Here is a 55,303-nt window from a genome sequence, read left to right as displayed (position 1 = left end):
TCGGTCAGTTTGGACAGGTTGGCATAGCTCTTCTGGCGCCAGGTGTACTTGTGCTTCTGCGTCTTGTTCTCCTCGGCCTCTTCTTCGGCGGCGCGGCGCGCGCGCTCGATCACCTCGGTGCGGTTGGCCATCAGCAGGTCCAGCGCGTCCTGGCCCAGCGGGTTGTCGGCGAACGGCGTCCAGGGCGGGGGTTCGGGCAGGTCCTGCTCCTGGGCCCCGCCTGCGGCATCGATGCGGTTGAGGGCGGCCCGGATCGCCTGCTGCACGGGCTTGCTGGTCTCGCTGGCCAGGGCGGTCTCGAGCAGGCCGCGCGTGGCCTCGGCGGGCAGGCGCGCCAGCAGCTCGGCGGCCTGGCTGCGCTGGCTGGTGTCCCCTTCGCCCAGCAGGGCAGCCAGCAGGCGCAGGCGATCCGCCTCGGCAATGCCTTCAAGGTGGGGCACGGCCTCGGCGCGCACGGTCTTGCTGCCATCGGCCGCCAGGGCCACCAGCAGCGGCGCAAAGGTGGCACGCAATTCCTTGTCCGGCCCGAGGCGCGAGGCCAGCACCACCCGGCCCGAGGCGGAGAGCTGCTGCGGCAAGGCTTTCACCGCGTCCGGGTGCGACTGCATGTACGCAGCCAGGGCGGGGGATTTGACCAGGGCGCCCAGCCGGTCGTGGTAGTAGCTGTCCAGGCCCTTGCGCTCGAACACCAGCTGCAGCGCCAGGGTCTCGTCCAGCCCCTCCTCGGCCAGCAGGCGGGCGACGAGATCGACCGTCCAGGCGGCGCGCTCCTTGCCCAGCTCGAGCTTGCTGCTGTTGCCCTCCTTGAAGCTGGCGTGGAGGGCATCGTTGACCAGGTACTGCAGCCAGTCGGGCACGGGCGCGCCGGGGTGCTCGAGCGACTTGCCGGCATCGGCCGCGGCCAGCAGCTTGCCCAGGCGCACCAGCAGGGCCAGCGGCGGCTTGTCGGCGGGCACGCTGGCATAGAACCCGGAGCGGCCGGCCAGGCTCTTCTTGCCCGCGGCCTCCAGGGGTTTGTCGTTGTACAGGTTGAAGCCCCAGCGCAGCCGGCCGGGCGCGCCGAGCAGCTGGCCGGGCTCGATGGCGTGGGGGGCCTGCAGCTCCAGCAGCACGGCTTCGTGGGTGCCGTCGGTCACAAAGGCCAGGGCCTTGTCCGTCAGGCCCTGCGCCGCCTTGTCCAGCGGCTCCATGGCCTGGCGCAGCAGGTTGTTCTGCGCGGTGCTCAGTCCATTGCCATCATTGCCCGAGCGGCCCGTCACCGCCCCCACGATCTTGTCCAGCAGTCCCATGCACGATCCCCTGTGGTCTGAATAGAGCCCCGCATTTTGTCAGCGCGCCATGGCGCCACCGTGGCGCCAGGCCGCGCCGGCGTGCAATTTGCCCGCTTTCAAGGTAATGGCTTGTAACGATCCGCCGGGTCAGCCGGCGATGGACGGCAGGCCGTCGAGCTCCACCGTGCGCTGGCACAGCTGCTGCAAGCGCAGCGCACCCGCCGGCTGCGGTGCGCGCAGGTGGGCCTGCAGGGCCGCAGCCACCGTGTGCAGACCCACGGAGCGGATGGGCCCCAGGGCCGCGTCCAGCCGTTCGGCCTGCGGCGCGGTGAGCGGCATGCGGCCCGTGGCGGCCTGGGTCTCCAGCACGTCGAGCACCGGCCCCAGCAGGCGCTGGGCGCGTGTGGGCCGGCTTGCGGCCGGGGCGGCCGCCTGCTCCTTGCGCCACTGCACCATGCGCAGGATGCGCTGGGCCAGCGAGGTGGGGCGCGCGGCCTCGTTGGCGTAGTCCAGCGAAACGGCCTGGACCAGCCCCTTGGCATCGCTGCTGAGCAGGGACAGGGGCACCAGCAGCGTGGCGGACGGCGTGCGCTCCACGCGCACCAGCACCGCATGCACGGGGGCGCCGCGGGCGGCCAGCCGGTCCAGGTTGTCCACGCGCTGCATGCTGGCATCGCCCACGGGGACCGTCAGGTGCAGCCACAGGCCATCGCTGTCCTGCACGGGCCAGAGCAGTTGCTGGTGGGCTTCGTCGAGCACCGGGGCGCGCGTGGCCTGGGGGCGCAGCAGTGCCAGTTCGGCCCCGTCGCCCGAGAGGCCCGAGGCCTCGCTCAGCCGCGCCGTGAGATCGGCCCAGCGGCCGCAGCCGATGGCCTGCAGGCGTGCGTCGCCCGCCTGCCAGGGCGCCAGGGCCTGCGCACGGGCCGTGCCCGCCAGCGCCAGCCGGTCGTCGTCGGCCAGGCGGGGGTTCTCCAGCCGCAGCGGCGCCTGGCACAGCGACTGCGCGGCGCCCACACCGGGCCAGACCGCGTGGATGTTCCAGGCGCTGTGGCGTGTGAACCCCGTGTCGCTGCCGTCGGGGCGCGCCAGCGCGGCCTGCAGCAGGCGCTGGCCGGCCAGGTCCCAGAAGGCCAGCGTGAGGCCGCGTGCGCCGCCCAAGGTCTGCCACCAGTGGCCACCCAGGGGCAGCAGTTCCAGTGCCGTGGTCTCGTCGAAGGCGCGGCGCAGCCGGCCGCGCAGGGCGGCTGTGCGCTCTGCTGCTTGCGCACCGTCGCTGGCCGGTGCGCGCAGGGCATCGCACAGCGCCTGGATGCTGGACATCAGCGCCAGCGCATCGCGCTCCTGCATCCGGTGGTCGCGGCGCACCAGTCCATCGACCATGCCGCCCAGATTGCGCAGCAGCGCGGCCAGGCGCGGCAGGCCTTCGCCGCGCGCCGACATGTTCAGCGCCAGCAGCCGTGCCGAGGCCTGCTCGCTCACATGCGACAGGCCGCCGGTGAGCAGCTCGTGCAGCATGGCCTCCACCTGGACCAGGAAGGCACGCTCGCGCTCGCCCAGTGCGGTGGTGGCCGGCCCTGCTGCAGCGGCAGGGGCCATGCCCTCGGGCCAAGCCAGCGGCTCGCCCAGCGCCTCGCGCAGGGCCGCCAGTGCGATCAGGTGCACGGCCTTGCGCTCGCGCGCCGGCACTTCGGACACCATGCCCTCGTAGCCGGCTCCCGCCACATAGCGGCAGGTCGCATTCAACGCCGGCAGTTCCATCACCAGCGTGCCGCCCTGCACGCTCCACTCGATGCCGCAGGGCAGCGCCTGCACCGCGCGGCGCATGGCGGCCACGCCGGCCTGCCTGAACAGCGCGGGGCCTTGCAGGGCGCGCACCTCGGCCAGTGGATCGGCGCTGGGGGCAACCGCAGTGGGCGACTGTGCATCTGCCTCGGCGCCAGGGGCCGCAGGTGCTTCAGCGGTGGCCGCGCCAGGCTCCAGCGCCCGCAGCCACAGCGCCGCCCCCAGGATGTGCTTGCAGATGCCGGGCGCCGGGCAGTCGCACTGCGCCTTCTGCGGGCCCCGGGCGTCGAGCTGAACGCGCTGGCCATCGGCCTCGACCACGCCGCCATCGGCGCCCTGCTCTGCCCACTGCACCTTGCCCGCCTCTACATCCTTGGCAGCGCGGCGCAGCAGGCCCGCATTGGCCAGGGCCGTGAGGGTGTCGTCGTCATAGGCGCGGTAGCTCTCAAACCAAGCCGGCATGTCGTTTGTCCAGTGCGTTTTGCGTGGCTCGCAGTCTTTGAAACTGGCGCGGCCAAAGCCAGTGCTCCCGCGCAAGGGCCGCCCCGCCGCGCTGGGAGCGTCCCCCTCCCGACTCGCGCAGAGAGTCGAGAGAGGGGGAAGGCGCGCAGCGACTCAGGGGGTGCTTCATTTCACTCCATGACCTCGGCCAGCCACTGGGCGAAGTGGGTGGGCGTGAGCGCTGCCACATGCATGCCCTTGTTGGCCAGGCGCTGGGCCATCTGGCGGTCATAGACCGGGTTGGCACCCTCGTCGAGAGCGGCCAGGCCCAGCAGCTTCACACGCGCCTCGGCCATGCGCGCCACGGCCGACAGCAGCGGGCCGGGGGCGGCGCCCTCCTCGAAGTCGCTGATCAGCGTGAACACGGTGCGCTGCGGGTTGGCGATCAGCGATTCGCAGTAGTGCACGGCGCGGCCGATGTCGGTGCCGCCGCCCAGCTGCACCGTGAGCAGCACCTCCACCGGGTCGTGCGCCAGGTGCGTGAGGTCGACCACGCTGGTGTCGAACACCACAAGCTTCACGCGCACCGCGGGCAGCGAGCTCATGATGCCGGCGATCACGGCGCTGTAGATCACCGAGTCCATCATCGAGCCGCTCTGGTCCACGCACAGCACCACGTCCCAGGGCAGGTTGCGCTTGACGCGGGCATTGAACAGCGGGCGCTGGATGACCAGCTGGCGCCGCTCGGCGCTGTAGTTCTTGAGGTTGGCCGCGATGGTGGCGCGCGCATCGAAGTTCTGCGCGTTCTTGACCAGCGAGCGCCGCTGGCGATTGCGCCGCCCGACCAGGGCATTGACGAAGTCGTTTTTCAGGCGCCGGGTGATCTCGTCCACCGTTTTCTGGATCACCTCGCGCACGGCGTCGCGCATGGCGCCCGACAGGCGCCCGCGCATGCCCAGCAAGGCTTTGGCCAGGCCGGGCGTGGGGTCCATGGAGCGCAGCACGGCCGGGTCCTTGAGCAGGTCGGTGAGCTGGTAGCGGTCGATGGCCTGCGTTTGCATGCGCTCGAAGACCTCCTGCGGAAAGAGTTCGCGCGAGCGGTTGAGCCAGTCGATGGCGCGCAGTTGGCTCGGGTCGAGCGAGCCGGCACCGCCGCCCGCCGGGCGGGCCAGGCCCCGGCCCTCGTATTCGCGGCCATAGAGGTATTCGAGCGCCTGGTCGAGCTTCCAGTCGCCCGCATCGAACTGCGCATGCGACAGCGGCTGCGCGGCATAGCGGCCCAGGATCAGGCGCCAGCGGCGCAGGGCCTCATCGGGGTGGATGTCGTCGAAGTCGGGGCTTGGCATGGGCGGCGAAAGCTTACCACCCGTGCCGGCCCGGATCATGGCGCGAATCGTGCTGCCGTGGCGCGGAACATGGCGTTGCGCTCGTCCAGCGCCTGCTGCGTTGCAGGCACCATGATGGGAGCGCCCTGGCTGGCGAAGGCCTGGCACTGCTGCACGTAGGGGCGCAGGCTGGCGTCATGGGCCGCCGCCGTGGCCTGCATGTCGCCGCCATGTGCGGTCCAGGCGGTGGCCAGGGTCTCGGCGGACACCATGGCGAGGGTCGTGCCCATGCCCGAGAGCAGCGCGGCGCAATGGGCCGCGTCGCCGATCAGCGCGACATGGCCTTTGATCCATTGCGGCATGTGGGTCTGGCTGACCGAGTCGAAGTAGAAACCCTGGGCTGCTGGGTCGGAGAAGGCGGCGCGGATGGCGGGCACCTGCCAGGCATCGACGCGCGCCAAAAACTGGTCGAGCAGGCGCCGCTGCGCCGCCGGGTCGCGGTAGTCGTATTCGATCACGGGGCTGGCGGCCAGCACCATGGCCTGCGGGCCATCGCCTGCATCGCGCACCGCGACCGTGAGGCCGGGCACGTTGAGCATGGCGCGATGCCAGTCCTGGCCCGCGGGCAGGTCGACCAGCGCGACGTAGTGGCCGAAGTGGCGCACGTAGTCGGCCTCGGGGCCAAAGGCGAGCCGGCGCACGCTGGAGTGCAGGCCATCGGCACCGACCACCAGGTCGTAGCGTGCCTGCCGGCCGTCCGCAAACCCGATGTCCACGCCCTGCGCACTGTCGGCGAGCGAGGCGATGGAGGCCTGGAAGCGGAACTCCACGCCAGGCGGAACGGCCTCGCGCAGGATGCGGTTGAGGCGGTCGCGCGTGATCTCGATGTCCTCGTCGGTCTCGTTGGCGAACCAGCGCAGGTCCAGGGTGGCGACCTGCGTACCTGTGCCGTCGAGCACGGGCGAAGGTTCCAGCAGGCGCACCTTCTCGGCCTCGATCTGCGCGAGCAGGCCCATGCGCTGCGCGGTTGCGAGCGCCCGCCCGCGCACGTCGATGGGGGCGCCACCGGGCCGCAGGCCCTCGGAGCGCTCGACCACGGTGACGCGGTGGCCGTGGTGTGCGAACCACCAGGCGGCCGACAGGCCGGCCATGCTGGCACCGGAAATGAGAACGTCCATGGGGCAACTCCTCTGGGATGGCAAGGCTCAGGCCTTGAAGGTCCGGGCCATCTGCACCACCGCCTGCTTGTCGAAGGCGTTGATGTCGTCGATCAGCTCGTTGGTGAACAGGCGGTTCGGGTCACCCAGCTCCTCGGCGAGCTTGGGGTTCTTGCTGCTTTCGGCGGCCATCTCGATGTTGGCCTTCCATTCGGCCAAGGACGAGGCGCCCATGCGCTGGTCCGGGTCGTCGGGCCGGCGCATCCAGCTGGTCTTGCGGTCCTTGAGGATGAAGGCCAGCTCCTTGCGCGCCTCGTCCTCGCTGCGGCCCTTGGGCCGGCTTTCGGGGTATACCGCCCAGTGGGCGTCGATGGCCGCTTCGATGTTGGCGTTGGAGAAGATGGTGGACTTCGCCACACCCTGGAACAGGGCCACCAGGGCCTTGCGCTGCTCCTTGAGCAGCTTGCGCGGCACGCACAGCCAGCCCGAGCCGATCTGTGCGAACTTCGGCGTGAGCGGCACATAGCGCAGCTTCGTGCCCACCAGCTCGATGCGTGCGGCAGCGGTGTCGAAGGCCACCATCGCGTCCACCCGGTCGTTGTCGATGGCAGCGCCGGCCGGCGCACCGTCGCCGATGGCGATGTACTCGCACTGGTCGTCCTTGAGGCCGAGCTCGGCCAGCATGGCCCGTGTGATGACGATGCCGGTGTCGCCCTGGCTGCGCACGCCGATGCGCTTGCCCGCCAGGTCGGCGGCCGAGCGGATCGGGCTGCCGGGCTTGACCACGATCACGTTGCCGTTGCGCGGCAGCCATTTGTAGACGCTCACCAGGTCGAGCGACGGGTCCTTGGCCATGGCCGGCAGCAGGATGCCCGGTACCGCCGGCCCGAAGTCCACGTGCCCGGCGCGCAGGCTCTGCAACGCCTGCGTCATGCTCGACATGTTGACGTATTCCACGTCCACGCCGTTCGGCTTGTAGAAGTTGAGCCTGGGGTGCTGGCCCGCGGTGCAGAAGCACTGCTGCGGGTCGTTCACCGCGGCGGTGTTGGCCACCTTCATCATGCGCACACTCTGCGCCAGCGCCGGCAGGCCGGCAGCGAAACCCAGGGCACCCAGGCCCCGGCCGAAGTCACGTCGCGTCACCATGGTGTTCACTCCTTCACAAAGAATGGGGGCAGGCGGTCAGGTATTCACCGCGCGCTGGGAGGTATCGGCCGGCATCCAGTGCAGCACCCGGCGCTCGATGCGGCGCAACAGGCCGGTCAGCACGATGCCGATGACCGACAGCACCACGCACACCGCAAAGCTGCCGCCGCTGTCGGCCTGGGCCTCCATCTGCAGGATGAGCACGCCCAGCCCGGCCTGGGCGCCGACGAACTCGCCGACCACCGCGCCGACCACGCTGAAGGCCGCGGCCATGTTCAGCCCCGCGAAGATGTAGGGCATGGCGCTCGGGAACTTGGCCTTGCGGAAGATCTGCCAGGGCGTGGCCGAGAGCGAGCGCAGCAGGTCGATGCGGTCCGGGTCCACCGCCTTGAAGCCGGCGATGCTGGTCACCAGCACCGGAAAGAAGGTGAGCAGGCAGATGATCACCACCTTGGAGCTGATGCCAAAGCCCAGCCAGACCACGATGATGGGCGCGATGGCCACCTTGGGCACGCTCTGCAGCGCGGCCACGTAGGGATCGAGCAGTGCCTCGACCCGGGGCATCTGCGACACCACGATGCCGATGGCCAGGCCCACGCCGCTGCCGATGAGAAAGCCCAGCAGGATCTCGCTCACCGTCACGCCGCCGTGGTACCAGAAGCCGTCCTTGGCAAGCGGGTGGGTCGCCAGGCCGCGCCACAGGGCCAGCGCGATATCGCTGACCGGCGGCACCAGGTGCCTGGGCACCTTCAGGAGCCGCACCGCGGCCTCCCACGAGCCCAGCAGCGTGATGAGCAGCAGGATGGACTGCACCCGCGTCGAGGCAAGCGGGTGGGGGCGCCGCTTGCGCTCCATGGCCGCTGGCTGCGGGTTGGCGCCCTGGGGCGGTGCAATGGGATCGGTGTCTTGGAGCATGGCGGTGGTCATGGGGGACTCTTTCTTTTGCCGGTGTCAGTCGAACGAAGCGGCGTGCGAGAACCGCTCGCGGATCGACGCGGATGCCGCAGCGAAGGCCGGGTGCGACATCACGTCCATGGAGCGCGGGCGCGGCAGGTCGATGGGCAGCACCCGCTCCAGCGTGCCGGGGCGGGGCGACATCACGAACACCTTGTCGCCCAGGAACACGGCCTCGGGGATGGAGTGGGTGATCAGCACCACGGTCTTGCCGCTTTCCATCCAGATGCGCTGCAGCTCCTCGTTCATGCGCTCGCGCGTCATGGCGTCCAGGGCGCCGAAGGGCTCGTCCATCAGCAGGAACTTGGGGTCGTGCAGCAGCGCCCGGGCGATGGAGGCGCGCTGCTGCATGCCGCCGCTGAGCTGGCGCGGCAGCTTGTGCTCGAAGCCATCGAGCCGCACCATGTGCAGCAGCTCCATGGCGCGCTCGCGCGCCGGCTTCAGGGGCAGGCCCAGCACCTCGGCGGGCAGCATTACGTTGTCGAGGATGCTGCGCCAGGGCAGCAGGATGGAGCCCTGGAACACCACGCCCACGTCGCGCCGCGTGCCGCGTATGGGCTGGCCGTCGAGCAGCACGCGGCCAGTGCTGTAGTCGAGCAGGCCCGCGAGGATGCGCAGCAGCGTGCTCTTGCCGCAGCCGCTCGGGCCGACGATGGTCACGAAGCTGCCTTCTTCGATGCAGCAATCGATGTCCTTGAGCGCGAGCACGCCCGTGTCGCCATCGCCAAAGTGCTTGGACAGCCCCTCGAAGCGGATGTAGTCGGCGCGCCCGCGCGGGCGCTCGGCGGTGGTGGTGCTCATGGCTTGGCTCCTTGGGGTTGCAGGAAACGGACGATGTGGTGCGCCAGCACCTCGGGTGCCTGCACCGCGGTGACATGGCCTATGGCGGGCAGCATCACCGCCTCCGCGCCGCGGATGCGGCCCGCCATCGCCAGGGTCACGCTGGGTGGCACCACGCGGTCGAGCTCGCCGGCCAGCACCAGCGTGGGGGCGACGATGTCGGCCACGCCCTGCCCCACCAGCGTCTGTACGGTGGCCATGCGCCTGGCCGAGCGCTCCGACGCCGGTCGGGCGGTGGCGAACACGCGCCGCAGCTCGGGGCGCTCTGCGAGAAAGGCCTCGGGGAAGAACCAGGTGGCCAGCTCCTCGGCGGTGGCAGGCAGGCCGCGCCGCAGTGCGTCCAGGCGTTCGGCGTCCGGGCACAGTTCCGCGTAAGGCCGGGGCAGCGGCCAGGTGCTGCCCAGCACCAGGTGATCGACCGAGCGCGGGTGCAGCAGCGCCAGCGCCTGCGCCACCCGGCCCCCGAAGGAGGAGCCGAACACATGGGCGCGCTTGAAGCCCAGTGCCTGGATGAGCTGCTGCGCGTCGCCTGCCAGATCGGCGAGCGTCGATGGGCCCTCGGGCCCTTGGGTTTCGCCGCAGTCGCGCTGGTCGTAGGCGATCACGGTGAAGTGCCGGGCCAGCAGTGGCACCAGTGCGGTGAACATCTGGCGCGAGGCTTCGGCGCCGTGCATCAAAACCAGCGGCGGGCCTTCGCCCTGCAGGTCGAACGCCGTGCGCACACTCCCCGCCTCCACGAACCGGATGCTCATGCCGCGCCCCCTGTTTCCCGGTCCATCCAGAACGTCATCTCGATCTTCAGGCCGCGCGGGTCCTTGAAGAACAGCTGGTGGATGGCCCAGCCGGGGATGGGCGCTTCCTCAAACGCAATGCCGTGGCTGCGCAGGTGCTCCCGCACTTCGGCCAGGCCATGCGAGCGGAACGAGATGTGGTCCACATGGCCCGTGGCGGGCTGCGCGGGCGCATCGGGCGTTGCCAGGTGGGCATAGAGGTGCACGATGGGCTGCCCATCGGCATACAGCCAGGCGCCGGGCGCAGGGATCTCCGGCCGCGCCCCGACGGTCAGGCGCATCACGCGCACGTAGAAGTCGACCAGCTGCGGCAGCTCCTCGGGCGCACAGCGGATCGTGAAGTGGTGCAAGGCGCTCACTGGCATGGCATCTCCTGTTCCTTCGGGGTGTTTGTGGGGGCGGCGGCGCCCGTGAAGCGGTAGGCGAGCCCGGGCACGGCGGGCACCCAGCGCGCGGCGGCCAGCGCCAGCAGGCGCAGGCCCAGCACTTCCTCGGGCCGCCAGTGGTCGCGGGTGCCGAAGACGTTGACGGTGGCGTAGCACAAGCGGCCCTGCATCAGCGGAACGTTGACGACGCTGCAAAGGCCGTAGGGGCGCATCTGCGCGAAATCGTCGAAGTGCTGCGCGAGCACCGCTTCGCCCTCGCCAATGAAGACCTGGCCCTGCAGAAACAGGCAGTCCGTCCAGGGCGTCAGCGTCTTGCGCTTGGCGCCGTTGATGGGAAAGGTGGCGCCCTCGGAGGAATAGAAACGGCGCAGCAGGATCTGGTCGCTGCCGTCGCGCGCGGTGGTCACGTTCTGCTGGATGCTGAAGATGCTGCCCGGAGCGATCTGCAGGCGGCAGCGGTTGATTTGGCGCAGCGCGTCGTCGGTGCTGGTCGCATCGGCCAGCGCGTCCAGGAACCCGGCGGTGAGGGGGTTGGTCATCGGCGTGTCGTCATTCGAGTGCATGGAAAAAATTCTAGGACTGCCGATTCACCAAAGTGAAATAATTGCTGATAGTCCAATAACCATGGAGTTATGACCTTGCCCACCGCCCGCGACCCCGCCGCCGAGCTGCAGCACGCGCTGCTGTCTCGCCTCAAACTCCGGCAGCTGTCGCTGCTGCAGGCCATCGACCGGCACCGCACGCTGGGCCGGGTGGCGGCCGAGATGCAGCTGAGCCAGCCGGCGATCACCAAGGCGCTGCACGAGGTCGAGGACATCTTCGGGGCCCGGCTGTTCGACCGCTCCAGCCGGGGACTGGTGCCAACGGCCGCGGGCGCGGCAGTACTGCTCTATGCCAAGCGCTGGCTGGCGGAGCTCGACGCGACCGCGCGCGTACTCACCTCACTCGGGGCGGGCCGCAGTGGCCGGCTGCGCCTGGGCCTCACGCAGCAGGTGCCGCAGCAGCTCATGTCGGCCGCGCTCACGCACCTGCTGGACCGCTCGCCGCGCATCTCGGTGATGGCGCGCGAGGGCACGACGGACGAACTGGTGGCCGGCCTGCTGGCGCGCGAGCTCGACTGCGCCATCGGCCGCTCGTACGACGGCGATGCGGGCGGCCTGGTGCAGCAGGCCATCTACGAACAGGAGCCCTGCCTGGTGGTGGGGGCGAAGAACGTGCAGCGGCTGTCGCGCGGCCCGCTGGACTGGGCGCGGCTGGCGCAGCTCGACTGGATCCTGCCGCCCCCCAACACGCCCATGCGCCGCACCTACAACGCCATCTTCGTCGGCGCGGGCGTGCAGCCGCCGCTGCCCATCCTGGAGACCACCGCCATCCGCAGCATGGAGATGGTGCTGCGCCAGGAGCCCAATGCCATCACCATCTTCGCGCGCGATGTGGTGGCCGAGATGGAGCGCGCCGGCCACTGGGCCGCGCTGCCCTACCGGCTCAGCTGGAACCTGCCCCCCGTGAGCTTCTTCACCACCAAGGAGCTGGAGGATCACCCCACGGTGCAGTCGCTGCGCAGCGTGGTGGTGGAAACCGCCCGGCGCATGAAGCAACCTGCGGCCTGAGCCGGCGCCACGAAAAAGGCCCGCGCCCCTGGGGAGCGCGGGCCTGCGGTGCCCGGAATGTCTGGCCTGGGGTCAGAACGGGATGTCGTCGTCCATGTCGTCGAAGCCCGAGGCCGCGCGTGGCGCCGGGGCGGGCGCCTGGCGGGGAGCGGGGGCCGGCGCGGGACGTTGCTGCTGCGGCGGTGCCGCACGGCGCTGGGGCGGCGCATCGTAGCCGCCACCGCCCTGGTCGCCATAGCCGTCGTCGTAGCCGCCCTGCTGGCCACCGCCACCACCCTGGCCGCCGCCCATGCCCTGGCGGCTGCCCAGCATCTGCATCTGGTCGGCACGGATCTCGGTACTGTACTTTTCCACACCGCTCTGGTCGGTCCACTTGCGCGTGCGCAGGCTGCCTTCCACATAGACCTGCGAGCCCTTGCGCAGGTACTGGCCGGCGATTTCGGCCAGGCGGCCGTTGAAGACCACACGGTGCCACTCGGTGGCTTCCTTCATTTCGCCGGTCTGCTTGTCCTTCCACTTGTCGGTGGTGGCCACCGTGACGTTGGCCACCTGGTCGCCACTGGGGAAGGTGCGCATTTCCGGGTCGCGGCCGAGGTTGCCGACGATGATGACTTTGTTCACGGATGCCATGTGCTGCTCTACCTACTGCTGGATGTTGGGGGGCGACGGTGCACTCCCCAGCCGGTGGAGAGTCTGCGCGCCAAACGTACCATTGTGCCGCAAGCCGGCCGGTCAGTGTCCCTGGCCTCGTCCTGTTGGGCGCAGGGGCCAGGTCAGTACCAGCCACAGGGCGGTCAGTACCGCCGTGGTGGCGAACAGCCCGGGCGCCCCCGCCCACTTGACCAGGGCACCGCCCAGGGCGCCGCCGGCAAACAGCCCCAGCGATTGCAGGGTGTTGTAGCTGCCCAGGGCCGCGCCACGCAGGGCCGCAGGCGCCATGCGCGAGACCAGGCTGGGCTGGGTGGCTTCGAGCGCGTTGAAGCCGCAGAAGAACAGGAACAGCAGCGGCCCCAGCACCCACAGCGTGGGCGTGGCGCCGCCGGCCGCGATGGTGCCCAGGCCCAGTTGCACCACCAGCACCAGGCCGATGGACCCGAGCAGGGCCGCGCGCAGGCGGCCGGCACGTTCCAGCGCGAACAGCCCGCCCATGGCGGCAAAGGACAGTACCACCGCCGGCAGGTAGGCCTGCCAGTGGTGGTCCTTGGGCAGGCCTGCCTGTACGAGCATGGCCGGCACGGCCACCCACATGGACAGCTGCACGGTGTGCAGCACGAACACGCCCAGGTTCAGGCGCAGCAGGTCGGGGTGGGCCCAGACATCGGCCAGCCGGCCGCGCGCCGTGCCCTTGTGCGCCGCGGGCTCGGGCGGCACGGCCCAGAGCACCACGGCCACGCCGGCCAGCGCCAGCGCGCAGGTCAGCCCGAACAGGCCGGACAGGCCGATGTGGGCCGTGAGCACGGGGGCGGCCACCAGGGCCACGGCGAACATCAGGCCGATGCTGCCGCCCACCAGGGCCATGGCCTTGGTGCGCACCGCATCGCGCGTCTGGTCGGCCAGCAGGGCCGTGACGGCGGCGGACACGGCGCCCGCGCCCTGCAGCGCCCGGCCCAGCAGCAGCCCGGTGAGCGAATCGGCCAGCGCGGCCAGCAGGCTGGCGCCGGCAAAGACCAGCAGGCCCAGCACGATCACGCGCTTGCGCCCGAAGCGGTCTGACGCCATGCCCAGCGGCAGCTGCAGCACGGCCTGGGTCAGGCCGTAGATGCCCATGGCCAGGCCCACCAGCGCCGGGTCGTCACCGCCCGGGTACTTGCGCGCCTCCAGCGCGAACACCGGCAGCACCAGGAACAGCCCGAGCATGCGCAGCGCGAAGATCAGCGCCAGGCTGATGCTGGAGCGCCGCTCCAGCGGCGTCATGGCATGCGCGGCCGGTGGCTGTACGGGGGCAGAGGAAGGGGGGGCGGCACTCGGTGCCGGGGAAGGCATTAGCAAGGAAGGAGGCTCGATGGACGGCTGGCGCAAACCCCGATTCTCGCGCATTGGCCCGTCCATTGACTTTGATCAAGAGCAAACCCGGCGTTCCGCCGAACTCAGTACACGTCCCGGCGGTAGCGTCCGTCTGCGATCAAGGCATTCAGTGCATCCGCGCCCAGCACCTCGGCCAGTACCGCATCCACCCCCGAACCCATGCCCTGGGCACTGCCGCAGACGTACAGGATGGCGCCGTCGGCCACCCAGGCGCGCAGCTCGTCGGCGGCGGCGCGCAGGCGGTCCTGCACATAGCGGTGCTCGCCGCCGTCGCGCGAGAACACGCGGTCCAGCCGCGGCAGGAAGCCATTCGCCTGCCAGCCGGCGATCTCGGTGGCGCACAGGGTGTCGTGGGCGCTGTGGCGTTCGCCGAACAGCAGCCAGTTGCGCCGGTGGCCGGCCTGCACCCGTGCGCGCAGGTGCGCGCGCAGCCCGGCCAGGCCCGAGCCATTGCCGATGAACAGGCAGGGCACGTCGCCCGCAGCCGCGTCGAAGCGTGGGTTGGCCACCAGGCGCATGGGCACCCGGGTGCCGAGCGGCGCATGCGCGGTGAGCCAGCCCGAGGCCAGGCCCAGCCCGTCCGCATGCCGCTCCTGGCGCACCAGCAGCTGCAGCGCGCCGTTCTCTGGCAGCGAGGCCACTGAATAGGTGCGCGGCGCCAGCGGCACCAGGGCGTCGGCGCAGGCCTGGGCACCGGCGAAGTGCAGCGGTGGCACCGGCAGCACGCTTTGGGCCAGGGCGTCGGCCAGGGTGCAGGGCTGGCCGTGCAGGCGCACGGCATCGGTGCCTGCCAGCCCTGCAGCCGCCAGCCAGGCATCCACCGCCTCGGCGGAATGCCGGGCCTGTACCTCGACCAGGGCACCGGGGTGCCAGGTGGCGGGGGTGTCGGACGTCAGTGCCAGCTCGAACAGCGGACCGCCCTCGCTGCCCGGGTTCAGATGCTCGCAGCCTGCCAGGCGCCAGGGGGTGTAGGGCAGTTCGGGGCTGGCATCGGCCAGCGGGGTGTCCAGCGCCAGGTGTTCGGCGCCTTCCAGCGTGGCCAGGGTCTGCATCCAGCGCGCCAGGGCGGCCGCATCGCCATTGTCCACCTCGATCAGCGGGAACAGCGGTGCCGCGCCCGCGCGGCGCAGGGCGTCGTCCAGCGCATGGCCGTAGCCGCAAAAACGCGCGTAGTTGCGGTCGCCCAGGGCCAGCAGGCCGTAGTGCGTGCTGCCCAGGGTGCCGGCAGTCTGCTGCTCCAGCAGGCGGGTGAAGCGCCGGGCCGTGTCGGGCGGCTCGCCCTCGCCGAAGCTGCTGGCCACCAGCAGCACGCGGCGGTGGGCGCGCAGCGTCTCGGGCGTGAGCTGGGCCACGGACTGCACGGCCACGCGCAGACCGGCCTGCTGCAGGGCCGTGGCGCTTTGCAGGGCGATGCGCTCGGCCTGGCCAGCCTGGCTGGCATAGACCACCAGCAGGGTGTCGGCGGCGCTGCCGGCCACTGCGCCGGGCACGCCCTGGCCGTGGGCAGCACGCGCGGCCGCGGTGGCGCGGCGCTGGCGGTGGCGGTCCAGGTACAGCATCCAGCCGGTGATGGCGAACAGTGGCAGGGCCAGGCTGGCCAGCAGCATGGCCACGCGCCCTGGCAGGCCGAAGTAGGTGCCCATGTGCACCGGGTAGATGGTGCTCAGCGCGCGGGCACCCATGCTGCGGTCGGCATACCGGTCCTCGCCGCTGACCTTGCCGCTCAGGGGCTCGATGGAGATGCGGCTGCGCGCCCGTTCGTGCGGCGCCTTGGCATCGAGCCAGGTGACCTGCACCGGCTGCCCGGCCTTGGCCGGCATGCGCAGGCTGGCCTCGGCCCAGTCGCCGGCCTGTTGCTGGAACACGGCCCAGGTGCGGGCCAGGTCCGGCGGTGCGGGTTCGGGCGCTTTGGGTTCGGCCTTGGCAGGGGCAGGTGGCCGGGCCGGGGCCGCCGCGCGCGGGGGCCGCTTCTGGCCGGCCCAGCCGTCCACCGTGTCGCGCACCGCGTCGAAGCACCAGTAGATGCCCGTGGCCGTGAGCGCCACGTACAGCAACAGGGCCCAGGTGCCGATGACCGAGTGCAGGCCCCACAGGAACGAGCGGCCCTTCAATGCCGGGTCGAAGGTCAGCCAGGTGCGCCAGCGCAGCGGGTGGCGCGGCCAGCGCAGGTACAGGCCCGAGAGCGACAGGCCCAGCAGGCAGATGGCCAGCACGCCGGCCACCACGCGGCCAGGCTCGCGCGGCAGCAGCAGCCAGCGGTGCAGCGATTCGATCCATTCGAAAAAGCCATGGCCCTGCAGCTCGCCCAGCACGCTGCCGGTGTAGGGGTGCACGTAGACCACGTCGCCGCGCCGCTCACCCGGGCGCGGCACGAAGGCCACACGTGCCGAACTGCCCGGCTCGGCCTCCAGGGCCACGCTGCTGATGCGCTCGGTGCGTCCGGCGCGCAGCACGGCATCCACCGTTTGCTGCGGCGTGAGCATGGGCCCTGCCGACGGTGCCACGTGGCGCACGCCGGGGTTCATCAGGTCCAGGATTTCTTCGTGGAAGGCCAGCAGCGCCCCGGTGAGGCCGATCACCACCAGCACCGTGCCGGCCGTGATGCCGATGAACCAGTGCACCTGGAACCAGGCCTGCCGCAGCGTGGGCAGGGCGGGCAGGTGCCAGCGGCGGCCGCCAGTGGGTGCGGCGGGATCGGCAACGGGGACGGCGGCGTCGGTGGGGGGTGCCGCGGATAGAGTGCGTTCGCTGGCCATGCTGCGTAGCGGAAGGGTGGCAAGCCGTCGCCCGGGCGTGGAGCATGCCAGGCAATGGGTGATTAAATGAGAATGATTGTCATTTTATGGGAGTCGGCAAACCCCGGGTTGCCGGGTCGGCCTCTGCCGTGACTGGCGGTGACACCGGCAACCGCCTGTGCCTTGGCAGCAGCGTGGCAGGTGCGGGAGATTCCGGTGGCCTATCATGGTGGGTTGTCCCGCATAGAGCCCGCCCCGTGAATTACGACCCCGCTGCCGACGACGGCCGATCCTCCGACGGTACCTACCTGGCCCGCGCGCTGCGGGAGCAGCGCATCAGCATCCGTGGGGCGCGCACGCACAACCTCAAGAACATCGACCTCGACATCCCGCGCAACCAGCTGGTGGTGATCACCGGGCTCTCGGGCTCGGGCAAATCCAGCCTGGCCTTCGACACGCTGTATGCCGAAGGCCAGCGGCGCTACGTGGAAAGCCTGTCGGCCTATGCGCGCCAGTTCCTCGGGCGGCTGGACAAGCCCGACGTCGACCTGATCGAGGGCCTGTCGCCCGCCATCAGCATCGAGCAGAAGGCCACCAGCCACAATCCACGCTCCACCGTGGGCACGGTGACCGAGATCCACGACTACCTGCGCCTGTTGTACGCGCGCGCCGGCACGCCCTTCTGCCCCGACCACGGCCTGCCGCTGGCCGCGCAGACCGTGAGCCAGATGGTGGACGCCGTGCTGGCCTTGCCCGAAGACACCCGCCTGATGCTGCTGGCCCCCGTGGCGCGCGAGAAGAAGGGCGAGTTCACTGAAGTCTTTGCGCAGATGCAGGCGCTGGGCTACATCCGCTTCCGCGTGGACGGCACCATCTACGAGTACGAGAGCCTGCCCGCCCTCAAGAAGACCGAGAAGCACAGCATCGACGTGGTGATCGACCGCCTCAAGGTGCGCCCCGAGATGCAGCAGCGCCTGGCCGAAAGCATCGAGGCCGTGCTGCGCGTGGGCGGCAACGAGGGCAACGGCCGCGTGCTGGCGTTGGAGATGGATTCGGGCCAGGAGCACCTGTTTTCCTCCAAGTTCTCGTGCCCGGTGTGCAGCTACTCGCTGGCCGAGCTGGAGCCGCGCCTGTTTTCTTTCAACTCGCCCATGGGCGCCTGCCCGGCCTGTGACGGCATCGGCCAGCGCGAGGTGTTCGACCCGCTGCGCGTGGTGGCCTTTCCCACGCTGAGCCTGGCCAGCGGTGCCATCAAGGGCTGGGACCGGCGCAACGGCTATTACTTCGCCATGCTCGAAAGCCTGGGCCGGCATTACGGTTTCGACGTCGAGGCACCCTTCGAATCGCTGCCCGCCAAGGTGCAGGAGGCCGTGCTGCACGGCTCGGGCGAGGAAGAGATCGCCTTCACCTACATCATGGACAGCGGCCCCTCCAAGGGCAAGGTGATGACCCGCAAGCACGCCTTCGAAGGCATCCTGCCCAACATGGCGCGGCGCTACCGCGAGACCGATTCGGTGGTGGTGCGCGAGGACCTTGCGCGCTACCGCAGCACCCAGCCCTGCCCCGAATGCCACGGCACGCGCCTTCGCCGCGAAGCGCGCCACGTGAAGGTGGGCGAGGGCGAACAGGCCCGCGCCATCTTCGAGGTGAGCCATGCCACGTTGAACCACGCCCATGCCTGGTTCCAGGGGCTCACGCTCACCGGCGCCAAGGCCGAGATCGCCGACAAGGTGGTGCGCGAGATCACCACGCGGCTGCAATTCCTCAACGACGTGGGCCTGAACTACCTGAGCCTGGACCGCAGCGCCGAGACGCTGTCGGGCGGCGAGGCGCAGCGCATCCGCCTGGCCAGCCAGATCGGCTCGGGCCTCACGGGCGTGATGTACGTGCTCGACGAGCCCAGCATCGGCCTGCACCAGCGCGACAACGACCGGCTCATCGCCACCCTGCAGCACCTGCGCGACATCGGCAACAGCGTGATCGTGGTCGAGCACGACGAGGACATGATGCGCGCCGCCGACCACGTGATCGACATGGGCCCGGGCGCCGGTGTGCACGGCGGCCGCGTGATGGCCCAAGGCAGCTACGACACGGTGCGCAGCCACCCCGAATCGCTGACCGGCAAGTACCTGTCGGGCACCCTGTCCATCGCCGTGCCCAAGCACCGCACGCCCTGGCTGCCGGTGGTGGAAGCCCCGGCACCGGCACCGGCGCCCGCCAAAGGCAAGTCGCGCTTTCCCGAGACCGAGGCCAGCAAGCGCCGCGCCGAGCGCATGGCCGCCCACCATGCGCGCCAGGGCGCCGTGCAGGCGCTGCGCGTGGCCGGCGCCACCGGCAACAACCTCAAGAACGTGACGGTGGACTTCCCCGTGGGCCTGCTGACCTGCGTGACGGGGGTCTCGGGCTCGGGCAAGAGCACGCTGGTCAACGACACGCTGTACGCTGCCGTGGCGCGCCAGATCTACCGCGCCCACGAAGAGCCGGCCGCGCACGACGAGATCGTGGGCATCGAGTACTTCGACAAGGTCATCAATGTCGACCAGTCGCCCATCGGCCGCACGCCGCGCAGCAACCCTGCTACCTACACGGGGCTGTTCACGCCCATCCGCGAGCTCATGGCCGAGGTCAACACCGCCCGGGAGCGTGGCTACGGTCCGGGGCGCTTTTCCTTCAACGTGGCCGGCGGCCGCTGCGAAGCCTGCCAGGGCGACGGCGTGGTGAAGGTGGAGATGCACTTTCTGCCCGACGTCTACGTGCCCTGCGACGTCTGCCACGGCCAGCGCTATAACCGGGAGACGCTGGAGGTGCTCTGGAAAGGCCGCAACATCGCGCAGATCCTGGAGCTCACCGTGGAGGATGCCTTCGCCTTCTTCAAGGACGTGCCGGCCCTGGCGCGCAAGCTGCAGACCCTGCTGGACGTGGGCCTGTCCTACATCCGCCTGGGCCAGGCGGCGACCACGCTCTCGGGCGGCGAGGCGCAGCGCGTGAAGCTGGCGCAGGAACTCTCCAAGCGCGACACCGGCCGCACGCTCTACATCCTGGACGAGCCCACCACCGGCCTGCACTTCGCCGACATCGACCTGCTGCTCAAGGTGCTGCACCAGCTGCGCGATGCGGGCAACACCATCGTCATCATCGAGCACAACCTGGACGTCATCAAGACGGCCGACTGGCTCATCGACATGGGTCCCGAAGGGGGGGCCGGCGGCGGCACCGTGGTCGGCGTGGGCACGCCCGAGGACCTGGCGGCCAACCCCGCCAGCCACACGGGCAAGTACCTGGCGCGCTATCTCGCTTAGCGCAGGCGCTGTGCGACGACGGGGTCGAGCGATCCCATAAACGTCTCGACGGCGCGCGTGTAGTCGCTGTCCAGCCCCAGGTTGGCATTGATCTCGCCGTGTGTGAGGTCCTGCGGCAGCACCTCGGCGCGGCTGCCCAGGGCCTGTACATGCGCGGCCATGCCTTGGGCCTGCAGGCAGGGGCGGTCGGGCCGGCTGGTGGAGCACACGAACTGGTAGGGCGGCTGGGCACCCGTCACGGCTTGGTAGGGCGAGATCGCGAGCCAGAAGGCCGGGTCGCTGCCCAGCACCTCGTCGTACAGCGGGTAGTGCGGCAGCGACATCACGACCGGCGCGTTGAGCAGCGCGCTGTCCAGCGACACCGTGCCCAGCCACGGCGTGGCGCCCAACTGGCGCAAGAGCGGCGCATGCGCGTTGACGAAGGACACCAGGTGTGCCCCGGCCGAGTGGCCCATGAGGATGAACTTGGTGGGGTCGGCGCCCCATTGCGCGGCCTGCTTCTGCGCGGTGTCCAGCGCCACGGCCACGTCGATGGCCTCCTGCAGCACGTTCACGGCCGGGTGCAGCCGGTAGTTGACCGAGATGAAGACAAAGCCGCGCGGTACCCAGCGCGCGGCCTTTTCCTGCACCACGCGGCTCATGGCCTTGTCGCCGGTGCGCCAGCCGCCGCCGTGCACCATGAAGATGACCGGGGCCGGCCCCTCCACGCTGCTGCGCGGGGCGGCGGGCAGGTACACGTCCATGCGCTGCAGCGGGTCGGTCCCATAGGGCACGTCGGCGATGCGCTGCACGCCGGCCGGAAGGGTGGTGACGGTGCCGCCGCCTTCCTCCAGAAAGAGGCCTGGGTCGGTCAACTGGGCCTGGGCCGGTGCCATGGCGACCAGCGATGCCAGGGCCAGGCCCAGGGGGGCGGCAGCACGGCGGGCCCAGGTGCGCAGGCGGGGGGTGATAGGGGTGGTCATGGTCGTTTTCTCCTGTGATGGTAGTGAAATGCGGTTACTGCTGCGGCATGCCCCGGCGGCTGGCCAGCCGGGCCACCATGGCTGCCGTGATCTCGGCCTCGGTCACATAGCCCTTGCGGGCGGTGTCGATCTGGTCGAAGGCGCTGTGCACACGCGGCATGCCGGCCTGGGCCTCGGCGCGCGTGAGCTGGCCGTTGCCGTCCCGGTCGGAGGCCACGAAGCGCTGGTGCAGCTGCTCGCGCGCCTGCTGTATGTGCTGGACGCGCTGGGCCGAGGGCGCGGCCTGCGCGCACGCGCCGGCCATGAGGCCCAGGACAAGCCCGCTGGCGAGGGCCAGTGCGCGGGTGTGGGAAGAAGTGGTCATGGAGGGCTCCTGGGTTGGCAAGGCTCCACTTTCGCGCCCAGGTGTGAGCCATGTGTGGCGTGGGCGGCCCGATGTATGACAAAGCATGACGAAGTGGCCTGCTGCAGGGCCTTGCGCCCTACCATTGCGCCATCCCGAGTTGCACGCCCTTCCCTATGACCGAAGCCCTGGCCCGTATCCTGGTGGCCGATGACGAGCCCGACCTGCGCGCCCTGCTGCAGCGCTACCTCAGCGACCAGGGCTATGCCGTACGCACGGTGGACGGCGCCGGGCCGCTCGATGCGCTGCTGGCGCGCGAGCGCTTCGACGTGCTGGTGCTCGACGTGATGATGCCGGGCGAGGACGGCCTGTCCATCTGCCGGCGCCTGCGCGCCCAGGGCGAGACCATTCCCATCCTCATGCTCACCGCACGTGGCGACCCGGTGGACCGCATCATCGGCCTGGAAATGGGGGCCGACGACTATCTGCCCAAGCCCTTCAACCCACGTGAGTTGCTGGCGCGCGTGCAGGCCATGGTGCGGCGCCAGCGCATGCTGGGCGCGCACACCGGCCCGCTGCAGACAGGCCCGGGTGCCAGCGTGCGCTTCGGCGCGTTCGAGCTTTTCCTGCAGGAGCGCAGGCTCACCCGCGACGGGCAAGAGGTGGTGCTCACCAGTGGCGAGTTCGCGCTGCTGCGAGTCCTGGCGCAGCAGCCGCGCCGCCCCCTGGGCCGAGACCGCCTGATCGCGCTGGCTTACGGGCCCGATCACGAGGCCACGGACCGCAGCATCGACGTGCAGGTGATGCGCCTGCGCAAGCTCATCGAGGCCGACCCGGCGCAGCCCCGCCACATCCGCACCGTCTGGGGCGTGGGCTATGTCTTCATGCCCGACGGCGCAGCCCCTGCGGGAGGCGCGGCATGAGCGCGTGGCCGCGCAGCCTGCTCGGGCGCAACCTGCTGCTCATCGCCGCGCTGGTGGTGGCGAGCCAGCTGTGTGCCGTGGTGCTGGTGCGCCAGATGGTGCTGCAGCCGCGCGTGGCCCAGGTGGCCGATGGCGTGGCGCGCAATGCGGCCGCCCTGCGCGCGGGGCTCGATGTGCTGCCGCCGGGTCAGCGGGCGGCCTTTGTGGAGGCCTTCAATCGCCAGGCGGCCGAGGCGGAGCGCGACGCCGACGAGCCCCCCTCCCTGCGCCGGCGGGCCCTGCTGTCCCCGCTGGAGCGGCGCTTCGTGCAGGCCGTCGCGCGCCGGCTGGACCAGGCGGAGGGCGCCGGCCATGCCGGATCGCGTTGGCGGCGCGATGGCACGGGCCTGCTGGCGCTGCGCGTGGCGCACGGCGGCACGGACTACTGGCTCACCCTGCCCAGCGTCTTTCCCACGCGCGAATTCACGGGGGCCTGGCTCATGGCGACCATCGCCGGCGGGTTGCTCGCGCTGCTGGGTGCCTGGTGGTTGCAGCGCCACCTGAACCGGCCGCTGGCGCGCGTGGTGGCGGCTGCGCAGCAACTGTCGAGCGGCCGCCAGCCCGAACCCCTGCCCGAGGATGGCCCGCAGGAGATCGCCACCGTGGCGCGCAGCTTCAACCAGATGGCGCGCAGCCTGGCCGAGGCCGAGCAGGAGCGCACCCTGATGCTGGCCGGTGTCTCGCACGACCTGCGCACGCCGCTGACCAAGCTGCGCCTGGGCGTGGAGATCGCCCAGGCGCAGGTGGATGCCCCCCTGGCCGCCAGCATGGCGCGCAGCATCGAGGAGATGGATGCCATCGTCGGCCAGTTCCTCGATTTCGCGCGCCTGGGCGATGGCGAGCCGGCCACCCTGGCCTCGCTCGACGGGCTGGCCCAGGCCATAGCCGAGGCCCAGGCCGACCACGGCCGCGCGGTGCAACTGGAGCTGGGCGCCGTGCCCGAGGTGCCGGTGCATGCCCAGGCCCTGCGACGTGCGTTGGACAACCTGGTGGAAAACGCCTGGCGCCATGGCGCCGCGCCCGTGGTGCTGCGCACGGGGGCCGATGCGGCCCGGGCCTGGATCGAAGTGGCGGACCATGGCGCAGGCGTGGCGGTGCACGAGCTGGAGCGCCTGCGCCAGCCCTTTGCCCGCGGAGGCGGCGCAGCGCGCTCCGGCACCCCGGGGGCGGGCCTGGGCCTGGCGATTGCCGAGCGTGTGGCGCGTGCCCACGGTGGGACGCTGGAGCTGCACAGTGCCGCAGGCGCCGGGCTGCGCGCGCGGCTGGTGCTGCCGCGCGTCGCCCCAACCCGCCCGCCTGCTGGGTGACGACACGCTCCTACACATCCCGCAGCACGAAATCGGCTATACCCGTGGCAGTGCTGAGGAGACCATCGCATGCATTCCATCACCCTGCGTTTTCTGGCGTCGCACACTGCGCCGTCGGCGTCCGGCCGCATCCACGGCGGCACGGTGCTGCGCTGGATGGATGAAGCAGGCTTTGCCTGCGCCAGCGCCTGGGCGGGCGGCACCTGCGTGACGGCGCTCATGGGCGCTACCAGCTTTGACCGCCCCATCCACCCTGGCGATCTGGTGGAGGTGCAAGCCAGCCTGGCGCACACGGGAGAGACCAGCATGCACATGCTGATCGAGGTGCGCAGCGGCGGCATCCAGGCCAAGGAGCTGCCCGGTGTGGCCCATTGCGTGGCCGTCTATGCGGCGCTGGACGAGGGCGGCCAGCCGCTTGCCGTGGACAAGTTCACTCCCGAGACGCCGGGAGACATGGCGCTGGCCGAGCGCGTGAACGCCCAGGTGGAGGCGGCCCGGCCCGTCCAGGCATAGGGCCCGCCAAGTCCCTGGTGCGTGGTTCAGCCCTGCGCGGGAGGCGCCGTGCGGCCGATGCGCTGCGATACCTCCAGTGCGCACTGGCGCAGCGGCGTGGCCACTGAGCCATCCCAGCTGCTGTCGAAGCTGGCCGAGGGGCCCATGGCCAGGATGCCCAGCACCAGGTGGCCGGCCGAGTCGAACACCGGTGCGCACAGCGCGTCGATGCCGGGAATCGGCTGCCCCAGCGAGCGCGACAGGCCGTGCCTGCGCGTCTCGGCCAGGGCGGCATCAAGCTCCTCATGCTCCGGCGCACCCTTGGCGTCCTTGCGCGTGCCCAGGCGCTGCAGTTCATCGTTCAGGATGCGCTCCACCACCTTGGGCGGCATGTAGGCCGCGAACAGCCGGCCCGTGGCGGTATTGGTCAGCGACATCACGGTGCCTGTGCGCAGGTTCACGTGCAGGGGCTCGATGGGCTCCTCCAGCCGCACGATGGTCGGTCCCAGGTTGCCCCACACGGCCACCGCGATGCTCTGCCCCGAGTCATTGGCCAGCGCCTCGATGAGCTGCGAGGCTTCTTTCACCGGGTCCATGCGCTGCAGCCGGGTCAGGCCCAGCTGCAGGGCCAGCGGCCCGAGCTCGTAGTGGCCGGCTTCGGTCTGCGTGACGAAGCCCACCTTGAGAAAACTCACCATGTACGGGTGCGCCTTGCCCGCCGTCATTCCGCTGGCCTTAGCCAGGTCTTTGAGGGCCAGTGGGCGTACGTGCCGGGCCAGCTGCAGCAGCAGCGCACTTCCGATTTCGACCGATTGAATGCCGCGGCGGCTTTTTTCCATGATGGGGATATCCAGACGGGGGGTGGCCAGTGTATCCATAAGGGTTTTCCATGACATAAACAGATTCATTCGACTGAATCACATCATTTGATATTAGCGGATGAATTGACAATGGTCATATGCTCGTTAGAATTCGCCGAAACACTTCGAACGTTGGAGACAATGCAATGACGCAAGACAGCATCTCGGTGGATGTACTGGTGGTGGGCACGGGCGCCTCGGGCATGGCGACGGCCATCACGGCGGCATCCCAGGGGCTGAAGGTGCTGGTGGTGGAGAAGGAAGCGCGCTTTGGCGGCACCACCGCCCGCTCGGGCGGCTGGCTGTGGATTCCGGGCACGCGCCTGGCCAAGGAGCAAGGCATCCACGAGCCCGCGGGCGCCGCACGCGCCTACCTGCAGCACGAGGCCACGACCCACTTCGACGCGGCGCGCGTCGACGCCTTCCTGGAGTACGGCCCCAAGGCCATCGACTTCTTCACCCAGAACACCTGCGTGCAGTTCGACATGCCGGCGGTGTTCCCCGACTACCATGCCGAGGCCACGGGTGGCCAGCCCGGCGGGCGCTCCATGGTCACGCGCCCGTTCGATGGGCGAGAACTCGGCCCGCGCATCAAGCACCTGGCGCCGCCCCTGCCCGAGCTCACGGTGTTCGGCATGATGCTGGGCTCGGGCCCCGAGATCAAACACTTCATGCGGGCCTTCAAGTCGCCCACCTCGTTTGCCTATGTGACGCGGCGCCTGAGCAAGCATGCGATGGACGTCATGGGCCATGGCCGCGGCATGACGCTGACCAACGGCAATGCCCTGGCCGGCCGCCTGGCCAAGGCCGCGATGGATCTGGACATCCCCGTGTGGCTGTCTTCGCCCGTGACACAGCTGGTCGTGGAGTACGATGGTGTGTCCGGCGCCCTGGTGAAGCACGAGGGCAAGACCGTGAAGGTCGAGGCCAAACGTGGCGTGGTGCTGGCCTGCGGTGGCTTTCCGCACGACGTGGAACGCCGCAAGCAGCTCTTTCCCCACGCGCCCACCGGCAAGGAGCACTACTCGCCTTCGCCTGCATCCAACACCGGCGACGGCCTCAAGCTCGCCGAGGCCGTGGGCGGCCGGGTGGACGGCACCATCCCCCATGCGGCGGCCTGGGTCCCCGCCTCGGTCACCACGCGCGCCGATGGCAGCAAGGGCGTGATGCCCCACTTCATCGACCGCGCCAAGCCCGGCGTGATCGCCGTGACGCCCAAGGGCCAGCGCTTTGCCAACGAGGGCAACTCGTACCACGACTTCGTGCAGGCCATGGTGGCCGCCTGCCAGGGTGAGAAGGAAGTCTCCGCCTGGCTGCTGTGCGACCACAAGGCCCTGCGCTCCTATGGCCTGGGCTGCGTGGCCCCGGCGCCCATGCCCATCGGCCGCCACCTGCGCAGCGGCTACCTGCTGCGCGGCAACAGCGTGGGCGAGCTGGCCGGCCGCATCGGCGTGGAGCCGGCGGTGCTGGAGGCCACGGTGCGCGAGTTCAACGACGCGGCCCGCCGCGGCGAGGACCCGGCCTTCGGCAAGGGCAGCAAGGCCTACAACCGCTACCAGGGCGATGCCCTGGTCACGCCCAATCCGTGCCTGGCACCGCTGGAGTTCGGGCCGTACTACGCGATCAAGCTCGTGATCGGCGACATCGGCACCTTCGCGGGCCTGCAGACCGATGACCGCACCCGCGTGCTCAACGGTGCCGGCCAGCCTATCAAGGGGCTGTACGCCGTGGGTAACGACGCGGCCAGCATCATGGGCGGCAACTACCCCGGCGCCGGCATCACGCTGGGCCCGGCGCTCACCTTCGGCTACGTGGCCGGCATGGAGCTGGCGGGCGCCCTGGTGCCGGTGCGCGAATCGGTGAGCCTGCAGGAGCGTGCCGCCGTCCCCGTGGCCCGCACGGCCTGAGCGAACACGACAACACGAGAAGAAGGAGCGACAAATGCTGTACCCCGAAGCAGTGGCCCCGCGCCTGTTGAACGGCCGGCTCGCGCTGGTGACCGGCGCAGGCCAGGGCAACGGCCGCGCCATCGCGCTGGGCCTGGCGCAGGCTGGCGCACGCGTCGTCGTGACCGACATGAACGCCGCCGCCGTCGAAGAAACCGCTGGCCTGGTGCGCGCCGCCAGCGGCCAGGCCTGGGCCTACACGCTGGACGTGACCGATGCCGAAGCCTGCCATGCGCTGGCCGCGCAGGTGGGCCGCGACGTGGGGGCCATCGACATCCTGGTGAACAACGCGGGCATCATCATCCGCGAGGGCACGGCCAGCGAGCGTGCCGCCGCCAACTGGAAGAAGACCCTGGACGTGAATGTGCACGGCACCTTCAACGTCAGCCTGGCCTGGCTGCCGGCCATCCAGTCCACCAAAGGCGCCATCATCAACATCGCCTCCATCGCCGCGTACGCGGGCCAGGCCGGCAGCCTGGGCTATTCGCCCTCCAAGGGCGCGATCAAGATGTTCACCCAGTCGCTCGCGGCCGAGCAGGCCGCCTGCGGCGTGCGTGTGAACGCGCTGGCCCCCGGCGTGATCGCCACGCCCATGACGGCAGCCACGCGCGAGAACCCCGAGCGCCTCGAAGCCTTCATGACCCGCATCCCCATGGGACGTGTGGGCGAGACCGAGGACCTTGTGGGCCCGGTGATCTTCCTCGCGTCCGACATGTCGCGCTACGTCACCGGCATCACCTTGCCGGTCGACGGCGGCTTCCTCGCCGTCTGACCGTCCTCATTGTCCGAGTTCCCCCTGGCCCGGCCCCATCGTGGGTGCGAGGCGTGCATTGCAACCATAAAGGAGACGACACCATGCAACTCAAGCGACTCTGCGCAGGCCTGCTGGCCGCCGCTGCCATCACTGCGGTCTCGACGGGCGTGTCCGCCCAGGACATCAAGCTCGGCTACAACGGCGACCTCTCGGCATCGCCCTCGGCCCAGAGCGGCCAGGCCGCCGTGATCGGCATGGAGGCGGCCATCGCCGACATCAACGCCGCGGGCGGCGTGCTGGGCCGCAAGCTCACGCTGGTGACGCGCGACGACGTCTCGGCGCCGCCCAAGTCCATCCAGAACATGAGCGAGCTGATCGACAACGAGAAGGTGGTCGCCGTGTTCGGCCCCACCAACTCGGGCAACGCCATGGCCTGGAAGCACATCGCCAACCAGAAGAAGATTCCCGTGCTGGGCAACGTGGGTTCGGGCACCGACATCACCAAGCCCATGAGCCCCGGCGCCGACAACTACATGTTCCGCGTCTCCATGGTGGACCGCGAGCAGGTGGCCGCCCTCATGGCCTACGTGAAGAAGAACACCGCCACTTCCAAGGTCGTGGGCCTGATGGCCGAGACCACGGGCTACGGCCAGGGCGGCCTGAAGGACATGCAGGAGATCGCCGAGGTGCAGGGCATCAAGCCCGCCGCCACCGAGCGTTTCGGCGTGGGCGACACGGACATGACCTCGCAACTGAGCAAGATGAAGGCCGCTGGCGTGGACACGGTGGTCGTCTGGGCCCAGGGCACGCCCATTGCGCAACTGGTGCGCAGCATGGAGAAGCTCAACTACTTCCCGCTCACGCTGACCTCCTGGGCGGCCGACAACATCACCTTCTACGATGCGGCCGGCAAGGCCCTGGCCGAGAAGCCGCTGTTCATGCGCACCGTGAGCGAGACGCGCACGCCCGCGCAGCAAAAGCTGTTCGACCGTATCGGTGCCAAGCTCAAGGCCCCCGGCTCGTTCTCGTTCGCGCTGCACGGCTACGACTCGGTGCTGCTGTACGCCGAGGCTGTCAAGCAAGCCAAGACCACGGACGGATCCGCCGTGCGCCTGGCGCTCGAAGACCTCAAAACCCCCGTGCAGGGCGTGCTCAAGACCTACGAGAAGCCGTTCACCAAGACCAACCATGACGCGCTGACCGCCAAGGACCTGGTCTGGATCCGCTGGAAGGACGGCAAACTCCTGCCCTACACCGACGCGCTGATCGGCTCCTTCACGCCGGCGGACTTCAAGCAGTAAGCGGGCATCGGCCCTTTTCGCAGACGACGCACGACGACCACAGCGGCGTGCGGCGCAGGCCACCTTGCCCGCGCCGCCCCCGCGCGAGGAAGCAAACATGACAGAAGCGCTCTTGCAGGCGATCATCAGCGGGCTGGCGGTGGGCGGTGCCTACGCGCTGGTGGCGCTGGGGTTCAGCATCACATTCACGACCACCAAGACCCTCAATTTCTCGCACGGCGAATTCGTCTCAGCGGGGGCCTTCATCGGCATGAGCGCGCTGTTCCTGGTGCTGGGCAAACCGGTGAGTTCCACCACCTTCGGCGATGCCGTGCCCGGGGTGCCGGCCCAGTTGCTGGCGCTGGTGGCTGCCCTGGGGGCCATGGGCCTCCTGGGCTGGCTGCTGTACGCCATCGGCGTGCGGCCCTTCGCGGGCCGTCCCGGCATGGCCTGGGTGATGAGCACCCTGGGTTTCGGCGTCATCCTGCAGAGCATCGGCCTGGCGATCTGGGGGCCCAAGCCCGTGGTGGTGCCGGCGCCCGTGGGCGACGGCGTGATCCGCTTCCTGGGCGTGGGCGTGCGCCCGCAGGAGTTGCTGACCCTGGGCGTCACCGTCGCCATCATGCTTGTGTTCGACCGCGTGATGAACCACACCATGGTCGGCAAGGCCATGCGCGCCGTGGCGGCCAACGGCAGCGTGGCCAGCCTCATGGGCATCAACACCAATGCCGTGATGATCGGTGCCTTCGTCGTCAGCTCGGCGCTCGCGGGGCTCTCGGGCTTCCTGCTCGCGCCCATTGCGCAGGCCTCGCTGTTCATGGGGCTCACCGTGGGTCTCAAGGGCTTCTCGGGCGCCATGATCGGCGGCCTGAGCAACCCGCGCGGCTGCGTCATCGGCGGCTTCGTGCTCGGCGTGTTCGAGTCCCTGGTCAACCTGTGGCAGGCCCAGTGGCGCGAGGTGGCGGTGTTCGCCCTGGTGATCCTGGTGCTGGCCTTCCGCCCCACCGGGCTGTTCGGCAAGAAGATGGTGGAGAAGGTATGAAGCAGGGCCGTCACATCGCAGGCGTGGCCCTGGTGGCCGCGGCGCTGATCGGTGCCACGGCGCTGATCGGCAACGACTACTACCTGCGCATCGTGTTCATGATGTGCGTGTACTACCTGTGCGCCGCCGGCATGAACGTGCTGGTGGGCTATGCCGGCCAGAAGTCCCTGGGGCAGGCCGGCCTGTTCGCCGCCGGCGCCTATGCGGCCGCGCTGCTCACCACGCGCACCGAGATGAGCCCCTGGCTGGCGCTGCTGCTGGCCGCCGGCATCTCGGGCCTGTGCGGCGTGCTGATCGCGCTGCCCTCGCTGCGCGTGAAGGGCCCCTACCTGGCCATGGTGACGCTGGCCTTCGGCATCGTGGTGGAAAAGCTCGTGGGCGAGTGGACCGACGTGTTCGGCGGTGCCCAGGGCATCTACGGCATCAAGCCGCTGACCTGGAACGGCCAGCCTCTCACCTCCCAGCAATGGGTGTGGTTCGGCATCGTGCTCAGCGCCGTGGCCCACCTGCTGCTGCGCAACCTCATCGGCAGCCGCTTCGGCCGCGCCCTGCTGTCGCTGCAGGCCGACGAGATCGCCTCGTCCTCGGTGGGCGTGCGCGTCTACCGCGCCAAGGTCATCGCCTTCGTGGTCGCGGCCGTCACCTGCGGCGTCGCGGGGGCGCTGGTGGCGCAGCAGAACCAGTACATCAACTCCGACTTCATCACCTTCCACCTGTCCATCTTCATCCTGCTGCTGGTGCTGTTCGGCGGCTCGGGCTCCATGTGCGGCCCGCTGGTGGGCACGGTGATCCTCACGCTGGTGGATGCGCTGCTCGCGCGCTGGCCCTCGGTACAGCATTTCCTGTACGGCTTTTTGCTGCTGTTCGCGCTGTACGTGATGCCCGGCGGCATCATGGGCCTGGTGAACCGGCTGTTCCAGAAGGTCCGCCAGGGCGGCGTCGCCGCCAGCGGCGCGGCGCCCACGCGCATCGGCCCCGACGGCAGCGGCGAGCTGCTGGTGGTGCAGGGCGTGAGCAAGTCCTATGGCGGGGTCAAGCCTGCGCAGGACGTGTCCTTCCGCCTGCAGCGCGGCCACATCCATGCGCTCATCGGCCCCAATGGCGCGGGCAAGAGCACCATGATCAACATGCTCACCGGCGTGGTCGATCCCGACCAGGGCTCGATCCGCTTCCTGGGCCAGGAGATCGTGGGCCGCCAGGTGCACACCATCTGCTGCCTGGGCATGGGCCGCACCTTCCAGAACCTGCGCCTGTTCGCCGACCTGTCGGTGCTGGACAACGTGATGCTGGGGCGGCACAGCCGCATGAGCAACGGTTTCTTCTCCTCACTGCTGTCGCTGCCCCAGGCGCGCCGCCAGGAGGTGGCCACGCGCGAGCGCGCCATCCAGCTGCTGGACCTGGTGGGCCTGTCGCACCTGGCGCACCAGCCCGCGGGCAGCCTGCCCTACGGCCTGCAGCGCCGCGTGGAGCTGGCGCGCGCGCTGGCCACCGAGCCGCAACTGCTGCTGCTCGACGAGCCCGCCGCCGGCCTGAACCCGCAGGAGACAGCCGAACTCGGCCAGTTGCTGCAGCGCATCGGAAAATGTGGCGTGAGCATTCTGATGGTGGAGCACCACATGGACCTGGTGATGTCGATCTCGGACCACGTGATCGTGCTCGACTACGGCATCAAGATCGCCGAAGGCAAGCCTGCCGACGTGCAGGCCGATCCGCGCGTCATCGCCGCCTACCTGGGCGTGGACGAAGAGTCCACCGCCGCCGCCGCATGAGTGGAACCATGAGCATGTTGAAGATCGAATCCGTCAAGGTGTCCTATGGCGCCATCGAGGCGGTCAAGGGCGTGAGCCTGGAAGTGCGCCAGGGCGAGGTGGTGACCATCATCGGCGCCAACGGCGCGGGCAAGAGCACCCTGCTGAAAAGCATCTGCGGGCTGGAGCCGGTGGGCGAGGGCCGCATCCTCGTGGACGGCAAGGACTGCACCCATGTGCCCGCACACCAGCGCGTGGGCCTGGGAGTGGCCATGTCGCCCGAGGGGCGCGGCGTGTTCGCCGACCAGACCGTGCGCGAGAACCTGATGCTGGGCGCCTACTCGCGCAAGGCGCAGGGCGCGGCTGCGATGCAGGCCGCGCTGCAGCGCGAGTTCGCACGCTTTCCGCGCCTCAGGGAGCGCGAGCACCAGCTTGCCGGCACACTCTCGGGCGGCGAACAGCAGATGCTGGCCATTGCGCGCGCCCTCATGAGCGAACCGCGCCTGCTGCTGCTCGACGAACCCTCGCTGGGCCTGGCGCCGCTCATCATCAAGGACATCTTCGACGCCATCCGCCAATTGCGCGATGCGGGCTTGACCATCCTGCTCGTGGAGCAGATGGCCAAGCAGGCGCTGGGCGTGGCCGACCGCGCCTACGTGCTCGAAACCGGCCTCATCACGCTCGAAGGCTCGGGCGTGGAGCTGCTCAACAACCCCAAGGTCAAGGCCGCCTACCTGGGCACGCACTGACATCACCCGGACCACCAAGGACCCACCCATGACCACCAAGACCTTCGCCTCCGCCGCCGACCTGGAAGTCAAGAAGGTGAGCTTCGACAAGCTCTCCGACCACGCCTACGCCTACACGGCCGAGGGCGATCCCAACACCGGCATCATCATTGGCGACGACGCCGTGATGGTCATCGACACCCAGGCCACCCCGGTCATGGCGCAGGACGTGATCCGCCGCATCCGCGAGGTGACGGACAAGCCGATCAAGTACGTACTGCTCTCGCACTACCACGCCGTGCGCGTGCTCGGTGCCAGCGCCTACGGGGCCGAGCACATCATCGCCAGCGAGGACACGCGCGACCTGATCGTCGAGCGCGGCCAGTTCGACAAGGACAGCGAGATCGGCCGCTTTCCACGCCTGTTCCAGAATGTGGAGAGCGTGCCCGAGGGCCTGACCTGGCCGACCATGACCTTCAACAGGAAGATGACGCTGTGGCTCGGAAAGCTCGAAGTGCAGATCCTGCAGCTGGGCCGTGGCCACACCAAGGGCGACACCGTGGCCTGGCTGCCTGCAGAGAAGATCCTGTTCAGCGGCGACCTGGTGGAGTTCGATGCCACGCCGTATGCGGGTGACGCCTACTTCAAGGATTGGCCGCAGACCCTGGACAACCTGGCGGCCCTGAAGCCCGAGAAGCTGGTGCCCGGACGCGGCGCGGCGCTGCAGACGCCCGAACAGGTGCAGGCCGGCCTGGCCGGCACGCGCGCCTTCATCAGCGACCTGTACGAGAGCGTGAAGGAAAGCGCCGCCAAGGGCGAGGACCTGCGCAAGGTCTACGAGGCCACCTTCGCCAAATTGCAGCCCAAGTACGGCAACTGGGTGATCTTCAACCACTGCATGCCATTCGACGTGACGCGGGCCTATGACGAGGCCACGCAGTACCCGGACCCGCGCATCTGGACGGCCGAGCGCGATGTGCAGATGTGGAAGGCATTGGAAGGCTGATTTTCGGCATGGCCGCGCGCGACGGCGGCCCTGGCATGACTTGCCTCGCACGCCCACTTTGAGCGGGCGCTGCTACCCCTTGGCGCTTGCAGGAGTTGACCCCCACCATGCCCGTGAATGATCGCCAGTCCCTGGCCGTGCAGGCCGTCCTGATCGGCGCCATGGCGGTCTGGGGACTCAACCTCACGGCGGTGAAGCTGCTGACCGCCTGGTTCGCGCCCGCCACGCTGGCCTCGGTGCGCATGCTGGTGGCCTGCGCGGCGCTCACGGCCGTCGTGGCCGCCAAGCGTTGTGCCTGCCTGCGCTTCACACCACGCCAGTGGGGCGCGATGGTGCTGTGCGCGGTGTTCATGGTCTATGCCAACCAAGTGTTGTTCGCCGAAGGCCTGCTGCGCTCGCAGGCCAGCAACGCGGCCCTGGTGATGGCGCTCAGCCCCTTGGCCTCGGCCCTGCTCGCGGCCATCGCGTTCCGCGAGCCGCTCACGCTGCAGCGCAGCCTGGGCGTGCTGCTGGGCTTTGCCGGCGTGGCCGCGGTGGTGCTCAGCCACCCGGGAGCGGGCCTGTCCAGCGCGGGGGTGGGCGATCTGCTCATCATCAGCTCGGTGCTGAGCTTCGCGGCCGGCGGGGCCATGGTGCAGCGCCTGGCGCGCCAGATACACCCGCTGACCATCTGCTGGCTCACCTACTGCATCGGCACGGTGCTGCTCGTGGCGCACACCGCGCTGGGGCCTGCGCCGCTGTCTGCGGCCGCGCTGTTCCCGGGCTGGTGGCCGTGGCTGCTGGTGCTGTTCTCGGGCATCTTTGCCACGGCGGTGTGCAATGTGGTCTGGAACCAGGCCATCGCCACCATCGGCGTGGCGCGTACCGCCGTCTTCCTGTACTGGGTGCCTGTGTTCGGTGTGCTCTTTGCCGCCTTGCTGCTGGGCGAGCAGCTCACGCTGTGGCACCTCGCGGGCTTTGCCGCCGTGATGGGAGGCACCTGGCTGGGCACGCGCCGGCAGGCCCCGGCCGCACCCGCCGTGCCTTGACACCGTTCCTTCATTTGATCGCCATGACCGACCTGCACCCTCCCCTGCTGTTCCAGCCGCTGGCCCTGCGCGGCCTCACCCTGCGCAACCGCGTCGTCATCTCGCCCATGTGCCAGCATGCGGCCGAGGGTGGCCATGCCACGCCCTGGCACCTGGTGCACCTGGGCAAGTTCGCCCTCGGCGGTGCCGCGCTGATCCTGACCGAGAGCACGGCGGTGGACCCGCGCGGGCGCATCGGCACGGCCGACCTGGGACTGTGGAAGGACAGTCAGGTCGCATCCCTGAAGGCCGTGGTGGACTTCGTGCACGCCAACGGCGCTGCCATCGGCGTGCAGCTCGCACATGCCGGGCGCAAGGCCGGCAGCCAGCCGCTGTGGGAAGGCGGCGCGGCCCTGTCCGAAGCCACCTTGGCGGCCGATGCCGAGCCCTGGCAACGCCTGGGCCCGAGCACCCTGCCTGCGGGGCCCGGCTGGTCCGCCCCCGCCGTGCTCGACGCCGCCGGCATCGAGGACGTGGTGCGGCGCTTTGCCGACGCCGCCCGGCGCGCCGATGCGGCCGGCGTGGACGTGGTCGAACTGCACTTCGGCCATGGCTATCTGGTGGCGAGCTTTCTCTCGCCCCATGCCAACCACCGCAGCGACGCATGGGGCGGCAGCCTGGAGGGGCGCATGCGCCTGGCCCTGGACATTGCCCGCCGCGTGCGTACCGTGTGGCCCGCGCACAAGCCGCTGTTCGCGCGCCTCTCGGTGGTCGACGGCAGCGGCGAAGGCGGCTGGAGCGTGGACGACTCCATCGTGCTGGCACGCGCGCTGGCGGACTGCGGGGTGGACGTGGTGGACTGTTCTTCCGGAGGGCTCACCGAGGAGACGCGCGCCCTGCCCGTGCCGCGCGGCCTGGGCTTCCAGGTGCCGTTCGCCGAGCGCCTGCGCAGCGAGGCCGGCGTGAAGACCCAGGCCGTGGGCATGATCGTCGACCCCGCGCAGGCAGAGAACATCCTGGACCGTGGCCAGGCCGACCTCATCGCCATCGGCCGCGAGGCGCTGCACGACCCCTACTGGCCCCACCACGCGGCAGCGGCGCTGGGCGCCGATCCCGGCTACGAGCGCTGGCCCCTGCGCCACGGCGTATGGCTGGCCAAACGGGCACCAAGCCTGGCGCGTGCGCGTGCGGACCAGGCCGCCGGCAATCCCTGACAAGCACTTCACCACCACGCCGGAGACATGGATGACGACAACGACACCCGCCCGCGTCCGCATGGGCCTGATCCAGAAACAGCCCGGCTGGAGCCATGAGCGCTTCGACGCCTACTGGCGTGACCAGCATGGCGCGCTGGCGGCGCGCGTGCCCGGCCTGCGGGGCTACTGGCAGAACTTGGTGACCGACCGGCTACAGCGCGGCATCGACTTTGCGCGCGGCCCCTGGGATTTCGATGGCTTCTCCCAGCTGTGGGTGGATGCCGCGCAGGCCGGCGATGCGGGTTTCCGCGACGGGGCGATGGCGGCAGCGCTGGTCGCGGACGAGCAGCATTTCCTCGGCGGCCTGCACATCGTGACCATCGAGCAGACCGAGGTCATCGCACTGCCCGAAGACGCGGCAGCGCGCGCCCGGCTGCTCAAGCGCATCTCCACGCTGCGCCGGCGCGATGACCTGTCCGAGACCGATTTCCGGCGCGAATGGCGCGTGCATGCCGACCTGGTACGCACCATGCCCGGCGTGAGCGGCTACCGCCAGAACGTGGTCTGTGGGCGCGAGCGCACCAAGGGCGTGCCCTGCGGCTACGACGAGCTGCCCATCGACGGCATCGTGGAGCTGTGGTTCGAAAGTCCCGAGGTGCTCAATGCGGCCTTCGCTTCGCCCCAGGGCCAGCGCACCATGGCCCACGCCAAGACCTTCCTGGCAGAGATCACGGCCTTTCTGGTCACGGAACGCCGGGTGCTTTGATCGCGCCGCCGCGCTCCTTCAAGGGGTGCGGGGAAATGAAGTGACCGAGCCGTCCACCGTCTGCTCCTGGCTTCCGGGCGGGCAGGGCTGGTCGGTGTAGGTGGTGCGCCCGCCCTGGATGCACTTGCGTGGCTGCACCGGGGCTGAAGCAGCACTGCGCGCACCGGCGGCGGCGCCCCCCTGTGCGGCCTTCTTCTCGGGCGGCAGGCTGTCTTCACCGGGGCGCGAGAGCTTGCTCCAGGTCTTGTCAAGCCAGGGCCGGGCGTGGGGCAGCCATTGGTCGGCGGTCCACCAGGCGGCACCAGCGGCCACCAACACCACCAGCGCAAAGATCGTGGGTCGCCAGGGACTGCGCATGCGTGCGTCTGATCAGCCCAGGTGCTGCCCGAGGATGCCGGCCAGCTCGAACATGCCGGCGCTGTCCTTGCCGAACACGGCGCGCAGCTTGTCGTCGGCAACGATGGTGCGCTTGTCCTTGGGGTCCTGCAGGTTGTTCGCCTTGATGTACTCCCACAGCTTCTTCACGGCCTCGGGGCGGGCCACCGGCTCGTTGCCGATCACGGCGGCCAGCGCTGCGCTCGGGGCTGCGCCAGCAGCAGCCTTGCGCGGTGCCTTGGCGGCAGCAGTCTTGGTGGCGGCCTTTTTGGCCGGTGCCTTCTTTGCCGCCGCCTTGGCGGGGGCCTTGGCAGCGGCGGTCTTGCCCGCAAAAGCGCCTGCAGCAGGCTTGCGCGGCGGGAACTTGCTCGGTGCGAACTCGAAGTTCACCTTGCCGGCCTCCTTGTCCCAGGCCAGGAAGGCCTTGAACGCGCGGCGTGTGCGCATGGAGACGAACTTGTCCAAGAGGTCGGTCTTGCCCGTCTCCAGCAGCTTGTGCATCTGCTCGCGCTCCACGGGCTGCTGCAGGATGATCTTGCCGCTCTTGAAGGTGCAACTCGGCGTGGGCTGGGCGGCGGTGGGCACGGCCTTGCTGCACACGTAGTTGGCGCCGTGCTCGTGCACGGCGGCGCCGCAGATCGGGCAGGGGCCCAGGGAGGCATCGGCAAACTCCACCAGCTCGCCCGATTCCTCGGCGTTCTTGTCGTCGCCGAAATCGAACTCGAGCTTGTAGTTGTGCGCCTCGTCGTCGTACTTGATGACGATCTCCGAGGTGAACGGCCAGCCCGCCTTCGAGCGGAAGCCCTCCAGCGGCCCGATCTTCCTGTCGCGCAGCAGGGCCTCGGCCTCGGCGGTCTCGAAGGTGCGGCCGGCGGGCGACTTGCCGAAGCTGAAGCCGCAGGGCTCGGCACCGGGCTTGCCCACGCAGGCGAAACGGCGGTAGTTCTCCTTGACCACGCCGCCGCAGTTGGGGCAGGGCGTGGCCAGCGTGGCGTAGTCGCCGGGGATGGTGTCGCGGTCGTATTCCTTGGCCTTCTTGACCATGCGCTCGGTCATGGCGGCGATGTCGGCCATGAAGGATTCGCGGCTCAATTGCCCCTTTTCCATTTGCGAGAGTTTGAATTCCCACTCGCCGGTCAGGTCGGCGCGGCACAGCTCCTCCACCTCCAGCCCGCGCAGCAGCGTCATGAGCTGGAAGGCCTTGGCCGTGGGGATGATCTCGCGCCCTTCGCGCAGCATGTATTTTTCGGTCAGCAGGCCTTCGATGATGGCCGCGCGCGTGGCAGGCGTGCCCAGGCCCTTTTCCTGCATGGCCTCGCGCAGCTCGTCGTCGTCGATCTGCTTGCCGGCGCTTTCCATGGCACCCAGCAGCGTGGCTTCGGAGTAGCGGGCCGGGGGCTTGGTCTTGAGGCCCTTGGGGTCCGCCTGCTCGGTGCGCACGGTCTCGCCGGGCTTCACGGGCACCAGGTTCTGGCCCTTGTCGCCGTCCTTGCCGCCCTCGACCTCGTCGGCCGCTTCCTTGCCGTAGATGGCCAGCCAGCCGGGCTTGACCAGCACCTTGCCCTCGGTCTTGAAATTGTGGCCTGCCGCGGTGCTGATGCGCGTCGTGACCGTGTACTCGGCGCTCGGGAAGAACACCGCCATGAAGCGGCGTACCACCAGGTCGTACAGCTTTTGCTCGGCTTCGGACAGGCCGCTGGGTGCCTGCAGCGTGGGGATGATGGCAAAGTGATCACTCACCTTGCTATTGTCGAAGATGCGCTTGCTCGGGCGCACGTAGTTGTTGGTGAGGGCCGTGCGTGCATGCGGCGCCAGGTGGCGCATGCTGCTGTCGGCCAGCATCTCGAAGGTCTGGCGCGCCACGGGCAGGTAGTCTTCGGGCAAGGCGCGCGAATCGGTACGCGGGTAGGTCAGTGCCTTGTGGCGCTCGTACAGGCTTTGCGCCAGGGCCAGCGTGGTCTTGGCCGAGTAGCCGAACTTGCCGTTGGCCTCGCGCTGCAGGCTGGTCAGGTCGAACAGCAGGGGCGAAGCCTGGGTTGTGGGCTTGCTCTCTTCCGTCACCGTGGCCGGCTTGCCGCGCACGGCGTCGGCGATCGCCTGGGCCTCGCGCTGCGACCAGACGCGGTCGGCGCGCATCTCCACGTCCTCGCCCTTCTTCCACTTCGGGTCGAACCACTTGGCCGGATACTCGCCCGCCTCGGCGGCGAAGTTGGCGTGGATTTCCCAGTAGTCGCGGCTCACGAACTTGCGGATCTTCTCCTCGCGCTCCACCACCAGCGACAAGGTGGGCGTCTGCACCCGCCCCACGGTGGTCAGGAAGAAACCGCCGTCGCGCGAGTTGAAAGCCGTCATGGCGCGCGTGCCGTTGATGCCGACCAGCCAGTCGGCCTCGCTGCGGCTGCGCGCCGCATGGGCCAGGCCGGCCATCTGCTGCTCGCTGCGCAGGGCGTCGAAGCCCTCGCGGATGGCCTGGGGCGTCATGGACTGCAGCCACAGGCGCTTGACGGGCTTGCCCAGGGGCTTGGCACCGCCGGCGTACTGCTCGATCAGGCGAAAGATCAGCTCCCCTTCGCGACCCGCGTCGCAAGCGTTGATGAGCTGCGTCACGTCCTTGCGCTTGGCCTGCTTGACCACCGCGTTCAGGCGCGTCTTGGTCTTGTCCACGGGCTTGAGGTCGAAATACGGCGGGATCACCGGCAGGTGGGCAAAGCTCCACTTGCCGCGCTTCACGTCGAATTCCTCGGGCGCCTGGATCTCCACCAGGTGGCCCACGGCGCTGGTGACCACATAGCGGTCGTTCTCGAAGTGGTCTTCGTGCTTGTCGAACTTGCCCGCCACGGGGGTCAGCGCGCGCACGATGTCCTGCGCCACCGAGGGTTTTTCTGCAATTACCAGGGTCTTGGTCATTTTTTGGTTTCTCGCCAGTCTGGCTGTCCGGCATCCGGCCGGTCGCTTCTACAATTCGTTGCCTCACGCGTACACGCGCACGCGCATGTGTGCATATTCAAGTTAACAGAGTTTTTGCCATGCCCCGCACCGCATCGACCGCCGCCCCTTCCAATCCATCGGGCCGCCGCATCCAGACCCGGCGCTCGGGCGTGCATGGCAACGGCGTGTTTGCCGTGCAGGATATTGCAGAAGGCGAAGTCCTTGTGGAGTACACGGGCGAGGTCATCGGCTGGGAGGAGGCGCAGGACCGCCACCCCCACGATCCCCTGCAGCCCAACCATACCTTCTACTTCCATGTGGATGAAGACCGCGTGATCGATGCAAAGTTCGGCGGCAACTCCTCACGCTGGATCAACCACAGCTGCAATCCCAACTGCTACGCCGATGAGCGCGATGGCCGCATCTTCATCACGGCCCTGCGCAATATCGCTGCCGGCGAAGAACTCAACTACGACTACGGCCTGATCATCGACGAACCCCACACGAAAAAGCTCAAGGCCGAATACCCCTGCTGGTGCGGCAGCGACAACTGCCGGGGCACCCTGCTCGCGCCCAAGCGCGGCTGGCGCCCCCCGATGCCGCCCGAGCCGGCTGCACCGGTGCGTAAAAAGGGTAACAAAAAGAGCGATGGCAGTGCCAAGGCTGCGCGACCTGCCGCGCCGGCGCAGGGCACCAAGCCATGACGGCGCTCTCCCTGCGCTGGCCCGCCGAAGCCCTGTGGGAGGCTGTGGTGCCCCGGTTGCCGGGCTTTTCCGTCGAGGTGCTGCCCAGCATCGACTCCACCAACACCGAGCTCATGCGCCGTGCGCGCGCCGGGCTGTGCGACCCCACCCTGCTTGTGGCCGAACAGCAGACGGCCGGGCGCGGACGCCTGGGCCGGGCCTGGCAGAGCGACATGGGTGCGTCGCTCATGATGAGCCTGGGCCTGTCCCTGGCGCCGGCCGACTGGTCGGGCCTGTCCCTGGCCGTGGGGGTCAGCGTGGCCGAGAGCCTGCAGCCAGTGCTCCCTGCCGCCGGGCAGTTGCCCCGTGTCGGACTCAAGTGGCCCAATGACCTGTGGATCACGGGCGACCGCAAGCTCGGCGGCATTCTGGTCGAAACTGCGAGCTTCGTGGCGCCGCAGGGCGCCTTGGCGGAGCGGGCCTGCGCGGCCCGCTATGTGGTCGTGGGCATCGGCATCAATGTGCTGCCGCGCAGCGGCGAGGGCATGAGCATGCCACCCGCCAGCCTGCAGGACGTGGAACCGGGCCTCGATGCCCCGGCGGCGCTGCTGCGCATCGTGCCGCCCCTGGTGGCCATGCTGCAGTCCTTCGAAGGCTACGGTTTTTCGCCCATGCAGGCGCGCTTTGCGCAGCGCGACATCCTGCAGGGCCGCGCCGTGACCCTGAGCGACGGGCAGGCCGGCACCGCCCACGGCGTGGGCGAGGATGGCGCGCTGCTGGTGCAGACCGCCAGCGGCATGCAGGCCGTCACGAGTTCGGAAATCAGTGTGCGGCCCGTGCCCGCGCAGTCATCCATATGATGACGGAGCCTGCCGCATGTTGCGCCTGCTCATCCTGATCCTGCTGCTGGCCAATGGCGGCTACTACGCGTGGTCGCACGGGCACCTGCGCGACTGGGGTTTCGCACCTGCGCAGGAGGGTGAGCCCCAGCGCATGAACCAGCAACTGCGCCCCGAAACCCTGCAGATCCTGCGCGCCAGGCCGACCAACCCCACGCCCCAGCCTCCGGTGGCCGAAGCCACGCCGCCGGTGGTTGCGGCGGCAACTGCCACCGAATGCCTGCAGGCCGGCGTGCTCGACGAGCGCCAGGCCGAGACCGTGCGCACGGCGGCGGCCGGCCTGCCCCAGGGCAGCTGGACCATGGAATCCACACCCGTGTCGGCCCGCTGGATGGTCTACATGGGCCGCTTCGAAGACCAGGAGACCCTGGACAAGAAGCGCACCGAGTTGCGCGCGCGCAAGGTGGATTTCGACCGCCCCGGCGGCACGTGGGAGCTGGGCCTGTCGCTCGGACGCTTTGCAACGGAAGAGGCGGCCAAGCGCGAGCTGGCGAACCTGGGCGAAAAGGGCGTGCGCACGGCCCGCGTGATCCAGGAGCGTGCCGAAACCCCGGGCTTCACCCTGCGCCTGCCGGCGGTGACCGATGCCATGCGCCCGCAACTGGAAACACTGCGCGGGCCCCTGGCCGGCAAGCCGCTGCGTGCCTGCAGCTGACCGAACCCCGGGCCCTGCGCCGCAGCGGTCCACCCCGTTGTCTTTATTGCTGATTCCCGATCCCATGACCGAAGAAGCCTCTTCCATCCAGTGCAGCGAGCATGGTGAAGCCACGCCCACCTACGTTTGCGGCCACCTGCACCGCCAGCCCGCGCAGCGCTGGTTCTGCGACGCGCCCGAGGCCGACTACCCCTACCCGGACGCCTGGTGCGCGAGCTGCAATGACGCGCTGGCCAAGGAAGGCGGCGAGTGGAACGAGCGCAACGAAGGCTGCCTGGACCTGCAGATCCTGTGCCACCACTGCTACCAGAACGCCATGGCCCAGAGTGTCGGCGCCATGGCCGAGCCGCAGCAGCACGCCTGGGAAGATGCCGTGGTGGATGCCCACCATGCACTGGTACACAAGCAGAAGGCGCTGGAATCGGACCACGGCATCTCGCGCTTCGAGCGCTGGGACTATGACCAGGCCCAGGGCACGCTGACCTTCTCGCACGAGGGCGCCCCCAAGGTCGTGGCGGACATCGAGTTCATCGGCTCGGTCTCCAAGGCCAGCGGCACCTGGCTCTGGGCCTGGGCGAATTTCAGCAACCACGCCAAGGTGTCGACCCGCATCCCCGCCTTGCGCGAATGGGGCGAGGTGCAGGGATTTCTGCCCCTGACCGTCCCCTTGTGGAATGCCGACGTGACGGATGGCTGGGAGCTGTCGGGCGTGGCGGCCCAGGTGCTGGGTGCGCGCGGGGTGTACCGCGCGCCTACGGACAATGGCTACCTCTTCATGGCGCTGATGTCGGTGCGCTCAGTCGCCTAAAAGCCGGGCCGCCGCACACTACATGGGGATCGCCCGCGTCTCGCCGTGCCGCAGCAGCCAGACGCGCTCGGCCGGCAAGCCGCGCTCGGCCAGCGCGGCGGCCAGGTCGCGTGGCGGGTGGTCGAAGGCTTCCTGGGTGAGCATGAAGGTGCCCCAGTGCACGCCCATGGCCTGGCGGGCCTCCACGTCCAGCATCAGCTGCACGGCGTCGGCCGGGTTCACGTGCATGGGCTTCATGAAATCGCGCGGCAGGTAGGCGCCGATGGGCAGGGCCAGGAAATCCACGGCGCCCAAGCGCTGGCGGATGGCCTTGAAGTCGCCGCTGTAACCGGTGTCGCCCGGGAACAGGAAGCGCCAGGGCGTGGATGCGCCGGGCCGGTCCCATTCGAGCAGGTAGCCGCCCCAGAGCGAGGCATTGGTGTCGTTCAGGCTGCGGCGGCTCCAGTGCTGGGCCGGGGTGAAATGCACGCGCACGCCAGGGGCCAGTTCGACAGCGTCCCACCAGCCGAGCTCGGTGGTGTGCTCCATCCCGCGCCGCATGAACCAGTCCTTGAGCCCCAGGGGTGCGATGAACCGCGGCGCCTGCCCGGCCGCGCGCAGGCGCTTCAAGGTGGCGCTGCACAGGTGGTCGTAGTGGTTGTGCGAGACCAGTACCGCGTCGATGCGTGGCAACTGCTCCGGTGTGAGCGGTGGCGGCACGCGCCGCGCGGCACCAAAGCGGCCCAGTGGGCCGGCATGGCCGGCCAGCGTGGGGTCGATCAGCACGTTCAGGCCCGCCACCTGCAGCAGTATCGAGACATGGCCCAGCCAGGTCACGACGGGTGCTACGTGCGTTTGCGCCAGCAGCGCGTGGTCCACGGGCTGGGTCCAGTCACTGACGAAGCGCGCGTAGCCGCCCGTGGGCTCGCTGCGTGGCTTGAAATCGCCGCGCAGCGACCGCCAGGCCATCTCGTACCAGGGGAAGTTGCCGATCACCACGGCCGGGTCGGTGTTGCGAAAACGGTGCATGGGCGGCATGGGGTCAGCAGGCTGAACGGGGGATCCATGATGCCCCAAACGGGCAAGTGTCTCAGCCCGGGGCGCTGTCGCTGGCCGCAAAGCGCACGCTGAAGCGCGCCCCCGGCGGCTGCATGCCCGGGTGGGCGTCTTCGAGCTGTACCTCGGCCCCGTGCTTGCGCGCGATCTCCAGCACGATGGGCAGGCCCAGGCCCGAGCCGTCGGCATCGCTGCCCAGCGCGCGGTAGAAGGGCTGGAAGACCAGTTCGCGTTCGGATTCGGGCACGCCCGGGCCCGAGTCCTCCACCTGCAGCAGCAGCACGCGGCCAAAAGTGTCGGCCAGCACGCGCGTCGTCACCACGCCGGGCCGGTCGGGGCTCGAGGGGGTGTAGTTGAGCGCGTTGTCCACCAGGTTGCGCACCAGCTCCTTGAGCAGCGTGGGGTTGCCGTCCACCCAGACGCCGGGCGAGCCGGGCTCGGCGCCGTCGTAGCCCAGGTCGATGCGCTTTTCGAGCGCGCGCGGCACCGAGTCGCGCACCACTTCGATGGCCAGGCGAGCCAGGTCGCAGGGCTGGCGCGCAAAGCCCACGCCGCTGCCCTCGGCGCGCGCCAGGGCCAAGAGCTGGTTGACGGTGTGCGTGGCGCGGATGCTGGAGCGCCCGATCTGCTGCAGCGAGCGCTTGAGCTCCTCGGTGCTGGTGCCCTCGCGCTGGGCCAGGTCGGCCTGCATGCGCAGGCCGGCCAGCGGCGTCTTGAGCTGGTGCGCCGCGTCGGCCAGGAAGCGCTTTTGCGTGGCCAGCGAGTCGTGCAGGCGTGTGAGCAGGTCGTTCACCGAGGAGACCAGCGGCGCCACCTCCAGCGGCACGGTGCGGTCGTCCAGCGGCGACAGGTCGTCTGGGTTGCGCGCGCGGATGCGCTGCTCGAGCTGGTTCAGCGGCTGGATGCCGCGCGCCAGCGCCAGCCACACCAGCAGCACCGCCAGCGGCAGGATCACGAACTGCGGCAGCATCACGCCCTTGATGATCTCGGTGGCCAGCACGCTGCGCTTCTCGCGCGTTTCGGCCACCTGCACCAGGGCCAGCGGGCTGTCCTGCAAGGGCAGGCGCACCCAGATGTAGGCCACGCGGATGTCGATGCCGCGCAGCTCGGCATCGCGCAGCCGCACCTCGCCGGGCATGGGCACCTCGTCGGTGGGCGGCGCAGGCAGTTCGCGCTCGCCCGAGAGGAACTCGCCGCCCACACCCTTGACCTGGTAGTACACCACGTCGGAATCATCGGCACGCAGGATCTCGCTGGCCGGCTGGGGCAGGTTGAACTGCACGGCGCCCTTGTGCACGCCCACGAGTTGCGCGAGCGCATGCGCGTTGTACTCCAGCGCCCGGTCGAAGGGCTTGTTGGCCAGCCCCTGCGCCACCAGCCAGGTCAGCGCCAGGCTCACCGGCCACAGCAGCAGCAGCGGGGTGAGCATCCAGTCCAGGATCTCGCCGAACAGGGAGCGCTGCTCGCGCTGGAAGATTTTCAAGATGGAGGCGGGCTAGCCCGGGATTTTCTCGAGACAGTAGCCCAGGCCCCGCACCGTGGCAATGCGGATCGGGCCGCGCTCGATCTTCTTGCGCAGGCGGTGGATGTAGACCTCGATGGCGTTGTTGCTTACCTCTTCGCCCCACTCGCACAGGCGCTCGACCAGCTGCTCCTTGCTCACCAGGCGGCCGGCGCGCTGCAGCAGCACCTCCAGCAGGCCGAGCTCGCGCGCGGACAGCTCGACCATCTTGCCGTCGATGGTGGCCACCCTGCCCGCCTGGTCGTACACCAAGGGGCCGTGCTTGATGGCGCTGCTGGTGCCCCCCATGCCGCGGCGCGTGAGCGCACGCACGCGGGCTTCGAGCTCCTGCAGGCTGAAGGGCTTGGCCATGTAGTCGTCGGCCCCGAAATCCAGGCCCTTGACACGCTCTTCCACGCTGTCGGCCGCGGTGAGGATCAGCACCGGCAGCGCCGAGCCGCGGCTGCGCAGCTTCTTGAGCACCTCCAGTCCGTGCATGCGCGGCAGGCCCAGGTCCAGGATCAGCAGGTCGAACTCGTTGTTGGTCATCAGCGCGGCATCGGCCTCGCTGCCGCTGGCCACATGGTCCACCACGGCGCCGGAGCTGCGCAGGGTGCGCAGCAGTCCATCGGCCAGCACCTGGTCGTCTTCGGCGATGAGGATGCGCATGCGGGGGTGTCTCCTGTTGGTCGGCCCGGTCTGGCGCCGGGCCTGCCACCCCATTCTAGGCGCGGCGGGCTGCCGCTGCCGGCAGCCCGTTTGCGCGGGATCAGCCTCGCGGGTCGTGCGCCAGCAGCTTGTCCACCAGGGCGCGCAGATCGGTGCGCAGCCGTGCCATGCCCTCGGGGTGCTGTTCCAGGGTGGCCTCGTCCATGTAGAGCCGGCGGTTGATCTCCACCTGGATGCTGTGGCGGTGCGCGGCCGGGTCGCTGTAGCGGCGCACCAGCTCCACGCCCTTGTAGGGGTGGTTGTATTCCACGCTGTAGCCGCAGCCGCGCAGGTGCTCGCAGACCAGGGCCGACAGCGCCGGGCTGGCGGTGCTGCCGTCGCGGTCTCCGATCACGAAGTCGGCATGCACCAGGCCCGGGAAGTCGGTGGCGTGGCTGGCCGCCACGGCCGGCATGGAGTGGCAGTTGATGTGGATGCTGTAGCCGTGGCGCGCATGCGCGGCGGCGATGGCCTGCTCCACGGCGCCGTGGTAGGGGCGCCAGCAGCGGTCGATGCGCGCGCGCACCTCGTCCACCGTGAGCTGGCGGTTGTAGATGGGTTCGCCCTCGTCGGTGAACTTCCAGATCAGGCCCTTGCCCAGGCGCACCTTGGAGAGCACGCGGGGATCGGTGGAAATGGGGTCTGGCCATTCGCCGTCGAGCAGGCTGACGTCGAGTTCCGTGGTGTTGCGGTTGGCATCGAGGTAGATGCGGGGGAAGTGCGCTTCCACCCAGGCCACGCCCAGCGCAGGGGCGAAGTCGTAGAGCTTCTCGACGTGGGTGTCTTCGGCGCGGCGCAGCGTGGGCAGGTCGCACACGGAGCCGAAGTCGTCGGGGTAGCGGGTGCCGCTGTGCGGCGAGTCGAGCACCAGCGCGGTGGTGCCGGGCAGGTAGGTGAATGTGGGGGGAGAGGATGAGGCCGCAGGCGCCAGCGGGGTGCTGCCGGGAGAACCGGTGGCACCGGGCTGGGCCTGCTGGAATCGTCGGTGGATGAGTTTCAAGGCTGCATGCATAGGCAGAGTGTGCGCAAAGTGGGACGGCCGGCCTAGCCGTCCAGACCGGGTGGAGACCATGGTTATCCCTAGTGGCCTTGCCCAGCTATGGCCGCCGGGCCCGTGGGCCCGGCACGGTTTCAGTCCAGAGCGATCTTGGCGTAGGCCGCGACGCGCTTCATCTTGTCGATCTCGCGCACCAGCTGGGCCGAGAAGTCCTTGGGCGTGGTGCCCGAGGGGTACAGGCCCTGGCCGGCCAGGCGCTCGCGCACGGCGGGTTCCTGCAAGGCCTGAGCAACGGCCTGCTGGATGCGGTCCACGGCGGCCGCGGGCGTGCCGGCCGGTGCGACCAGGCCGAACCACGACGGGTCGTTGTTGTTGGCGAAGCCCAGTTGGGCATAGGTGGGGACATCGGGCAGCACGTCAAGCCGCCCGGGCCAGGAGACGGCCAGCGCCTTGAGCTTGCCGGCCTTGATGTGCGGCAGCGAGGAGGCCACCTGGTCGAAGTACACCGCCACCTGGCCGGCCAGCACGTCGTTGATGGCCGGGCCTGCACCCCGGTAGGGGATGTGCACCATGGAGGTGCCCGTGCTGCTCTTGAACAGCTCGCCCCACATGTGGCCGATGGTGCCATTGCCGGGCGTCGCGAACGACACGCGGCCGGGGTTGGCCTTGAGGTATTTCACGAGATCGGCGAAGTCCTTGACCGGCAGGGCGGTCGGGTTCACCACGACCACGCCTGGGGCCTTGACGATCTCGGTCACGCCCACGAAGTCCTTGATCGGGTTGTAGGGCAGCTTGCTGTAGACGGCCGGGTTCACGCCATGGGTGGACAGGGTGGCCACACCCAGCGTGAGGCCGTCGGCCGGGGCGCGCGCCACCTCGGCCATGCCAATGGATCCGCCTGCGCCGGCGCGGTTGTCCAGCACCACGGGCTGCTTGAGGATGCGCACCAGCGACTCCTGCAGCGCGCGCACGGTGATGTCGGTGGCACCGCCGGGCGGGAAGGGCACGACGATGCGCAAGGGCTTGGCATCTTGCGCCAGGGATATTCCAGGAACGAAAGATGCGGCAGCCAGGGTGGTGAGCAGGTGACGGCGTTTCATGGATGGTTTTCCTAGGGAGGGGGTTTGAGATTAAATGATTCGGTACCCTCTACCAAGCAATGGATGTGCCTGATAACATTCCAGCTCGGAATGATTTGATAACTTACGATGTCCTCCCTCAGGCGGCTTTCGCCACCCGTGCACCTGCTGCGCGCCTTTTCCACGGTGACCCGCTTTGGCAGCGTCTCGCGCGCGGCCGAAGCGCTGCACCTGACCCAGAGCGCGGTGAGCAAGCAAGTCAAGGAGCTCGAGGGTTGGGTGGGCGTGCCGCTGTTCGAGCGCAGCCGCAAGCGCCTGGCGCTGACGCCCGCAGGCGAGCGCTACGAGAAGGCCGTGCGCGCCGTGCTCGCGCAGCTCGAGGCGGCCACGCTGGAGCTCATCACCAGCGACGACGGTGGTGGCGCGCTGCACCTGTCGAGCCTGCCGACCTTTGCGGCCAAGTGGCTGATTCCGCGCTTGCCCCAGTTCCAGCAGCAGCATCCGCAGGTCACGCTGCATTTCGTGCCCTATGTGCACAGCTACAACTTCGAGCGGCCCGAGCTCGACTGCGCCATCCTCTTCGGCGACGGCCACTGGCCCGGCGCGCATGCCCATTACCTCACGGGGCAGGACGTGGCGCTGATCGCGCCGCGCAGCCGGGTGGCGGACTGGGCCATCGACCGCCCGCGCGACGTGGCGCGCCATACCTTGCTGCGCCATGTCACGGTGCCCGAGGCCTGGCTGCGCTGGAGCGAAACGCATGGCGTGCAAGGGCTCAACCCGCTGGCCGGCCCGCAGTTCGACCAGTTCCAGTCCATGATCCGTGCCGTGATGGCCGGCATGGGCCTGGCGCTGGTGCCGCGCTGCCTGGTGCAGGACGAGATCGCCAGCGGCCTGGTGCGCGAACCGCTGCCTGGCTGCGGCTACCAGAGCGATGTGGGTTACTGGTTCTGCTATCCCGAGGGGCGCAACCAGCTGCAGACCCTGCAGCAGTTCCGCCAATGGCTGCTGGCCTGTGCCGAGCCCGCATCTGGGGGGAGCGGTCCGGTCGCCAGCTCCGTGCCCGCAGCGTGACGGAAGCCGTCAATATTTGTTGACGCCCGACCGGTCGTCAACTACAGTTGACGGCATGCAGTTACCCGCATCCCTTCCTTCGCACGAGGACCCCGAGGCTGCGCTCGCGGCCGTGGTGGCCTTGCGACTGTTGGCCGACCGGCTCGAAGCCGATGCAGTGGCTGCGGCGCTGCAGCAGGGCTGGTCCTGGGCGCAGATCGCACAGGCGCTGGGTGTCAGCAAGCAGGCCGCGCACAAGCGGCTGTCCGCCCATGTTCCCCGAACCTGAGACAAGGAGTTCCACCATGTTCCGCAAGCTGCAGCGCCGTTTCCAGAGCATGCGCACCTTGAGCCGGCTGTGCACGGACGCAGAGGCGCACGCCCGGTTGCGTGGCCAGGCGGCGCCGGGCGCGGAGCACTTTCTGCTCGCGGCCATCGACCTGCCCGAAGGCTCGGCGCGCCGGGCCTTCGAGAGTGTCGGTGCCGACCCGTCAGCCGTGGGGGAGGCCATCGAGCGGCAGTACCGTGAAGCCCTGCAAGCCGCGGGCGTGCAAGCCCCCTTGCCGCAGGCGGCCGCGCTGCAAGCGCCCGCGGCGGCGAGCCTCTACCGCGCCCGGCCCTCGGGCCAGGAACTGGTGCAGGCACTCGCCCGCTCAAGCAAGGAGCAGGAAGGCCCCTTGCTCGGCGCGCACGTGGTGGCCGCCGTCGCGGCCATGCCGCAGGGCGTGGCGGCGCGCACGCTGCGGGCCCTGGGGGTCGATGCCCCCCGCCTGGTGGCCGCCGCCCGGGCCCAGGTGCCATCGGCAGACTGACCAGGGCCCGCGGCGCCCGGTCTGCTCAGCCCGGCCCGCCGCCCGCATAGGCTTCGAGCCCGATGGCCACCACGGTGGCCACGTCCTTGCCCACTTCGCTGCGGAACTCGGCCTCGGCCTGGGCCACCGCGTCGCGGAAGGCTTGCAGCCAGGCCAGGCCCGTGGGGGTGAAACACACGCGCCGCGCCCGCGCATCGAGCGGGTCGGCCTCGCGTGTGACCAGGCCCCAGGCCTCGCACTGGTCGACCAGCGTGGCCATGGCCTGCTTGCTCATGCCGGCGCGCTGGGCCAGGTCGGTCAGGCGGTCGCCCTGCAGGGCCAGGTGGCGCGTGATGTGCACGTGGGCCGCGCTCACCTGGTCGCGCGCGGCCAGGTTGGACAGGGCCAGCGGCACTTCAACGTTCTGCGCCATGAGCTGCAGCACCCGGGCGTCGAAACGGCGCATGGCGTGGCCGAGCAGGCGCCCCAGGTGGGTCTGGCGCCAGCCATCCTCGGCGGGTGTGGGTGCTGGTGCGGTGGGCAGAAAATCGGGCATCCGATATTGTCAGGCAAACTGACTAAATAGTGGATTGCTGCCGCGCAATGGCTCGCATAAACTACTGTTCAAGCATCCAGCCTGTAGTTAATTGCAGACGAAGTGCAAACACCCAACCCGTTGTTTCTCAAGGAGTTTTCCCATGGACGTCGCAGTCAAAGGCACCAACCCCGCCCTTCCCGTCAACACCGAAAAGGCCAAGGCACTGGCGGCCGCGCTCGCCCAGATCGAGAAGCAGTTCGGCAAGGGCACCATCATGCGCCTGGGCGAAGGCGAAGTGATCGAAGACATCCAGGTCGTCTCCACCGGCTCGCTGGGCCTGGATATCGCCCTGGGCGTGGGCGGCCTGCCACGTGGCCGCGTGGTCGAGATCTACGGCCCGGAATCCTCGGGCAAGACCACGCTGACCCTGCAGGTGATTGCCGAGATGCAGAAGCTGGGCGGCACCTGCGCCTTCGTCGACGCCGAGCACGCGCTGGATGTGCAGTACGCCCAGAAGCTCGGTGTGCAGCTGTCCGACATGCTGATCAGCCAGCCCGACACGGGTGAGCAGGCGCTCGAAATCGTGGACAGCCTGGTGCGCTCGGGTGCCGTGGACCTGATCGTCATCGACTCGGTCGCTGCGCTCACGCCCAAGGCCGAAATCGAAGGCGAGATGGGCGACGCCCTGCCCGGCCTGCAGGCCCGCCTGATGAGCCAGGCGCTGCGCAAGCTCACGGCCACGATCAAGAAGACCAATTGCACGGTCATCTTCATCAACCAGATCCGCATGAAGATCGGCGTGATGTTCGGCAGCCCCGAAACCACTACCGGCGGCAATGCGCTCAAGTTCTACGCCTCGGTGCGCCTGGACATCCGCCGCACCGGCACCATCAAGAAGGGCGACGAAGCCATCGGCAACGAGACCAAGGTCAAGGTGGTCAAGAACAAGGTGAGCCCGCCCTTCAAGACGGCCGAGTTCGACATCCTGTTCGGCGAAGGCATCAGCCGCGAGGGCGAGATCATCGACATGGGCGTGACCGCCAAGATCGTCGAGAAGTCGGGCGCCTGGTATGCCTACAACGGCGAGAAGATCGGCCAGGGCCGCGACAACGCGCGCGAGTTCCTGCGCGAGAACCCCGACCTCGCCCGCGAGATTGAGAACAAGGTGCGCGAAGGGCTGGGCATTGCGCTGCTGCCCGACGGACTGCCAGCGGCTGCAGCAGCAGACGATTCGGACGAGTGATGCGGCGGCGCATTGGGCGCCACCGCGATACGCCTTGGCGGCCATTGCGCAGTGTTGCGGCAATGGCCGCAGTGCATTGCATCCCTTGCCTGTCTGCAGAACCAACACATGGGCTTTGACACCCTTTCCCTCAAGGGCCGCGCATTGCGGCTGCTGGGCCAGCGCGAGCATTCGCGCGCGGAACTGCTGCGCAAGCTGCGCCCGCACGTGCAGGAGGGCGAGGACCTGGAGGCCGTGCTGAATGAGCTCGAGGCCAGGGACTTCATCAGCGAAGAGCGCGTGGTGGCCTCGGTCGTCCACCAGCGCGCCGGGCGCATGGGCGCGGCACGCATCCGCCAGGAGCTGCAGGCCAAGGGTGTGGGTGGCGAAGCGGCTCAACAGGCCCTGGCGCAGCTGCAGGACACCGAGTTGGCCCGCGCCCGCGAGGTGTGGCGCCGCCGTTTCGGCGAGCCGGCCGGGGACCCGCAAGGTCGCGCGAAGCAGGTGCGCTTTCTGATGGCGCGCGGCTTTTCCAGCGACGTGGTGCGCCGCGTGGTGCGCGGCGTGGAGGGTGATGAGGTTTAGATCCCCAGCATCAGCTTGAGGTTCTGCACCGCAGCGCCGCTGGCGCCCTTGCCCAGGTTATCGAGGCGCGCCACCAGCACGGCGTGGCGGTAAGTTTCGTTGGCGAACACGCGCAACTCGAGCTTGTTGGTGTTGTTGAGGGCCAGGGCGTCGAGCTTGCCGTCGGCCGTGGCGGGCAGCACGCTGACCCACTGCTCGGGCGTGTTGCTCTTGGCGTAGTGCGCGGCCAGGGCGTCGTGCAGGTCGCTGGCCTTGGGGGCGCCGGGCAGCATGTCCAGGTGCAGGGGCAGTTGCACCAGCATTCCCTGCTCGAAGTTGCCCACCGAGGGCACGAAGATGGGCCGGCGCGTCAGGCCCGTGTAGCGCATGATCTCGGGCAGGTGCTTGTGCGCCAGGCCCAGGGCATACAGTTCGAACAGCGGGGCCTCGCCTTTCTGGTAGGCCTCGATCATGGTGCGCCCGCCGCCCGAGTAGCCGCTGACCGAAGGCAGGGCGAGCGGAAAGTCCACGGGGACCAGGCCCGCATCGACCAGGGGCCGCAGCAGGGCGATGGCGCCCGTGGCATAGCAGCCGGGGTTGGCCACGCGGTTGGCGGCGGCCACCACATCGGGCTGGCCGGGCGCCAGTTCGGGGAAGCCGAAGACCCAGCCGGGGGCGGTGCGGTGGGCGGTACTGGCGTCGATGATCTTGATCCTGCGGCCACCGGCCTCTTCGATGCCATCCACCATGGCCACGGTCTCGCGCGCCGCATCGTCGTGCAGGCACAGCACCACCAGGTCCACGCCGGCAATCAACTCGCGCTTGGCGGCAGGGTCCTTGCGCAGCTCGGGCGCAATGCTGACCAGCTCGACCTCGGGCATGGCCTGCAGGCGCTCACGGATCTGCAGGCCCGTGGTGCCGGCTTCGCCATCGATAAAGACTTTGGACATGGGGTGACTCCTGCTGGTCTGGCAGTGGCAACTGCCGGGTAAGAATGGATGGACTTCAACGCTGTACGTGTTAGGCACAAGGGATGGTGCGTCGCAGCATGATACAGTCGAAGGTTGCCATGTCCCAAGCCCGCGGCCAGACACCTGTTCATGGTAAACGGGTAACTACCACCCTTCCCTGAGAGAGACCTCATGAAGATTCACGAATACCAAGGCAAGGAAATCTTGCGCAATTTTGGTGTGCCCGTTCCGCGTGGCATTCCCGCTTTCACGGTGCAAGAAGCCGTTGAAGCAGCCCAGAAGCTCGGCGGCCCCGTGTGGGTCGTCAAGGCCCAGATCCACGCCGGTGGCCGTGGCAAGGGCGGCGGCGTGAAGGTCGCCAAGACCATCGACGACGTCAAGCGCATTTCTGGCGAGATCCTGGGCATGCAGCTCAAGACGCACCAGACCGGCCCCGAAGGCCAGAAGGTCCGCCGCCTGTACATCGAAGACGGCGCCGACATCAAGAACGAACTGTACGTGTCGCTGGTCACCGACCGCGCCACGCAGAAGGTGGCCCTGATCGCTTCGAGCGAAGGCGGCATGGACATCGAGGAAGTGGCCCACTCCACGCCCGAGAAGATCATCACCGAGATGATCGACCCGCTGACCGGCATCACCGCCGAGCAGAGCAAGAAGGTCGCGGCCGCCATCGGCCTGACCGGTGCTTCCATCGACCAGGCCGTGGACATCTTCGCGAAGATCTACAAGTGCTACATGGAAACGGACGCGTCGCTGGTGGAAATCAACCCGCTGAACTGCGACTCCAAGGGCGACCTGATGGCCCTGGACGCGAAGTTCAACTTCGACGCCAACGCCCTGTTCCGCCACCCTGAGATCGTGGCCTTCCGTGACCTGGACGAAGAAGATCCGGCCGAAGTGGAAGCCTCCAAGTTCGACCTGGCCTACATCAGCCTGGACGGCAACATCGGCTGCCTGGTGAACGGCGCCGGCCTGGCCATGGCCACCATGGACACCATCAAGCTGTTTGGCGGCGAGCCGGCCAACTTCCTGGACGTGGGCGGCGGTGCCACCCCCGAGAAGGTGACCGAAGCCTTCAAGATCATGCTCAAGAACCCCAAGGTCGAAGGCATCCTGGTCAACATCTTCGGCGGCATCATGAAGTGCGACACCATCGCCACGGGCGTGATCACTGCCTGCAAGGCCGTGAACCTGAACGTGCCGCTGGTCGTGCGCATGAAGGGCACCAACGAAGAGCTGGGCAAGAAGATGCTGGCCGAGTCCGGCCTGCCCATCATCGCCGCAGACACCATGGCCGAAGCCGCGACCAAGATCGTTGCTGCCGTCAAGTAAGCCCGGAGAACACACATGTCGATCTACATCAACAAAGACACCAAGGTCATCACCCAGGGCATCACGGGCAAGACCGGCCAGTTCCACACCGAAAAGTGCCAGGAATACGCGAACGGCAAGAACGCCTTCGTGGCGGGCGTGAACCCGAAGAAGGCCGGCGAGTCGATCTTCAACATCCCGATCTACGCCTCCGTCAAGGAAGCCGCGACGCAGACCGGCGCCACCGTGTCGGTGATCTACGTGCCGCCCGCAGGCGCTGCTGCCGCGATCTGGGAAGCCGTTGAAGCCGACCTGGACCTGGCCATCTGCATCACCGAAGGCATTCCAGTGCGCGACATGCTCGAAGTGCGCAACAAGATGAAGGCCAAGGAAGCCGCCGGCGGCAAGAAGACCCTGCTGCTGGGCCCCAACTGCCCCGGCCTGATCACGCCCGACGAAATCAAGATCGGCATCATGCCCGGCCACATCCACCGCAAGGGCCGCATCGGCGTGGTGAGCCGTTCGGGCACGCTGACCTACGAAGCCGTGGCCATGCTGACCGAAGTCGGCCTGGGTCAGTCGAGCGCCGTGGGCATCGGCGGCGACCCGATCAACGGTCTCAAGCACATCGACGTGATGAAGGCTTTCAACGACGATCCGGACACCGACGCCGTGATCATGATCGGTGAAATCGGCGGACCCGACGAGGCCGAAGCCGCCCAGTGGTGCAAGGCCAACATGAAGAAGCCTATCGTGGGCTTCATCGCTGGCGTGACCGCGCCTCCCGGCAAGCGCATGGGCCACGCCGGCGCGCTGATCTCCGGTGGCGCCGACACGGCCGATGCCAAGCTGGCCATCATGGAAGAGTCCGGCTTCGTCATCACGCGCAACCCCTCGGAACTGGGCAAGCTGCTCAAGGCCCAGCTGAAGTAACAAGCCATACCAGTCCGTAAGCACAATTACGGACGCATCGGGCGCAGGCGCCCGATACACTGGCCGCTCCAAAAAAGAGAAGCGGCCCGTA

General features: G+C 69.2%; 51 protein-coding genes (1 of these 51 running past the window's edge). 26 read left to right on the top strand and 25 right to left on the bottom strand.

Annotated elements, in window-relative coordinates:
* From AC07X5_RS01105 to AC07X5_RS01060, 10 genes are all read right to left on the bottom strand, one after another.
* A protein-coding gene (locus AC07X5_RS01105; RefSeq protein WP_494768725.1) for a DUF4132 domain-containing protein crosses the window boundary here: on the bottom strand, positions 1-1,289 show its start. It extends 2,524 nt beyond the left edge of the window; only the first 1,289 of its 3,813 coding nucleotides appear in the window; it begins with the start codon at positions 1,287-1,289; the stop codon falls past the left edge of the window.
* A gap of 129 nt (positions 1,290-1,418) precedes the next feature.
* Complete coding sequence (locus AC07X5_RS01100) at positions 1,419-3,515, bottom strand: YehQ family protein (protein ID WP_494768724.1); 2,097 nt, start codon at positions 3,513-3,515, stop codon at positions 1,419-1,421.
* A 170-nt stretch (positions 3,516-3,685) separates the two neighbouring features.
* Positions 3,686-4,840: a VWA domain-containing protein gene (locus AC07X5_RS01095; protein ID WP_494768723.1), complete on the bottom strand. Its 1,155-nt coding sequence runs from the start codon at positions 4,838-4,840 to the stop codon at positions 3,686-3,688.
* A gap of 35 nt (positions 4,841-4,875) precedes the next feature.
* Positions 4,876-5,997 carry an FAD-dependent monooxygenase gene (locus tag AC07X5_RS01090; protein ID WP_494768722.1) on the bottom strand — a complete coding sequence of 374 codons (1,122 nt, stop codon included), beginning with the start codon at positions 5,995-5,997 and terminating at the stop codon, positions 4,876-4,878.
* 27 nt (positions 5,998-6,024) lie between these two features.
* A complete protein-coding gene (locus AC07X5_RS01085) occupies positions 6,025-7,122 on the bottom strand; it encodes an ABC transporter substrate-binding protein (RefSeq protein ID WP_494768721.1) in 1,098 nt (365 codons plus the stop codon).
* A 36-nt stretch (positions 7,123-7,158) separates the two neighbouring features.
* Complete coding sequence (locus AC07X5_RS01080; protein ID WP_409956021.1) at positions 7,159-8,049, bottom strand: ABC transporter permease; 891 nt, start codon at positions 8,047-8,049, stop codon at positions 7,159-7,161.
* 24 nt (positions 8,050-8,073) lie between these two features.
* Positions 8,074-8,877: an ABC transporter ATP-binding protein gene (locus AC07X5_RS01075; RefSeq protein ID WP_494768720.1), complete on the bottom strand. Its 804-nt coding sequence runs from the start codon at positions 8,875-8,877 to the stop codon at positions 8,074-8,076.
* Positions 8,874-9,668: an alpha/beta fold hydrolase gene (locus tag AC07X5_RS01070; RefSeq protein WP_494768719.1), complete on the bottom strand. Its 795-nt coding sequence runs from the start codon at positions 9,666-9,668 to the stop codon at positions 8,874-8,876. The genes AC07X5_RS01075 and AC07X5_RS01070 overlap by 4 nt, the downstream gene beginning before the upstream one ends.
* Entirely contained in the window at positions 9,665-10,072 is a 408-nt protein-coding gene (locus tag AC07X5_RS01065; RefSeq protein ID WP_494768718.1) for a VOC family protein, read from the bottom strand. Before AC07X5_RS01065 ends, AC07X5_RS01070 begins: the two co-directional genes overlap by 4 nt.
* Positions 10,063-10,656: a GAF domain-containing protein gene (locus tag AC07X5_RS01060; protein WP_494768717.1), complete on the bottom strand. Its 594-nt coding sequence runs from the start codon at positions 10,654-10,656 to the stop codon at positions 10,063-10,065. Before AC07X5_RS01060 ends, AC07X5_RS01065 begins: the two co-directional genes overlap by 10 nt.
* A 75-nt stretch (positions 10,657-10,731) precedes the next feature.
* On the opposite strand from AC07X5_RS01060, the gene AC07X5_RS01055 reads away from it, so the two are divergent.
* Complete coding sequence (locus AC07X5_RS01055) at positions 10,732-11,703, top strand: LysR family transcriptional regulator (protein ID WP_494768716.1); 972 nt, start codon at positions 10,732-10,734, stop codon at positions 11,701-11,703.
* 72 nt (positions 11,704-11,775) lie between these two features.
* On the opposite strand, the gene ssb is transcribed toward AC07X5_RS01055, so the two are convergent.
* From ssb to AC07X5_RS01040, 3 genes are all read right to left on the bottom strand, one after another.
* Positions 11,776-12,333, bottom strand: a complete 558-nt coding sequence (gene ssb / locus AC07X5_RS01050; protein ID WP_409963349.1) for a single-stranded DNA-binding protein — start codon at positions 12,331-12,333, stop codon at positions 11,776-11,778.
* A gap of 102 nt (positions 12,334-12,435) precedes the next feature.
* Positions 12,436-13,617: an MFS transporter gene (locus tag AC07X5_RS01045; protein WP_494768715.1), complete on the bottom strand. Its 1,182-nt coding sequence runs from the start codon at positions 13,615-13,617 to the stop codon at positions 12,436-12,438.
* A gap of 173 nt (positions 13,618-13,790) precedes the next feature.
* Positions 13,791-16,484, bottom strand: a complete 2,694-nt coding sequence (locus tag AC07X5_RS01040; protein ID WP_494768714.1) for a PepSY domain-containing protein — start codon at positions 16,482-16,484, stop codon at positions 13,791-13,793.
* Positions 16,485-16,771: 287 nt separating this feature from the next.
* On the opposite strand from AC07X5_RS01040, the gene uvrA reads away from it, so the two are divergent.
* Entirely contained in the window at positions 16,772-19,762 is a 2,991-nt protein-coding gene (gene uvrA / locus AC07X5_RS01035) for an excinuclease ABC subunit UvrA (RefSeq protein ID WP_494769443.1), read from the top strand.
* Here uvrA and AC07X5_RS01030 read toward each other — a convergent pair.
* Positions 19,759-20,724, bottom strand: coding sequence for an alpha/beta hydrolase (locus AC07X5_RS01030; RefSeq protein ID WP_494768713.1), 966 nt, complete (start codon positions 20,722-20,724; stop codon positions 19,759-19,761). The genes uvrA and AC07X5_RS01030 overlap by 4 nt on opposite strands.
* A 34-nt stretch (positions 20,725-20,758) precedes the next feature.
* On the bottom strand, positions 20,759-21,088 hold the full coding sequence (locus AC07X5_RS01025) for an EF-hand domain-containing protein (protein WP_494768712.1): 330 nt from the start codon (positions 21,086-21,088) through the stop codon (positions 20,759-20,761).
* Positions 21,089-21,243: 155 nt separating this feature from the next.
* Here AC07X5_RS01025 and ompR point away from each other — a divergent pair, with 155 nt between their 5' ends.
* From ompR to AC07X5_RS01010, 3 genes are all read left to right on the top strand, one after another.
* Positions 21,244-21,990 (top strand): osmolarity response regulator transcription factor OmpR, encoded by a 747-nt coding sequence (gene ompR / locus AC07X5_RS01020; RefSeq protein WP_494768711.1) that lies wholly within the window; start codon positions 21,244-21,246, stop codon positions 21,988-21,990.
* Entirely contained in the window at positions 21,987-23,336 is a 1,350-nt protein-coding gene (locus AC07X5_RS01015) for an ATP-binding protein (protein WP_494768710.1), read from the top strand. The genes ompR and AC07X5_RS01015 overlap by 4 nt, the downstream gene beginning before the upstream one ends.
* 69 nt (positions 23,337-23,405) lie before the next feature.
* On the top strand, positions 23,406-23,849 hold the full coding sequence (locus AC07X5_RS01010) for an acyl-CoA thioesterase (protein WP_409962856.1): 444 nt from the start codon (positions 23,406-23,408) through the stop codon (positions 23,847-23,849).
* A gap of 26 nt (positions 23,850-23,875) precedes the next feature.
* Here AC07X5_RS01010 and AC07X5_RS01005 read toward each other — a convergent pair whose 3' ends face one another.
* Positions 23,876-24,667, bottom strand: a complete 792-nt coding sequence (locus AC07X5_RS01005) for an IclR family transcriptional regulator (RefSeq protein WP_494769442.1) — start codon at positions 24,665-24,667, stop codon at positions 23,876-23,878.
* Between the two features lie 167 nt (positions 24,668-24,834).
* Between AC07X5_RS01005 and AC07X5_RS01000 the strand changes: the two genes are divergently transcribed.
* The 10 genes from AC07X5_RS01000 (at position 24,835) to AC07X5_RS00955 (ending at position 36,161) form a co-directional block, all read left to right on the top strand.
* On the top strand, positions 24,835-26,595 hold the full coding sequence (locus AC07X5_RS01000; protein ID WP_494768709.1) for an FAD-dependent oxidoreductase: 1,761 nt from the start codon (positions 24,835-24,837) through the stop codon (positions 26,593-26,595).
* 34 nt (positions 26,596-26,629) lie between these two features.
* Positions 26,630-27,406, top strand: coding sequence for an SDR family NAD(P)-dependent oxidoreductase (locus AC07X5_RS00995; protein ID WP_494768708.1), 777 nt, complete (start codon positions 26,630-26,632; stop codon positions 27,404-27,406).
* 83 nt (positions 27,407-27,489) lie between these two features.
* Positions 27,490-28,689 carry an ABC transporter substrate-binding protein gene (locus AC07X5_RS00990; protein WP_494768707.1) on the top strand — a complete coding sequence of 400 codons (1,200 nt, stop codon included), beginning with the start codon at positions 27,490-27,492 and terminating at the stop codon, positions 28,687-28,689.
* Between the two features lie 97 nt (positions 28,690-28,786).
* Entirely contained in the window at positions 28,787-29,710 is a 924-nt protein-coding gene (locus tag AC07X5_RS00985) for a branched-chain amino acid ABC transporter permease (protein WP_494768706.1), read from the top strand.
* The gene (locus tag AC07X5_RS00980; protein ID WP_494768705.1) at positions 29,707-31,479 is read left to right on the top strand and encodes a branched-chain amino acid ABC transporter ATP-binding protein/permease; all 1,773 of its coding nucleotides are present in this window, start codon (positions 29,707-29,709) and stop codon (positions 31,477-31,479) included. The genes AC07X5_RS00985 and AC07X5_RS00980 overlap by 4 nt, the downstream gene beginning before the upstream one ends.
* Before the next feature lie 14 nt (positions 31,480-31,493).
* Entirely contained in the window at positions 31,494-32,207 is a 714-nt protein-coding gene (locus AC07X5_RS00975; protein ID WP_409959054.1) for an ABC transporter ATP-binding protein, read from the top strand.
* 28 nt (positions 32,208-32,235) lie between these two features.
* Positions 32,236-33,192: an MBL fold metallo-hydrolase gene (locus tag AC07X5_RS00970; protein WP_494768704.1), complete on the top strand. Its 957-nt coding sequence runs from the start codon at positions 32,236-32,238 to the stop codon at positions 33,190-33,192.
* Positions 33,193-33,299: 107 nt separating this feature from the next.
* Complete coding sequence (locus AC07X5_RS00965) at positions 33,300-34,220, top strand: DMT family transporter (protein ID WP_494768703.1); 921 nt, start codon at positions 33,300-33,302, stop codon at positions 34,218-34,220.
* 23 nt (positions 34,221-34,243) lie between these two features.
* The gene (locus AC07X5_RS00960) at positions 34,244-35,413 is read left to right on the top strand and encodes an NADH:flavin oxidoreductase/NADH oxidase (protein ID WP_494768702.1); all 1,170 of its coding nucleotides are present in this window, start codon (positions 34,244-34,246) and stop codon (positions 35,411-35,413) included.
* A 31-nt stretch (positions 35,414-35,444) separates the two neighbouring features.
* Positions 35,445-36,161 carry an EthD domain-containing protein gene (locus AC07X5_RS00955; protein ID WP_494768701.1) on the top strand — a complete coding sequence of 239 codons (717 nt, stop codon included), beginning with the start codon at positions 35,445-35,447 and terminating at the stop codon, positions 36,159-36,161.
* Between the two features lie 18 nt (positions 36,162-36,179).
* Here the strand turns inward: AC07X5_RS00955 and AC07X5_RS00950 are convergent, their stop codons facing one another.
* Together AC07X5_RS00950 and AC07X5_RS00945 are read right to left on the bottom strand one after the other, a co-directional pair.
* On the bottom strand, positions 36,180-36,518 hold the full coding sequence (locus tag AC07X5_RS00950; RefSeq protein ID WP_409956601.1) for a DUF4124 domain-containing protein: 339 nt from the start codon (positions 36,516-36,518) through the stop codon (positions 36,180-36,182).
* Between the two features lie 12 nt (positions 36,519-36,530).
* Positions 36,531-39,443 carry a DNA topoisomerase III gene (locus AC07X5_RS00945; RefSeq protein WP_494768700.1) on the bottom strand — a complete coding sequence of 971 codons (2,913 nt, stop codon included), beginning with the start codon at positions 39,441-39,443 and terminating at the stop codon, positions 36,531-36,533.
* A gap of 119 nt (positions 39,444-39,562) precedes the next feature.
* On the opposite strand from AC07X5_RS00945, the gene AC07X5_RS00940 reads away from it, so the two are divergent.
* The 4 genes from AC07X5_RS00940 (at position 39,563) to AC07X5_RS00925 (ending at position 42,509) form a co-directional block, all read left to right on the top strand.
* Positions 39,563-40,168 (top strand): SET domain-containing protein, encoded by a 606-nt coding sequence (locus tag AC07X5_RS00940; RefSeq protein WP_494768699.1) that lies wholly within the window; start codon positions 39,563-39,565, stop codon positions 40,166-40,168.
* Positions 40,165-41,007, top strand: coding sequence for a biotin--[acetyl-CoA-carboxylase] ligase (locus AC07X5_RS00935; protein ID WP_494768698.1), 843 nt, complete (start codon positions 40,165-40,167; stop codon positions 41,005-41,007). Before AC07X5_RS00940 ends, AC07X5_RS00935 begins: the two co-directional genes overlap by 4 nt.
* 16 nt (positions 41,008-41,023) lie before the next feature.
* Positions 41,024-41,701 (top strand): SPOR domain-containing protein, encoded by a 678-nt coding sequence (locus AC07X5_RS00930; protein ID WP_409963303.1) that lies wholly within the window; start codon positions 41,024-41,026, stop codon positions 41,699-41,701.
* 64 nt (positions 41,702-41,765) lie between these two features.
* Positions 41,766-42,509, top strand: a complete 744-nt coding sequence (locus AC07X5_RS00925) for a DUF6882 domain-containing protein (protein WP_494768697.1) — start codon at positions 41,766-41,768, stop codon at positions 42,507-42,509.
* 18 nt (positions 42,510-42,527) lie between these two features.
* Here the strand turns inward: AC07X5_RS00925 and AC07X5_RS00920 are convergent, their stop codons facing one another.
* The 5 genes from AC07X5_RS00920 to AC07X5_RS00900 form a co-directional block, all read right to left on the bottom strand.
* Positions 42,528-43,517, bottom strand: coding sequence for an MBL fold metallo-hydrolase (locus AC07X5_RS00920; protein WP_494768696.1), 990 nt, complete (start codon positions 43,515-43,517; stop codon positions 42,528-42,530).
* A 61-nt stretch (positions 43,518-43,578) separates the two neighbouring features.
* A complete protein-coding gene (locus AC07X5_RS00915; RefSeq protein ID WP_409957402.1) occupies positions 43,579-45,027 on the bottom strand; it encodes a sensor histidine kinase in 1,449 nt (482 codons plus the stop codon).
* A gap of 12 nt (positions 45,028-45,039) precedes the next feature.
* A complete protein-coding gene (locus AC07X5_RS00910) occupies positions 45,040-45,714 on the bottom strand; it encodes a response regulator (protein WP_305744333.1) in 675 nt (224 codons plus the stop codon).
* Between the two features lie 100 nt (positions 45,715-45,814).
* Entirely contained in the window at positions 45,815-46,765 is a 951-nt protein-coding gene (locus AC07X5_RS00905) for an N-formylglutamate amidohydrolase (RefSeq protein ID WP_409957403.1), read from the bottom strand.
* Positions 46,766-46,884: 119 nt separating this feature from the next.
* Entirely contained in the window at positions 46,885-47,850 is a 966-nt protein-coding gene (locus AC07X5_RS00900) for a tripartite tricarboxylate transporter substrate binding protein BugE (protein WP_494768695.1), read from the bottom strand.
* A gap of 108 nt (positions 47,851-47,958) precedes the next feature.
* Between AC07X5_RS00900 and AC07X5_RS00895 the strand changes: the two genes are divergently transcribed.
* From AC07X5_RS00895 to AC07X5_RS00885, 3 genes are read left to right on the top strand one after another with little or no spacing between them, the layout of a single operon-like run.
* Complete coding sequence (locus AC07X5_RS00895) at positions 47,959-48,903, top strand: LysR substrate-binding domain-containing protein (protein WP_494768694.1); 945 nt, start codon at positions 47,959-47,961, stop codon at positions 48,901-48,903.
* A 55-nt stretch (positions 48,904-48,958) separates the two neighbouring features.
* Positions 48,959-49,171, top strand: a complete 213-nt coding sequence (locus AC07X5_RS00890) for a helix-turn-helix domain-containing protein (protein ID WP_409957406.1) — start codon at positions 48,959-48,961, stop codon at positions 49,169-49,171.
* 16 nt (positions 49,172-49,187) lie between these two features.
* Positions 49,188-49,694 carry a Clp protease N-terminal domain-containing protein gene (locus AC07X5_RS00885; RefSeq protein ID WP_409957407.1) on the top strand — a complete coding sequence of 169 codons (507 nt, stop codon included), beginning with the start codon at positions 49,188-49,190 and terminating at the stop codon, positions 49,692-49,694.
* A 25-nt stretch (positions 49,695-49,719) separates the two neighbouring features.
* Here the strand turns inward: AC07X5_RS00885 and AC07X5_RS00880 are convergent, their stop codons facing one another.
* Positions 49,720-50,229 (bottom strand): MarR family winged helix-turn-helix transcriptional regulator, encoded by a 510-nt coding sequence (locus tag AC07X5_RS00880; protein ID WP_409957408.1) that lies wholly within the window; start codon positions 50,227-50,229, stop codon positions 49,720-49,722.
* A 142-nt stretch (positions 50,230-50,371) separates the two neighbouring features.
* On the opposite strand from AC07X5_RS00880, the gene recA reads away from it, so the two are divergent.
* Both recA and recX read left to right on the top strand, forming a co-directional pair.
* Complete coding sequence (gene recA / locus AC07X5_RS00875; protein WP_409957409.1) at positions 50,372-51,454, top strand: recombinase RecA; 1,083 nt, start codon at positions 50,372-50,374, stop codon at positions 51,452-51,454.
* Positions 51,455-51,562: 108 nt separating this feature from the next.
* The gene (gene recX / locus AC07X5_RS00870) at positions 51,563-52,018 is read left to right on the top strand and encodes a recombination regulator RecX (protein WP_494768693.1); all 456 of its coding nucleotides are present in this window, start codon (positions 51,563-51,565) and stop codon (positions 52,016-52,018) included.
* Here the strand turns inward: recX and argC are convergent.
* Entirely contained in the window at positions 52,015-52,947 is a 933-nt protein-coding gene (gene argC, locus AC07X5_RS00865; protein WP_494768692.1) for an N-acetyl-gamma-glutamyl-phosphate reductase, read from the bottom strand. The genes recX and argC overlap by 4 nt on opposite strands.
* A 192-nt stretch (positions 52,948-53,139) precedes the next feature.
* Here argC and sucC point away from each other — a divergent pair, with 192 nt between their 5' ends.
* A complete protein-coding gene (gene sucC, locus AC07X5_RS00860) occupies positions 53,140-54,300 on the top strand; it encodes an ADP-forming succinate--CoA ligase subunit beta (RefSeq protein ID WP_494768691.1) in 1,161 nt (386 codons plus the stop codon).
* Positions 54,301-54,315: 15 nt separating this feature from the next.
* Positions 54,316-55,212: a succinate--CoA ligase subunit alpha gene (sucD, locus tag AC07X5_RS00855; RefSeq protein WP_492227777.1), complete on the top strand. Its 897-nt coding sequence runs from the start codon at positions 54,316-54,318 to the stop codon at positions 55,210-55,212.
* Positions 55,213-55,303 lie beyond the last annotated feature (91 nt).

It is taken from the genome of Acidovorax sp. GW458-11-26-14-TSB4, assembly GCF_059423865.1.
This window is presented reverse-complemented; position numbering and strand designations above follow the sequence as displayed.

What these genes read in the sequence shown, in the direction of transcription:
- AC07X5_RS01070 (WP_494768719.1), bottom strand. Translation starts at nt 9,668, where the DNA reads ATGAGCATCCGGTTCGTGGAGGCGGGGAGTGTGCGCACGGCGTTCGAC.
- AC07X5_RS01040 (WP_494768714.1), bottom strand. Translation starts at nt 16,484, where the DNA reads ATGGCCAGCGAACGCACTCTATCCGCGGCACCCCCCACCGACGCCGCC.
- AC07X5_RS01060 (WP_494768717.1), bottom strand. Translation starts at nt 10,656, where the DNA reads ATGCACTCGAATGACGACACGCCGATGACCAACCCCCTCACCGCCGGG.
- AC07X5_RS00930 (WP_409963303.1), top strand. Translation starts at nt 41,024, where the DNA reads ATGTTGCGCCTGCTCATCCTGATCCTGCTGCTGGCCAATGGCGGCTAC.
- sucC (WP_494768691.1), top strand. Translation starts at nt 53,140, where the DNA reads ATGAAGATTCACGAATACCAAGGCAAGGAAATCTTGCGCAATTTTGGT.
- AC07X5_RS00890 (WP_409957406.1), top strand. Translation starts at nt 48,959, where the DNA reads ATGCAGTTACCCGCATCCCTTCCTTCGCACGAGGACCCCGAGGCTGCG.
- AC07X5_RS01010 (WP_409962856.1), top strand. Translation starts at nt 23,406, where the DNA reads ATGCATTCCATCACCCTGCGTTTTCTGGCGTCGCACACTGCGCCGTCG.
- ssb (WP_409963349.1), bottom strand. Translation starts at nt 12,333, where the DNA reads ATGGCATCCGTGAACAAAGTCATCATCGTCGGCAACCTCGGCCGCGAC.
- ompR (WP_494768711.1), top strand. Translation starts at nt 21,244, where the DNA reads ATGACCGAAGCCCTGGCCCGTATCCTGGTGGCCGATGACGAGCCCGAC.
- AC07X5_RS00910 (WP_305744333.1), bottom strand. Translation starts at nt 45,714, where the DNA reads ATGCGCATCCTCATCGCCGAAGACGACCAGGTGCTGGCCGATGGACTG.
- AC07X5_RS00975 (WP_409959054.1), top strand. Translation starts at nt 31,494, where the DNA reads ATGTTGAAGATCGAATCCGTCAAGGTGTCCTATGGCGCCATCGAGGCG.
- AC07X5_RS01030 (WP_494768713.1), bottom strand. Translation starts at nt 20,724, where the DNA reads ATGACCACCCCTATCACCCCCCGCCTGCGCACCTGGGCCCGCCGTGCT.
- AC07X5_RS00925 (WP_494768697.1), top strand. Translation starts at nt 41,766, where the DNA reads ATGACCGAAGAAGCCTCTTCCATCCAGTGCAGCGAGCATGGTGAAGCC.
- AC07X5_RS01025 (WP_494768712.1), bottom strand. Translation starts at nt 21,088, where the DNA reads ATGACCACTTCTTCCCACACCCGCGCACTGGCCCTCGCCAGCGGGCTT.
- AC07X5_RS01065 (WP_494768718.1), bottom strand. Translation starts at nt 10,072, where the DNA reads ATGCCAGTGAGCGCCTTGCACCACTTCACGATCCGCTGTGCGCCCGAG.
- AC07X5_RS01075 (WP_494768720.1), bottom strand. Translation starts at nt 8,877, where the DNA reads ATGAGCACCACCACCGCCGAGCGCCCGCGCGGGCGCGCCGACTACATC.
- AC07X5_RS00905 (WP_409957403.1), bottom strand. Translation starts at nt 46,765, where the DNA reads ATGCATGCAGCCTTGAAACTCATCCACCGACGATTCCAGCAGGCCCAG.
- AC07X5_RS01090 (WP_494768722.1), bottom strand. Translation starts at nt 5,997, where the DNA reads ATGGACGTTCTCATTTCCGGTGCCAGCATGGCCGGCCTGTCGGCCGCC.
- AC07X5_RS00920 (WP_494768696.1), bottom strand. Translation starts at nt 43,517, where the DNA reads ATGCACCGTTTTCGCAACACCGACCCGGCCGTGGTGATCGGCAACTTC.
- AC07X5_RS00885 (WP_409957407.1), top strand. Translation starts at nt 49,188, where the DNA reads ATGTTCCGCAAGCTGCAGCGCCGTTTCCAGAGCATGCGCACCTTGAGC.
- AC07X5_RS00995 (WP_494768708.1), top strand. Translation starts at nt 26,630, where the DNA reads ATGCTGTACCCCGAAGCAGTGGCCCCGCGCCTGTTGAACGGCCGGCTC.
- sucD (WP_492227777.1), top strand. Translation starts at nt 54,316, where the DNA reads ATGTCGATCTACATCAACAAAGACACCAAGGTCATCACCCAGGGCATC.
- AC07X5_RS01095 (WP_494768723.1), bottom strand. Translation starts at nt 4,840, where the DNA reads ATGCCAAGCCCCGACTTCGACGACATCCACCCCGATGAGGCCCTGCGC.
- AC07X5_RS00945 (WP_494768700.1), bottom strand. Translation starts at nt 39,443, where the DNA reads ATGACCAAGACCCTGGTAATTGCAGAAAAACCCTCGGTGGCGCAGGAC.
- AC07X5_RS01045 (WP_494768715.1), bottom strand. Translation starts at nt 13,617, where the DNA reads ATGACGCCGCTGGAGCGGCGCTCCAGCATCAGCCTGGCGCTGATCTTC.
- AC07X5_RS00990 (WP_494768707.1), top strand. Translation starts at nt 27,490, where the DNA reads ATGCAACTCAAGCGACTCTGCGCAGGCCTGCTGGCCGCCGCTGCCATC.
- AC07X5_RS01000 (WP_494768709.1), top strand. Translation starts at nt 24,835, where the DNA reads ATGACGCAAGACAGCATCTCGGTGGATGTACTGGTGGTGGGCACGGGC.
- AC07X5_RS00970 (WP_494768704.1), top strand. Translation starts at nt 32,236, where the DNA reads ATGACCACCAAGACCTTCGCCTCCGCCGCCGACCTGGAAGTCAAGAAG.
- AC07X5_RS01015 (WP_494768710.1), top strand. Translation starts at nt 21,987, where the DNA reads ATGAGCGCGTGGCCGCGCAGCCTGCTCGGGCGCAACCTGCTGCTCATC.
- AC07X5_RS01080 (WP_409956021.1), bottom strand. Translation starts at nt 8,049, where the DNA reads ATGACCACCGCCATGCTCCAAGACACCGATCCCATTGCACCGCCCCAG.
- AC07X5_RS00950 (WP_409956601.1), bottom strand. Translation starts at nt 36,518, where the DNA reads ATGCGCAGTCCCTGGCGACCCACGATCTTTGCGCTGGTGGTGTTGGTG.
- AC07X5_RS01085 (WP_494768721.1), bottom strand. Translation starts at nt 7,122, where the DNA reads ATGGTGACGCGACGTGACTTCGGCCGGGGCCTGGGTGCCCTGGGTTTC.
- AC07X5_RS00935 (WP_494768698.1), top strand. Translation starts at nt 40,165, where the DNA reads ATGACGGCGCTCTCCCTGCGCTGGCCCGCCGAAGCCCTGTGGGAGGCT.
- recX (WP_494768693.1), top strand. Translation starts at nt 51,563, where the DNA reads ATGGGCTTTGACACCCTTTCCCTCAAGGGCCGCGCATTGCGGCTGCTG.
- AC07X5_RS01005 (WP_494769442.1), bottom strand. Translation starts at nt 24,667, where the DNA reads ATGGAAAAAAGCCGCCGCGGCATTCAATCGGTCGAAATCGGAAGTGCG.
- AC07X5_RS01100 (WP_494768724.1), bottom strand. Translation starts at nt 3,515, where the DNA reads ATGCCGGCTTGGTTTGAGAGCTACCGCGCCTATGACGACGACACCCTC.
- AC07X5_RS00895 (WP_494768694.1), top strand. Translation starts at nt 47,959, where the DNA reads ATGTCCTCCCTCAGGCGGCTTTCGCCACCCGTGCACCTGCTGCGCGCC.
- AC07X5_RS00965 (WP_494768703.1), top strand. Translation starts at nt 33,300, where the DNA reads ATGCCCGTGAATGATCGCCAGTCCCTGGCCGTGCAGGCCGTCCTGATC.
- argC (WP_494768692.1), bottom strand. Translation starts at nt 52,947, where the DNA reads ATGTCCAAAGTCTTTATCGATGGCGAAGCCGGCACCACGGGCCTGCAG.
- AC07X5_RS00880 (WP_409957408.1), bottom strand. Translation starts at nt 50,229, where the DNA reads ATGCCCGATTTTCTGCCCACCGCACCAGCACCCACACCCGCCGAGGAT.
- AC07X5_RS00900 (WP_494768695.1), bottom strand. Translation starts at nt 47,850, where the DNA reads ATGAAACGCCGTCACCTGCTCACCACCCTGGCTGCCGCATCTTTCGTT.
- AC07X5_RS00960 (WP_494768702.1), top strand. Translation starts at nt 34,244, where the DNA reads ATGACCGACCTGCACCCTCCCCTGCTGTTCCAGCCGCTGGCCCTGCGC.
- AC07X5_RS00955 (WP_494768701.1), top strand. Translation starts at nt 35,445, where the DNA reads ATGACGACAACGACACCCGCCCGCGTCCGCATGGGCCTGATCCAGAAA.
- recA (WP_409957409.1), top strand. Translation starts at nt 50,372, where the DNA reads ATGGACGTCGCAGTCAAAGGCACCAACCCCGCCCTTCCCGTCAACACC.
- AC07X5_RS00940 (WP_494768699.1), top strand. Translation starts at nt 39,563, where the DNA reads ATGCCCCGCACCGCATCGACCGCCGCCCCTTCCAATCCATCGGGCCGC.
- AC07X5_RS00985 (WP_494768706.1), top strand. Translation starts at nt 28,787, where the DNA reads ATGACAGAAGCGCTCTTGCAGGCGATCATCAGCGGGCTGGCGGTGGGC.
- AC07X5_RS00980 (WP_494768705.1), top strand. Translation starts at nt 29,707, where the DNA reads ATGAAGCAGGGCCGTCACATCGCAGGCGTGGCCCTGGTGGCCGCGGCG.